Here is a 53,774-nt window from a genome sequence, read left to right as displayed (position 1 = left end):
TGCTTGGGGCGCGCCGCTGGCCCCGCTGGCCAGCACCAAAGCCTCGGCTCTCGTGGCGATGAGCGATGAGCAGGTGGGCATGCATCTGCGCGAGGCGGTGATCCTTGTGGCCCTCGTCGATTGCCCGCAGTTGATCGAGACCTTCGAGACCGGGTTGGAGGCGATGCGCTGCGATGATCCTGATCACGCGCGGCTGCGCGATCTGCTGCTGCGCTTTGGCCATGCGGGCGAAGAGACGTTGCGCGAGGAGATTTCCTATTCCCTCGGCTGGGAGACACTTGAAAACATGAAGGGGCAACGCCACGTTGCCATCACGCCCTGCATCCGCAATCCCGGCAATGTGGACATGACCCGCCTGACCGTGGCCGAGGAACTGGCCAAACTGGATGCCGCCCGTGGGCTGAACGAAGAGATCGCCGAAGCCGTCGAAGACCTCAGCGGCCCGGCGGATGAGGGGGTCACCTGGCGTTTGAGCGAAGCGGCCCGTGCTGCCGATCTTGCCCGCCGCAGCGCACAGGAAGAAAGCAACGGGGAATTCGACGTGGGCGACAACGGCATGACGATGGACCGCGATGAGCGCAGCGCATTGGACGCGCTGTTGGGAACGATTAAATATGACAAGTCAAAGGGCCGCGGATGAGCATCGGCGTGGCCCATTTGCAGGACTTTTTGAAAATGCTGGGCAACGGGTTTAAGAATCACCCATAACCCCGCATGATTCGGAAAACCGAATCGTCTGCGGATGATTCGCGCTGACGCGCTGAAGGAGCATGAGATGGCTGCCAAAGATACGAATGACGACGCAAAGAGCAACGATTCAGAGGCCGGCCACTCGCTCGACATGAGCCAAGCCGCCGTGAAGAAGATGATCGGTGAGGCCCGCGAGAAGGGCTATATCACCTATGATCAGCTCAACACGGTGCTGCCGCCCGATCAGGTCAGCTCGGAACAGATCGAAGACGTGATGTCGATGCTCTCGGAAATGGGCATCAACATCATCGAAGACGAGGAAGCCGAAGAGGAAGAGAACAAAGGCTCGACCGAGGTTGCGACCACTGAGTCCAACCGCGATGTGGCGCTGTCCTCCGGCACTTCCGAGAAGCTTGACCGCACCGATGACCCGGTGCGCATGTACCTGCGCGAGATGGGCAGCGTCGAATTGCTGAGCCGCGAGGGCGAGATCGCCATCGCCAAGCGGATCGAGGCCGGGCGCAACACGATGATCGCCGGGCTTTGCGAAAGCCCGCTGACCTTCCAGGCCATCACCATCTGGCGTGACGAACTTCTCTCCGAAGACATTCTGCTGCGCGATGTGATCGACCTTGAAGCCACCTTTGGCACGCAGATGGGCGATGAGGAGGAGACCTCTCCGGTCGTCGCCCCCGCCGCCGGGGCCGAGAGCAAGACCGAAGAGTCCAAGCCCGAGTATGACGCCGACGGCAATCCGATCTCTTCCGACGACGACGACGACGAGGACGAACAAGCCAACATGAGCCTTGCGGCCATGGAAGCGGCGCTGAAGCCTCAGGTTCTCGAAGCGCTCGACATCATCGCGGATGACTATGAAAAGCTCAGCGCGATGCAGGACAGCCGCATCTCGGCCACGCTGAACGAAGACGGCTCTTTCACCAAGGAACAGGAAGAGACCTATCAGAAGCTGCGGTCGGAAATCGTGCTTTTGGTGAACGACCTGCACCTGCACAACAATCGTATCGAAGCGCTGATCGACCAGCTTTACGGCATTAACCGCCGCATCATGCAGATCGACAGCGCCATGGTGAAGCTCGCCGACCAAGCGCGCATCAACCGCAAGGAATTTGTCGACAATTACCGCGGCTATGAGCTTGATCCCAACTGGATGGAGCGGATGGCCGAGAAGTCCGGTCGTGGCTGGCAGATGTTCATCGAACGCTCCTCCGAAAAGGTCGAAGAACTGCGTGCCGACATGGCGCAGGTTGGCCAATATGTCGGCCTCGACATCTCTGAATTCCGCCGCATCGTGCAGCAGGTCCAGAAGGGTGAGAAAGAAGCGCGTCAGGCCAAGAAGGAAATGGTCGAGGCGAACCTGCGTCTCGTGATCTCCATCGCCAAAAAGTACACGAACCGCGGTCTGCAATTCCTTGATCTCATTCAGGAAGGCAACATCGGCCTGATGAAGGCCGTGGACAAGTTCGAGTACCGCCGCGGCTACAAGTTCAGCACCTACGCGACATGGTGGATCCGTCAGGCGATCACCCGCTCGATTGCTGACCAAGCACGCACCATCCGCATTCCGGTGCATATGATCGAGACGATCAACAAGCTGGTCCGGACCGGTCGCCAGATGCTGCACGAAATTGGCCGCGAGCCCACACCGGAGGAACTGGCCGAGAAGCTGCAAATGCCGCTCGAAAAGGTCCGCAAGGTGATGAAGATCGCCAAGGAGCCGATCAGCCTTGAGACGCCCATCGGCGACGAGGAAGACAGCCAGTTGGGTGATTTCATCGAGGACAAGAATGCCGTGCTGCCGCTCGACAGTGCCATTCAGGAAAACCTCAAGGAGACCACGACGCGCGTGCTGTCTTCGCTCACCCCGCGCGAGGAACGCGTGCTGCGGATGCGTTTCGGTATCGGCATGAACACCGACCACACGCTCGAAGAGGTCGGCCAGCAATTCTCGGTCACGCGCGAACGTATCCGTCAGATCGAGGCCAAGGCGCTGCGTAAGCTCAAACACCCGAGCCGCTCGCGCAAGTTGCGCAGCTTCCTGGATCAATAAGCCAAAACGCGGCCCCGGTGGCCGCGTTTTCTTTTGCGGGGCGGGTCTTTGACCTGCCGCCCGCGCCGCTTACATCAAGGGGGTATCCCAAGAAGGTTCCCATGATGCGCAAAACTGTCCTTACCCTTCTTTGTCTTATGCTGCCGCTGCAAGCCGCCGCACAGGCCTACCGGGCCGAGAACCGGCTGATCGTCGTGCCCCTCACCGCGCAGGAGTTCGAGGTGATCGAAGACCACGGCGCAGGCGCGCGTCACATCTGGTGCGCCGCGGCGGAGTTTGCGCAGGACGTGCTGGGCCTGCCGCGCGGGGAGCGGCTTTATATCAAAACCCCCCGCGGCCCGTCGGTGAGCGGTGTGGGCCGTACCGGCGTCGTTTACACCACCAACCCTGAGCGGGCGAGCGGCGACAGGGGGCAGTCCTATTCCGTCACGATCAACCGCGCGGGGGAGAACCTGCCCAGCCATCATGCCCGGCAGTTCTGTCTGGATCGCATAATTGAGTTGCGGGATTTCTGAACCGGGCAAGCCGTTGTTTTTACGCGGTGGCGGGCTTATTCTGCGGGTATTGTTACGACGGATTGATCTCATGCGTTTTCTACTCGCCAGCTTGTTTCTGAGCCTTGGCATCAGCCAAGCCCATGCCCACTGCCACCAGCGCAGCGCCACGGTTCTAACCTGTACGATTGACCATGGGGCGAAGCAGTTGGAGGTCTGCCTCGACGGGGAAGAGGTGATCTACCGCTTCGGCCCGCCTGACGTGCCCGGTCTGACCCTGAGCGCTCCGATCACGGAGGTGGCGCATCAGCCTTGGCCGGGCATAGGTCGCGCCATCTGGGAAAGCACGACCTTTCGGAATGGCGCTTTTACATATGAGGTCCATAGCTCTTTCGACAAACTCGATCAGATCAGCGATGGCGGGGTAACGGTGCGCGAGAATGGGCGCGAGATCGCCTCGCTTTCCTGCGACAGGGGGTCAGCGGAACTGGGCCTCTTTGCCATAAGCGACGCGAAAGAGGCGGCTGGCCAATGTTGGGACGCTGAGGCGCAGCACTGGGGAGGCTGCTGAGATGCAGACAGTCTTTACCATTCAAACCCGCGGTCAGGCGCTCTACGAGTTCACGAATGACGTGGCCCGCTGGATTGCGGGGCAGGGGGACGGGCTGCTGACGCTCATGGTGCAGCACACCTCGGCCTCTTTGCTGATCCAAGAGAACGCAGACCCGGATGTGCAACGTGACCTCTTGGCCTATTTTGCGCGGCTGGTGCCGCCCGCTGACGCGCCAGAAATGCGCTATCTCACGCATCTGATGGAAGGGCCGGATGATATGCCCGCGCATATCAAAGCCTCGGTCCTGCCGGTGAGCCTTAGCATCCCTGTCGCGCGGGGGCGGGTGATGCTGGGGACTTGGCAAGGCATCTACCTGTTCGAGCATCGCGATGCCCCGCATCAGCGGCGCATCGCGGCGCATTTCCGGCCCGACTGACGCCGGACCGGGCAGGGGTCACCCCGTCGGCATCAGATGAATTTCCCGCACCGCCGCCCGCGCGGGCGCTTCGAGCGCATGCATCACTGCATCTGCCACGTCCTCAGGTTGCAGCTTGTCGGGTTTGGCCTCGTCGAAAAAGGCGGTGTCGACCATGCCGGGTGAGACCACCATGCAGCGGCCACCCCATTCGGCCATCTCATCCGCCAGGTTACCTGCGTAGCCGTGGATAAACCACTTGGTCGCCCCGTAGATCGACCCTCGGATATGACGCCGTCCGGCAGCAGAACCGGTCACGATATATTGCCCCGTGGTCTTGCGCAGATGCGGCATGGCGGCATGGGCGGTATAGAGCGCGCCCATGATGTTGAGGTCGACCATCGCTTTCCAATCCTGCGGGTCGCCATTCTCTGTCCCCGCCGGGCTGGTGCCGCGCCCGGCGTTGGCGAAGGCAGCGTCGACCTGTCCGAAGTGATCGGCCAGTTTGTCGATTGCCTGTTTCTGCGCGTCGTAATCGGTGGCGTCGCCCACCAGCACTAACGCCTGATCGCCGATCTCATCGGCGAGGGCGTTCAATTTCTCTTCGCTCCGGGCAAAGAGGCCGATGTTCCAGCCCGCTTTCGCGGCGGCGCGGGCGGTGGCGGCGCCGATCCCGCTGGAGGCGCCGGTCAGGAAAAGTGTCTTGGTCATGGTATGCTCCGTTTATAGCCTTCGCTGACCAACGCAGGGGCATGGCGTCGGGTCCATGACACATTTTTGAACGCAAGATATAGCTGTGGAAATCTTCTCTACCCAAAACCTCGCGGCTCCCCTATAAGTTTTGACAAGAGGGCCGCGCGCCCCACAAGTGAGGCAGGATGAAGAGGGGGACGGCCGATGCGCTGCCCGTTTTGCGGAAATATCGACACCCAAGTGAAAGACAGCCGCCCGGCCGAGGATCACGTCTCGATCCGGCGCAGACGGTTCTGCCCGGCCTGTGGGGGCCGCTTCACCACCTATGAGCGAGTGCAACTGCGCGATCTTGTGGTGATCAAGACATCCGGCAAGCGCGAGGATTTTGACCGCGACAAGCTGGAACGCTCGATCCGTATTTCCATGCAGAAACGCCCCATTGATCCCGAACGTATCGATCAGATGATCTCGGGCATCGTGCGCCGGTTGGAAAGCATGGGTGAGACCGACATCAGCTCAAAACATATCGGTGAGATCGTGATGGAGGCGCTGGCCCGGATCGACACCGTGGCCTATGTGCGTTTCGCTTCTGTTTACAAGAACTTCCAAGCCGCGGACGATTTCGACAAATTCGTTCAGGAGCTGCGGCCCGACGCCCTGCCGGAAGAGTGACCGGCGAGAGGGTGAGCGACGCGCGGTATATGGCGCTGGCGCTGTCCTTGGGGCGGCGCGGGCAGGGCAATGTCTGGCCCAACCCGGCGGTGGGCTGTGTCATCGTGCAAGGCACGCGGATCGTCGGGCGCGGTTGGACCCAGCCGGGCGGGCGCCCCCACGCCGAGCCGCAGGCGCTGGCGCAGGCGGGGGCGGCGGCGCGGGGGGCGACGGTCTATGTCACGCTTGAACCCTGTTCCCACCACGGCAAAACGCCGCCCTGTGCGCAGGCGCTGATCGACGCAGGCGTGGCCCGCGTGGTGATCGCGACGCAGGATGACGACGCGCGGGTCAACGGGCGCGGCATCGCGATGTTGCAAGATGCCGGGATCGAGGTCTCGGTCGGGCTGCACGAAGACGCGGCCCGCGCGGATAACGCCGGTTTTTTCTGCCGCACCGATCTGGGCCGCCCGATGCTGACGCTGAAGCTGGCCAATTCCTTTGACGGGCGCATCGCCACCGGCACGGGCGAAAGCCAGTGGATCACCGACGCCCCCGCGCGGCGGCTGACCCATGCCATGCGCAGCCGTCATGACGCGGTGATGGTCGGGGCGGGCACCGCCCGCAAGGACGACCCGAGCCTGACGGTGCGCGGTCTCGGGCTTGCCCAGCAACCGGCGCGTGTTGTCGTCTCGCGCAGGCTCGACCTGCCGTTGATGGGGCAACTGGCGCGCACGGCGGCTGAGGTGCCTTTGATCCTCTGCCACGGTGCGGATGCCGATCCGGCTTTGGTCAAAGCGTGGGCCGATCTGGGGGCGACACTGCTGCCCTGTGCCGCACGCGGGGCGCAGTTAGACCCGCAGGATGTGATGCGGCAATTGGCGGCGCATGGTCTCACAAGGATTTTCTGCGAGGGCGGCAGCGCCTTGGCCGCCTCGCTCATCGAGGCGGATTTGGTCGACCGGCTGGTGGGGTTTACCTCCGGGCTGGTGATCGGGGCCGAAGGTCTGCCCGGCATTGGGGCGCTTGGTCTGTCGCGGCTGGCCGAGGCGCCGCGCTTTGTGCCGCAATCCAGTCAGCAGATTGGGCCGGACCTGCTGCACATTTGGCGGCGCAACGCAGCCGATTGAGCGCTATCGCCGCCAGAGGTGGCTCTGGCTGGCAAAGACCCCTTGGAGCTTCGACAGCATTCTATTGCCCAAGCCGGCGCGGGGCAGGCGGCCCGTGGCCAGCCGTTCGACGACCACCTCGACGGGGCAGGGCAAGCCGCTGACCGGGTCGCGGTAGCGCGGGTAATCGATGAGCGCGGCATGAACGAGCCCTTCGAGCGTCGGTGTCGCCCGGCGGCGGGGGGGCACATCGCCCCGGTCTTCGGTCAGCCCCCAGCCCGCGTAGAAGGGCGCGCCCAAGGTTACCACCGGCACCCGGCGGAGGAGCGCTTCGAACCCCAAGAGGGAAGTCATGGTCCAAACCGCGTCGACTTGGCTGAGAAGCGCCACCGGGTCGGCCTGGTGCAGGATCAGATCGGCGTCGCCCGCCTCAGTCGCGCCTTTGCGCAGGCCCGCTTCAACATCAGGGTGGGGTTTGTAGAGGATCACGTCATCCGGGTTTGCGGCGCGTGCGGCGGCCAGCAGGGCCGCGTTGCTGCACACATCACCCGTGCCTGTGAGGATGGAGGCGTCGTCTTCGACCTGTCCGGGGACGAGGATGCGCCGCCCCGGCGGCAGGTTGGGCGCGGCACCGCCGAGGTTGTATTTGCTGAGGCCCGCCCCAGTCAGCGCCGCGATCAGTGCCCGCGCGCGGGCCAGTTGATCGGGGCGCAAGTCTGCGCGTTTCGCGATCCATTGCTCTAACCGGCTCGGCCCTTGGGGATCGTAGTAGATGCCCAGATCGTCGCAGACCAGCGACAGGGGCGGGACCAGTTCGGCCCCCAGCCCACGCGAGCGCAGAAACCCGTCCTCGACCCGCAGCGCATCTTGGGGCGCGACCTCGGCCTTGCTGGCCCAGACCATGGCGCGGCGGGGCGGCTTGGGGACTTCTGCCGGGCCTTTGCGAAAGCGAAGGGGCGTGGCCGTTCCGAAGAACTGTTGCAGCGGGCGGCGCTTCCACAGGCGCATGCCCCATGCGTCCCAGCCGCGATGATCCTCTCGCCACGCGCGGGCCTGCGCGGCGAGGGCGGTGAGGGCCGTCTCGAAACTGCCGAGCTGGTCGCGATAGGGGTCGTACCACGTCGGATAGAGGATCATCGCGGCGGCGAAAAGTTGCGCGCGGCTAAGGCGGCGCTGGCGGCGTTGGACGGGGAATTCATCCTCCGTCAGCCCCCAACCGGCATAGAAGGGCTGACCGAAAACGCGCGGTCTGTGGCCTGCAAAAATCGCCTCGAACCCCATTTGCGAAGAGACCGTGTAGACACCCACCGCCCCTTCGAACAGCGCCCAAGGGCTGATGGGATCGGTCAGCAGGGTGATCCGGTCGTTGGTATCCTCGGGGCCGTAATGCCCGGCGCGGTAGCCCTGTGCCGTCTCGGGGTGGCTCTTGATGATGACCCGCGCGCCGGGGTGTTCCTCTTGCGCGAAGACAAGCATTTCCAGAAACCGCGCACGATCCGCGCCTGAGGCGGTGACCGAGGCATCGCCGCGGGTCTGGTCGATCACCAACACATAGCCCGGCTCCGGCGCGGGCATGTCGGGGTCAAAGCCCGCATATTTTGTCAGATGCGCCTCGGCCATCTGCGCCATGCCGCCCCGGGCGCGGTCCAGAAGGGCGGTATCGTCCAGCGGGTGATGGGCGAGCAGCTCTTCGAGGTCCGAGGGCTGGGCAGGGTCGAAATGCGCCCCCCGGCTGTCGATCAGCAGGCCCAAGGGCGGCTCGCCCGCGCGACCGGGGTGGAGCGAGCGCAGCCATGCGTCCTCCACCCGGATCACTGGCACGCCGCGCTTGGCCGCCACGGCCAGCCCGCGATGCGCGGTGGGGGAGTTGCCCCAGACCGCCACCGCATCATCCGGCCCGGGCAGGCCAAGGCGCAGGGAATGGCCCGACAGTTGCAGGATGCGCCGCAGGCGGCGCTGCGTCAGAAACCCGCCGTTATATACGAAAAGCCGCCGGCTCCTTTCGGGACCGGCGGCGGGGTATTGGTATGGGTTAGCTTCGAATGCCACCGGGGTGGATCATTCGGTCAGCGAGGTGATGCTATCCGCCGAACCCGCCGTGCCGGTGATGGCCGAGATTACCTTGCTCCACTGGGTGAAGGGCGCTTCGGTCACATAGATCGTGTCGCCGTCGCGGATCACGAAATCGCGGGCCATAAACATGCCGTTAGGTTTGGTCAGGTCGGTGACATAGACCATGCGCTGCGCGCCAGTCAGATCGCTGCGCCCCAGCACCTGTTCGGCGACTTCCTCAGGCTCATTGCGGAACACGAAAACGCCGGTGGGGTCGGCCGAGAGGGGGCTGAGACCGCCCACCTGCGCGATGCCTTCCAAAAGCGAGAGGTTTTGCGATTCAAAGGGCACGCGGGCCTGTCCGCCGGTGGCACCAAGCGCGGTGAAAGAGCGAGTGTCTTCCTCGACCAGAATCCGGTCGCCCGGGCGCAGGGCGATATCGAGTTCGGGGTGGTCATAGAGGTCTTGGAACCAAATCTTACCGCGCTGCCCGCCGCGGATCACGGTGACCTGCGCGATTTCGGGGATGATGGTCACACCGCCCGCGCGTGCCAGCATGGCGGCCAGCGTGCGGGTCGGCCGTTCGATCGGGTAGACGCCCTGCGCCCCGATGGAACCGATGAGCGAGACGGTCGAGCCGTCACCGGCGGCGCGGCGCACTTCGACCTGCGGGTCTGGGGTCTGTTCGCCCAGCTTGTTGGTGATGATGCGGCGGATCGCTTCGGGCGTGTTGCCCGCAGCGCGGATGCGGCCCGCGTAGGGGATGAAGATAAAGCCCGCGCCGTCGACCTGCACCTCTTCCAGCATGGTGGCTGGGGCGCCTTCGACGCCGAGAAGCGGATCGTCCACGTTTTCATAAACCGTGATGCCAAGGATGTCGCCCGGCTGGATCGTGTCGGAACCGACCCGGCCCGCATTCTTGAAGCTTTCCGAAAAGCCAAGCGCCGGGGCCACGGCGGTGGCGCGGGTCACACGGTCATTCACGCTGACGACAAAGGCATCGCCTTCGCGCTGAACAGAGCCTGCATAGATTTGCCGTTTGTTCGGTCCGACCTGCGGCAAGCCACATGATGAGATGACGGCCACCGCCGCCAGCGCTGCGATGGGGCGCGCCCACCGGAAAGATACGGATTTCACTGCCCGGTCTCCTCGACCTGAAATATCTGCCTCGAAATCGCCAATTGTCTTGACGTATTACTTTACAACTTAGCGCAGCCTAGCGAAAAAATCTACAGGGCGGAATGGGTTAACTCAGGTGACGACCCGCAACTGTTGCCGAGGGGCCGCGGTGCCCTGTTCCAGTGCGTCATAGGGATCCTCGGTGGCGAGCATCATATCGACCACTTGGCGCAGCAATTGCCGCCGCCCGCGTGCGGCATAGAAACCGCCGGGAACCTGAGAGGTTTCAAGCAGATAGCGGCGGTAATCCTTATAAGCGCGGTTGTCGGGGCGGTTGGCGGTGGCAAAGAATTCCGGCAGCGGCTGGTCCGAGACAAACTCAGGCTGGGAATAGACCGCGCGGCCAAAGACCTTGAGGGGGATGCCGCGCCAAAGCACCTGTTGCCCGGCGGTGGAATTCACCGTGACAGCACTGCGGGTGTCATTGAGAAGCTGTGCCAGCTTGCCGCCGCGCACGAAATGGACACGGTCGGAAACCCCATGCGCGCGGGCCAGCCGTTTGACATCGCGCCGCACCGGCACGCGGCCATCCTCCAGCGGATGCGCCTTGATGACGAGGTGGTGATGCTGCGGCGCGCCCTTGGCGAACCCTTCGATCACCAGTTCAAGGAAATCGGCCATCGTGTTGAAGGGCGAATGTTTCTGGAAAGAGGAATCATGCTCCAATTGCAGCAGCGCCAGATGGTAGGGGAAGCCGCCCAGCCGGATTTTTAGCGTGGCCAGCAGGCGGTCGGCGGCCAGCACCGGCATCAGCAGCAGGCGCTTGAGGTAGAGGCGGAATTCCTTGGTCACCGGCAGGCTGCGATGCGGTTTGAAATTGCGGTAGTCGCCGTTCCGGAACATCACGAACCAATGGTAAAGCGCGCCGTAAAAGATGTGGTGGCGCATGTCGCCCCAATGGCCCGGCGGCAGGGGGGCTTCCATGTCTGAGCGGGCGAGGGCGGCCTGCATCTGGGGAATTGTCATCTCCATCAGTCGCGAGTTGCCGTTCGAGCCGCCGCGCTCATAGGTGACCCAATAGGGCCGCATATAGCCTTCCTCGAAGACATGGACGGTGATGCCACGGCGCTTGGCCTCGGCCACCGCTTCGGCGTGGATGGGGCGGGTGTCGCCGTAAAGCACGATGTCGGTGATCTGCTTGTCGTCCAGCAGACTGGCAAAGACGCCCGGCCAATCCTCGACCCTGCCGCGATAGGGGATGTAGGTCGACGGGTGAAACCAAAAGGCCCGGTCGCCCGCGTTGAAGCCCACGCGCCAGACCTCGGCCCCCGCACGGCGCAGCATCTTGCCCAGACTGTTAAAGAAAGGGCCATGCGGTCCTTGCAGGAACAAGAAGGTTCTGGTCGGGGCGGCGGTCACGGTCACTCTGGTCCTTTGGTGGGGCTTTGCCCTCTTAACCACCATATAATAGGGGCGACAATGTGGCGTCACCCGCTCTTGCCTGTGGCGGTGACCGGGTTTACCACTGCGCGGAACCAGCAAAGGAGCCTACCCCATGTTCACCGGCATTATCACAGACGTTGGCACCGTGACCAAGCTGGAGCAGGAAGGCGACCTGCGCGCGCGCATCCAGACCGGCTATGACACCAGCGGCATCGACATGGGCGCCTCCATCGCCAGCGACGGCGTCTGCCTGACCGTCGTGGGACTGGGCGAGGATTGGTATGAGGTGCAGATCAGCGCCGAGACCGTGGCTAAGACCAACCTCGGCCAGCACTGGCGCGAGGGCAAACGCGTGAACCTTGAACGTGCTTTGAAGGTGGGCGATGAGCTGGGCGGACATATCGTCTCGGGCCATGTCGATGGCGTGGCCGAGATCATCGAGATGAAAGACGAGGGCGACAGCACCCGCGTGACCCTGCGCGCGCCCGAGGATCTGGCGCGGTTCATCGCGCCCAAAGGTTCCGTGGCGCTGAATGGCACCTCGCTGACGGTGAATGATGTCGATGGCTGTGATTTCGGCATCAACTTCATCCCCCATACCAAGGAGGTGACGACTTGGGGCGATGCAGGCGTCGGCGATCTGGTGAACCTCGAAATCGACACGCTGGCCCGTTATGTGGCCCGCCTGAACGAGATGTGACGCCGCGCCCTTCGGGGCGCGCTCTGGCCAAGCGGCGCGGGTCAGGCTAAGAGCCGGGCAACAGATAGATGGAAGCAGCCGATGCAATTTGACAAACCCGGACCGGTCGAGACAGGGCTGAGCGATGCGATCTCGCCCATCGAAGAGATCATCGAAGACGCGCGCCAAGGCCGTATGTTCATTCTGGTGGACCATGAGGACCGCGAGAATGAAGGCGATCTGGTGATCCCGGCGCAGTTTGCCGATGCTGCGGCGATCAACTTCATGGCGACCCACGGGCGCGGGCTGATATGTCTGCCGATGACGGCAGAGCGGGTCGATCACCTTGGCCTGCCGATGATGGCGGTGAACAATTCCTCGCGGCATGAGACGGCCTTTACCGTCAGCATTGAGGCGCGGGAGGGTGTCAGCACCGGCATCTCTGCCGCCGACCGTGCGCTGACCGTGGCCGTGGCGATTTCCGAGCAGGCTGGTTCGGCCGATATCGCCACTCCCGGCCATGTCTTCCCGCTGCGCGCCCGCGATGGTGGCGTGCTTGTACGGGCAGGGCATACCGAAGCGGCAGTCGATATTTCGCGCCTCGCGGGGCTGCACCCTTCGGGCGTGATCTGCGAGATCATGAAGGACGACGGCGAAATGGCCCGTCTGCCCGATCTGGTGGAATTCGCCGCCGCGCATGGGCTCAAGATCGGGACGATCAGCGATCTCATCACCTACCGCCACAAGCACGACAATCTGTTGGTGGAGCGCGACAGCCGCACCGTGACCTCCGCCTATGGCGGCGATTGGCAGATGCGGGTGTTCTCCGACCAGATCACGGGCACCGACCATGTGGTGCTGACCAAGGGCGACATCTCGACCCCCGAGCCGGTGCTGATCCGCACCCATGCGATCAACGCGCTGGAAGATATTCTCGGCCTCGGCCCCAGCCCTGCGGATGAGTTGCCCCGCGCCATGCAGATTATCGCCGAAGAGGGGCGGGGGGCCGTGGTGCTGTTCCGCGATCCTTATCCGCGCCTCAAGCTCGATCCAGAGGATGACGACCGCCCGCGCACGATTAAACGCACTGGGCTTGGCGCGCAGATCCTCTCGACAATGGGGCTGCATGAACTGGTCCTGCTGACCGACAATCCCGACACGCGCTATCTGGGCCTCGACGCCTATGCGTTGGAAATCGTGGGCACCCGGCCCATCACTACGGAGTAATCGCCATGGCATCCGCCGAAGAGCATACCATCCTGCCGCGCCCCAGCTTTGACGAACCGGTGAAGCTGCTGATCGTCGTCTCGCCCTATTACTCGGACATCGCGAATGGCCTGTTGACCGGCGCCAAGGCCGAGTTGGAGGCTGCGGGCGCCAGTTATGAGGTGATCGAAATGCCCGGCGCGCTGGAGATTCCCACCGCCATCGGCATTTCCGACCGGGGCAGCAATTTCGACGGCTATGTCGCGCTTGGCTGCGTCATCCGGGGCGAGACCACGCATTACGAGACCGTCTGCAATGACAGCAGCCGCGCCTTGCAACTGCTTGGCTTGCAAGGGCTTTGCATCGGCAATGGCATTCTGACGGTCGAGAACAAACAACAGGCCGAGGTGCGCGCCGATCCCGAGGGGCAAAACAAAGGCGGCGGCGCGGCCGCTGCGGCCTTGCATCTTATCGCGCTCGCTCGTAAATGGGGCCGCCAGAGCAAGGGCATCGGGTTCAAGCCATTCGGGCAGGACACTTTGATGGCCGGCGACACGGATGGATCAAACATCGCATGACCAGCAACGGGCCTTCGGGCAACCAGAAACGTAAGATGAAGTCGGCCTCGCGGCTCTATGCCGTGCAGGCGCTGTTCCAGATGGAGCATTCTGCGCAGACGGTCGATGTCGTGCGTCACGAATTCATCGACCACCGTTTCGGTGCGGTCTATGAGGGCGACGAGATGCAGGAGGGGGATGTCGATCACTTCTCTCGCGTGCTCGAAGATGCGGTGAACTATCAAGCGCCGATCGACCAGATGGCCAACCGCGCCATCGTCGCCAAATGGGCCATTGCCCGGATCGACCCGACCCTGCGCGCGCTGTTCCGCGCCGCCGGGGCCGAGTTCCGCCATGACGACACGCCGCCGCGCGTGGTGATCAAGGAATATGTCGACGTGGCCCATGCCTTCTTCCCCGATGGGCGCGAGCCGAGCTTTGTCAACGCCGTGCTTGACCATATGGCCCGCGAGGCGCGCCCCGAAGCGTTCTAAACGCGCGGGAAAGTGGCCCCGAGGGGGCCATCTACCACATCAATGTCTTGGGAAAGTGACGGGAACCGCGCCTGCCGCTGCTGTTCTATATTCCCGAGGACCTGTATGTACAGGTGGGCGCCAGGTAACCGAACCAGGGCTCGGACAGAGCCAGCTCCCTCGGATTTGCTTAAGGCCACTGGAATGTAACGTTCACGAACAGGGCAGAACCCGTCGACCCCCGATGTAGGGGCCAAGTGGGGCTGCGGCAAGGGGGCGGAAGTGGATTTGCAAAACTTCTCTGCCCCGCTCAATCTTCGGTGGGGATAAAGCCATAGCGGCGCAATTCTTCGGGCAGCAGCACATAGATTTCATCGGGTGGCGTGACCAGCGCGTGCTGCATCACCAGCGGGTCTACCCCCATATCATCCAGATAGCGCATCACCTCGCCTTGGCCGCGCTGGATGTCCTCCACGGCGACAAAGGCAGGCAGGATCGTGCTTTCGCCGAAGTAATGCTGATGCACCCCGACCGAGGCGCTTTCAGGGACTGACCGTTCTTGTCCAGCCGCGAGCAGATAGGGGCAGGCGGAATAGCAGATGTCGCCTTCACGCAGCGCGGTATCAAGCCCTTCGCCGCGTAGGTGGCGGCCCAGTTCCAAGGCATCACGCACCGACCCGCCGGGGGAGTTGAGGTAGATTTCTTCGGGCATGGGGCTCAGTTCGCTTAACTGCTTAATGATGCGCTCTGCATCGCCCGCTTCGATGGCCCCTTCCAGCAGCGCCGCCCGCCCGCCCGAGACGGGGGTGAGCACCAGCCGGTCGGGAAGGGCGGTCTCGGGCATCGGCTGGCCGGGTGTTGGGGCGCGCTCGGGGCGGAAGCGGCGGGTCTGGTCGCCGGGGCGGACCGGCTCCGTCAATTCCGGGGCGCGCGGGCCAAAGCCGGGCAGGCGCAGCCCCTCGCCCAAATCACCCCAGAACAGCAGCACGGCAAGGCCAAGCTGAAAGATCAACACGCCGATCAGCACCCGCCCGACGATCGGCGGGCGGCGGCGGGCTTCGGCGTCCGGTGGAGTCTCCTTGCTCATGTGTTTTTGATCGATGTGACGGGGCCGGGGGCCGGTTCATCGGGCGCATCATGGGTGGGCGGCGCTTCGGCGGGGGCGCGTTTATGCGCGGGGCTTTCCTGCATGGCCACATCGACATCGCGCACGGCGGCCAGCGCGGCGCGCAGTTCTGCAAGGGTCAACGTGTCTTCGACGGCAGCCCCCTCGCGGCCCGAGCGGATCGCGCCTTGGGTGATGGCGAGGATCAGCACCAGCACGGCGGGCAACAGGTCAATCGCGATGGCCCCGGCCCAAGAGGGCACGAAATTGCGCGCATAGAGGATCACCGCATCGGCGCTGGAGATCGGCGTATAGGTCGTGTCGGCGGCGGGCGGCATGGCCTGCACATCCTGCGCCGCGCGCTCCAATGTCGCTGCACGCTGGGCCAGCACCTCCAGAACCGAGGTTATCGTCGCCCCTTGCGCGCCACGTTGCTCTTCGTTGCTGCCGTCAAGCTCAGGCAGCACGACGGAGGCCGACAAATCCTGCGCCGCGCGTTCCACCAGCGGGGCCACGGAAAGCTGCCGCAGCCGGGTGATCAGCCCTGCAAGCCGCACGGCTTGTTCGGAAAACTCAACCGAGCGCGCCTGGACCGGGCCGGGCTCCACCGTCAGGGCGCGCATGCGGCTGAGGATCTGGTTCCCCTCGGCGAAGGCGTCATTCACCAGCGGGGTCTGGGTGGCGATCTGCGCCTCCAGCGCGCCCAGTTCCGCCGACTTCTGCCGCAGCACCCGGAACACCGCGCCGCGCCCGGCAAGGCCCGAGAGGCTGCCAGCGGCCTCTTGCTCGCTCAGGTCTTCAAAGCTTTGTCTGACCCGCGCCACGTCCCGCTCAAGCCCTTGGGCGGACAGGGCAATCTCATGGGTGCGCTCTAACGCGCCTTGGTAATCTTGCACCGTCTCGGCCAGATGCTGTTCGACCGCCGCCGATCCGGCAAGTGCCGCCGCGTTCAGCCAGCTCGACATGGCGATGATCGCGACGGAGCCGAGCCCCATCGCCCCCAAAAGTCCCATCCGCGCACGGGTGGTGCGCACTGCGGGGAAGAGCCTCAGCAGATAGGACCAGAAGACGAAAATCCCCACCGAGACCGCCACCGAATAGGCGATCGCGGCAAAGGCCGACATGGCGCCGTTGTCATCCAGCAGCGACGAGACGCCAAGATAGGTGTAAATGCCCGAGGCCACGGCCAAAACGCCAAGCGCCGTGCCCGAGAATGTATCGAGCCATGTCAGGTGGCCCTCCAATTCACGGGCGTAACGCACCCCGCGCGCCTGCGTCTCACTCATCGGTTCGCGTTGTGCCATGGGCCTCCCTCGCTTTGCTGGGGTGAAGATAGGGGGTCACGGGGGAATTACCAAACTTTCCGGTGCTGCCCCTTGTGGATGTTCATCAAATGTTCATATTTGTCGCCATGATGGAGAATGACATACGACAGTTCCAACCCGGCCAATTATTGGCGCGGGGGGTGATGCGGCATTTGGCCGATCTTGGGTTCGCCTCGGTCGAGGAACTTGTGCCGACGCGCGGTTTGCGGGTCGACGTGATGGCGCTTGGCCCTAAGGGGGAGATTTGGATCGTCGAATGCAAATCCAGTCGCGCCGACTTCATGGGCGACGCAAAATGGGAGGGCTATTTGGAATGGGCCGACCGGTTCTTTTGGGCCGTGGACAGTGATTTCCCGGTAGAACTGCTGCCCGAGGAAAGCGGCCTCATCATCGGTGACGCCTATGGGGCCGAGATTGTGAGGATGTGCGATGAGACCAAGCTTGCGCCCGCCCGGCGCAAGGTGATGGTGCAGAAATTCGCGACCCATGCCGCCCGGCGCCTGCATCGCCTACGCGATCCCGACATGGCGCCGAACTGGTCTTGAAAGGGGGGTGAGGTTGTTCGCCCATATCCCTAAGGCGGGGCGAACCCGCTTTTAGGCGGCTTAGCGCCCTTTTTTGCCTGCGCGGTTCGCGGCGGCCATGATCTCTTCCGCGATTTCGCGGGCTTCTTCCGGGGTGAAATCCATCGGAATTTCAACGCCGCCGCCTTCAACGAAAAGGCGGACCATGCCCTTGTCTGTCGGGCCGATTTGCAGGTTTGCTTCGATGTCGCGTTCGGTGTCGATGCCCATGGGAGCCTCCGGTTTGTTGGGGCTTATCGCTAGCGCGGCATGGGCGAAAAGGCAAGATATCTTGGCGGGTTGCGGCGCAGGGCAGGGGGCGCTTTGGCCTTAGGTGACGGGTGCGTCATCACCATTTTGCACGAGGGTGGGGTGCCGTTCTGGCGGATCGGGAGATTGCGGCGACGCGCGGCTTGGAGACCGAGGGCGGAATCGCCGCGTCATCCACCCGCGTTTCCCGCATGAGTGCCGATGACACAGGGCGTGCGAAAAATCTGACGGAAACCGGCATTTCTTCTGACTTTGAGGTCTTGCATTCCTCCGCCACGGGCGCTAAATCCGCCCCAGTGCCGCCTTAGCTCAGTTGGTTAGAGCGCTTGATTGTGGATCAAGAGGTCCCTGGTTCGAGACCAGGAGGTGGTACCACCCCCCCCCAATTTCATTCTATCTCCGCCTTGGGGCGAACTGCCTTTTCTGTGGCACGCCGCATAACGCTGCCGGCGCGCTGGCACCCTAACCCATAGTAAATTTTGGATTTTCTGGAACGTTCTGTCCGAGCTTTCGTTGTGACCATAGCAAATAACGAAGAGGAGAGAGACATGAAAACGCTTACAGCCAGCACCCTTGCCCTGACACTCGCAGGCACTGCCGCTTTCGCTGAAACGCATATGACCGACTATTCCAACGTCGATAGCATGCAGATGAACGAAATGCGCGGCGATCTGATCCGCTCGCGCGATATCACTGGCGGGGAGATCTACACCCTCAACGAAGCCGGCGACGAATGGAGCCCCAACACGGCCTATAACGAAATCGGCGCCGACTGGAACGAAATTGGTGAGATCGAAGACATCGTTCTGTCCAAGAACGGCCAGATGGTCGGCATCGTGGCCGAGGTCGGTGGTTTCCTCGATATCGGTGACAAACACGTCATGATCTCGACACCCGATGTGAACCTCGTGGCCGTCGACGACCAGACCTACGCCTATGTCACGCGTCTGAGTGAAGAAGAACTCGAAGCGCTGCCCGGCGTTGACGAAGGCTTCTGGGACTAATTCAAGCGGTTAACGCTTTAGCTGAATGACCGAACCCCGGTGTGGAGTAATCCCGCCGGGGTTCTTTTGTGAATGGGGTTAGGCGAGCTTCATCACGATGCAGGTGGTCGAGCCTGTGGCGTAGAGCTTCCCGTCCTCAACACCCCGAATTTCGCCATGCGCGATACCGGTCGACCGCCCCACATGATCGGTCGCCCCGATACAGTCGATCTCCATCCCCAAAGGCAGGCCGCGCAGGATATTAATCTTGTATTCCAAAGTGGTATAGACCGAGCCGCGGGGGATTTTCGTCATCACCGCGCAGGCCATCGCTGAATCGAGCAGCGTGCCGTACCAGCCGCCGTGCACCGTGCCCATCGGGTTCGCCATGGCAAAGCTCGGCGCGCCGCGAAAGACGATGCGGCCCTCTTCGACCGAATGCAGCGCATAGCCCATGGTCTGGCCGATGGGCGGGCCGGGGTTGGTGCCGTCGAGAATGGCCTGCATGAACTCCAGCCCCGAAAGCTTGAGCGCTTCGGATTGGGACAAAAGATCATCAGGGCTTTGGGCGATGCGGGGCATGGTCTTCTCCGGCAAGTGAATTTCGCCGGAGGATACGCCCGCGCGGGGCAGGGGCAAGCCCCCCCTGCCAGAGGGGCGGCGCTTACGCGACGTCCGAGAGATCGACCTGCGGGGTCACGCCGATGGCGCGGCAGACGTCGCGGGTGAGTTCCGCGCGGTTGAGCGTGTAGAAATGCAGCGCATCCACGCCTTCGTCGATCAACTCGCTGCACAGTTCGGTGCACATGGCTTGGGCCAGCAGGTCGTGCCGGTCATCGCGGATCGCGGCCTCATAGGCTTGGTCGACCCATTCCGGGACCGGCGTGCCGCATTTGACGGCGAATTTGCGGGCCGAGGTCCAGTTCACCACCGGCAGGATGCCCGGCGTGATCGGCTTGTCGATGCCCGCTTTCACGCAGGCGTCGCGGAAACGCAGGAAGGTCTCCGCCTCAAAGAAGAACTGGGTCAGGGCCTCATCCGCGCCTGCGTCGAACTTGCGCTTGAGCCAGTCGATATTCGCCTGCTGGTCCGCCGCTTCGGGGTGCGGGTCGGGGTAGGCGCCGACGCGGATTGTGAATTTGCCGGTTTTCGCCAGCGCCTCGATCAGCTCGCAACTGTCGGCGAAGCCTTCGGGGTGGGGCACGAACTTGTCGGTGCCCGCTTGCGGGTCGCCGCGCAGGGCGACGATGTCCTTGATGCCTGCTTCGGCGAATTTATCGGCCACGTCGAGCGTCTCCGCCCGGCTGGCGCCGACGCAGGTCAGGTGGCCTGCAACGGGCAGGCCCGAGGTGCGGTGCAGCACATGCGCCGAATCATGGGTGAGATCGCGCGTGGTGCCACCCGCGCCGTAGGTGACAGAGAAGAAACGCGGCGCCAGCGGGGCCAATGCCTGCGCCGCATCCCACAGTTTGAACGCCGCGCCGACGGTGCGGGGCGGGAAGACTTCGAAGGAAACGGCAGGCGTGGTCATTGAAAGATCCTTTTGGCGGTTTCACGTCTTGTCTCACATCTAGGCTTGTGAGACAAACTCATAACATTCATCTTGAACATGAGTAATGCCTCAAATGCACATTGAGTTCCGTCACCTGCGCACAATCAAGGCCATCCACGAGGCGGGCGGCTTGGCCCGCGCGGCGGATCAGATGAATATCACGCAGTCGGCCTTAAGTCACCAAGTAAAGGGGTTAGAGGATCAGGCGGGGGTTGAACTGTTCGTGCGCCGCTCGAAACCGTTGAAGTTGTCCCCTGCCGGGCAGCGGCTGTTGAAGCTCGCGCAGCAGGTCTTGCCGCAGGTCGAAGCCTTGCAGGACGAGTTTTCGGGTCTGCGGGCGGGCAGCACGGGGCGGATGCATATCGCGATCGAATGTCACGCCTGTTTCGAGTGGCTCTTCCCGGTGTTGGAGCAGTTCCGCCGCCATTGGCCGGATGTGGATGTCGATATCCGCCCCGGTCTCGCCTTCGACGCGCTGCCTGCGCTTTTACGGGAAGAGGTTGATCTGGTGGTCTCCTCGGACCCTGAGGAACTGCCGGGTGTCGAATTTGTCGAACTGTTTGATTACAATCCGGTTTTCGTGGCTTCGCAGAACCACCCTTTGGCCGAAAAGCCCTTTGTCGAGGCGGCCGATTTTCGCGGGGAGACGCTGATTACCTATCCAGTGGAGCGGACCCGGCTGGACGTGTTCAGCCAGTTGTTGATCCCCGCCAAGGTCGAGCCTGCGGCGATCCGGCAGGTGGAACTGACGGCGGTGATCCTGTTGCTGGTGGCGTCCAACCGCGGGGTCTCGGTCCTGCCAGATTGGGTCGTGCGGGAGGTGAAATATTCCTCCGATTACGTCACGCGGCCTTTGACGGCCGAGGGGATTACACGGCGGCTTTATGCAGCGGTGCGGCGGGATGATCTGGGCAAGCCGTTCATGGATGAGTTGTTGAAGCTGGCCGGGCAGGAGGCGCGGAAGTTGCAGCGGGCCTGAGCGGGGTGCCGAGGGCCAGCGCCTGCCCGTGGGTGGGCGATCTGACCGTGGTTCATGCCGCTTTATGGTTCAGCCATGACGCACGGACGCGAAGTTGCACCAAGCCTTTCTAAATCGCCTACCCGGGGACGGGCAAGCGATGGCCCGGCCCTGCGGCTTGACGCCGGGCCGGGTGGGTGAACGCGCCGTTCCACAAGGCGGAACGACGCATTCCAACGTTTACTTCACCTTAACGATAGCCTTGCCGGTGTTCCCGCCATTCAGCATGTCGATGAAGGCCTGCGGTGCATTCTCCAGCCCTTCGGTGATGTCCTCTTTCACCTTCACGCGGCCATCGGCGACCATTGGCGCCACTTCGCGCTGGAACTTCGGCATCTGATCCCAGTGGTTCGAGATGATGAAGCCGCGCACGGTGAGGAAGTTCACCAAAATCGTCCGCCACAGCCGCGGGGCGGTGAGGCCAGCTCCCTCGGCATCGGCACCCAGTCCGCCCGCGTTATACCATGCGATCATGCCGCAAAGCGGGATCCGGCCATGGGGGTTCATCAGCGGCAGCACCGCGTCCAGCACCTTGCCGCCGACGTTTTCGTAATAGATATCAATGCCATCCGGCGCGGCCTGTTTCAGGGCGGTGCGCAGGGATTTGGCATCGTCATAGGCGCGGTGATCAAGGCAGACGTCAAAGCCAAAATCGCGGGTGGCGATCTCGCATTTCTCGGCGCCGCCTGCGATGCCCACGGTGCGCAGCCCTTTGGCCTTAGCCAATTGCCCCACGATTGAGCCGACGGGGCCGGTGGCCGCGGCCACGACGAGGGTCTCGCCTTCTTTCGGCTGGCCGATGTCGTTCAAGCCGTACCAGCCGGTCAGGCCGGGCATGCCCAGCACGCCGAGCGAGGCGGTGATCGGCACGCCTTCGGCATCGACCTTCTGACATTGTTTCGCCGGGGCGACGCCATGGGTGGCCCAGCCGAAGGCGCCAAAGGCAAAATCGCCCTCGGCAAAGCTTGGGTCATTCGAGGCGATCACCTTGCCCACACTGCCGCCTTCCATCAACCCGCCGATGGGCACAGGTTCGGCATAGGATTTCGCATCGTCCATCCGGCCCCGCATGTATGGGTCGAGCGACATGTAATGCACTTCGACCAGAATTTCGCCGTCGCCCGGCTGCGGGATATCCGCGCTTTCAAGGCGGAAGTTCTCGGGCGTGGGTGCGCCATCGGGGCGGGAGGCGAGGACGATTCTCTGCATCTGGTCGGACATGGGGTTTCCTTCGTGCTGGTTGCTACAGCGTCCAAGGTGTTCCCTCGCGCTCTGAATGCAACCCGTGAGGCGCGCAAGAATCAATAAGCGGTGCAGGTTTCTGCCCCCTTGGCAATTGCGCTCTTGCGCCCTATACGTCCCGCCTTATCCATCAAAGGGCGCGAACAATGATCGGCAGTGCGAATCTCAACATCATGATCAAGGCGGCACGCAAAGCGGGGCGTGCATTGGTCAAGGATTTCCGCGAGGTCGAGAACCTTCAGGTCTCGGTCAAGGGCGCGGGCGATTTCGTGACCAAGGCCGACATCGGCGCCGAGAAGATCATCAAAGACGACCTGATGGGCGCGCGCCCGACCTATGGCTGGCTGGCCGAAGAGGGGGGCGAGGAAGAGGGCCAAGACCCGACCCGTCGCTGGATCGTCGACCCGCTGGATGGCACGACGAACTTTCTGCACGGTCTGCCGCATTGGGCCATCTCCATCGCGTTGGAGCATAAGGGCGAGATCGTTGCCGGTGTGGTCTTTGACCCCGCCAAGGACGAAATGTTTTTTGCCGAGAAAGGCACCGGCGCTTGGATGAACGAAGGGCGCCTGCGGGTTTCGGGCCGTCACCGCATGATTGAGTCGATCTTTGCCACAGGTCTGCCTTTCGGGGGGCGTGCCGATCTGCCTGAAACGCTCAAGGATTTGGGCCGCCTGCTGCCCGTCTGCGCCGGTGTGCGCCGCTGGGGTGCGGCATCGCTCGATCTCGCCTATGTCGCCTCGGGCCGTTACGATGGCTTTTGGGAGCGTCGTCTGAAGCCTTGGGATGTGGCCGCGGGCATGTTGATCGTCAAAGAGGCCGGTGGCCTTGTCGAGCCGATCCGCCCTGAGCGCAACATCCTGCAACATGGTGAGATCATCTGCGCGAACGAGCCGATCTATTCGACCTTCGCCAAAACGATCCGCGGCTGATCACTCGATCTCGACCGTCTGGCGCAATGCGCCGGTCAACTGGTCAAAGATCAGGATCTCATCCGCATCCGTCACCACCGCATACCAGCCGCGGCCTTGCGTAAACGCTTGGGCGCTGCTGCCATCGGGCAGGGTGATGCTGCGCGGCATGGTCGGGCCCTGATCGCTCAGGCGGGTGACAAGCACGAAGATCAGCACTAGAACCCCGCCAATCATCACGACGGTCAAGACCGTCACCATCCGCCGCAGAAACCGCAGGTTTGCCGGTTCATCAGGGTTGTCCGTGTCCATGTCTCACCGCCGCATTGATTTCATTCTGAACGATAGCCCGCCCGCCCGTCTTGATAAGGCGCTGGCCCGCGATGTGCCAGAGGAAGCGAACCTGTCGCGCACCCGTTTGGGCCGTTTGATCACCGAGGGCGCTGTCACGCTGGACGGTGTCGTGGTCCAAGACCCCCGCGCCAAAGTGGCCGAAGGGCAGGCGGTGCAGATCACGGTCGAAGAGGCGGCGGAAAGCCACATCCTGCCCGAGGACATCCCCCTTTCGGTGGTCTTTGAGGATGACGACCTCATCGTGATCGATAAACCCGCAGGCATGGTGGTGCATCCTGCGCCCGGCTCTCCATCTGGCACGCTGGTTAACGCATTGTTAGCACATTGCGGTGATGATCTCTCTGGCGTGGGCGGAATGAAACGGCCCGGCATCGTGCACCGGATCGACAAGGATACCACCGGTCTGCTCGTCGTCGCCAAATCTGATGCGGCGCATCACGGGCTGGCGGCGCAATTCGAGAAACATACCGTAGAGCGCTATTACCAGACCCTCGTTTACGGCGTGCCGGATGCCAATGACCCGCGCCTGCGGGGCGTCAAAGGCGCGTCCTTCGAGGCGGGGAATATCCTGCGGATGACCACCCAACTGGCGCGGCACAAGACCGACCGCCAGCGCCAGGCGGTGCTGTTTCAAGGCGGGCGGCACGCGGTGACCCGCGCCCGCACGGTTGAGCGTTTTGGCACCCCGCCCGTACTGGCGCTGCTGGAATGCTGGCTTGAGACGGGTCGCACGCACCAAATCCGCGTGCACATGTCCCATGCGGGCCATGGGCTGGTGGGGGATGCCACCTATGGCGGGCGGCGCAAGCTGGCCAAGACGGCCTTGCCTGAGGCCACCGCCGAAGCAATCCGCGCCTTCCCTCGGCAAGCACTGCACGCCGCCGTTCTGGGGTTCGAACATCCAGTAACCGGTGAAAACCTGCGTTTCGAAGCACCCCTGCCGCCCGATATGGCCGCCCTGCTGGACCTGCTACGCGACGGCCCCACCGCCCCATCGGCGTGACCCCGCCACCCCGCGGAACCGCCGAAGGATCGGTTACGTTTTGTTCACAGAAACTGTGCAGTCATGAACAAAAGCGTGAATGCTTCTGTCTTGAAAGCACGAAGGGGGCCGCCCATATTGCATGTTAAGCGAAATAACATAGGCCCCGATTAAACTGGGGAAAGGGACAAGACATGGCAAATTATGCAAATCTGCCCGCACCAACGCCCGAAGGTGGGCTGAACCGCTATATGCAAGAGATCCGCAAGTTCCCGCTGCTGGAGCCTGAGGAAGAGTACATGCTGGCCAAACGCTGGGTCGAAGAACAAGACACCGAAGCTGCGCATAAGATGGTCACCTCTCACCTGCGCCTCGCGGCGAAGATCGCGATGGGCTACCGCGGCTATGGATTGCCACAGTCCGAGGTGATCTCGGAAGCGAACGTCGGCCTGATGCAGGCGGTGAAACGTTTCGATCCTGAGAAGGGCTTCCGCCTTGCCACCTATGCGATGTGGTGGATTCGCGCCTCGATTCAGGAATACATCCTGCGGTCGTGGTCGCTGGTCAAGCTCGGCACGACCTCAGGTCAGAAAAAGCTGTTCTTCAACCTGCGTAAGGCCAAGAACAAGATTGGCGCGCTGGAAGAGGGCGATCTGCGCCCTGAAAACGTGAAAGAGATCGCGACCCAACTTGGCGTGACCGAGGATGAGGTCGTCTCCATGAACCGGCGGATGTCGGGCGGGGATGCCTCGCTCAACGCGACTGTCGGGTCCGAAGGCGAAGGCACGATGCAGTGGCAAGATTGGTTGGAGGATGAAGACGCCGACCAAGCAGGCGACTACGCGGAGCGTGACGAATTGGAGACCCGGCGTGAGATGCTGGCCGAGGCTTTGGACGTGCTGAACGAGCGCGAGAAGGACATTCTGACCCAGCGTCGCCTGTCGGATGAGACTGTCACGCTCGAAGACCTCTCGGCGCAATACGATGTCAGCCGCGAGCGGATCCGCCAGATCGAAGTGCGCGCCTTCGAGAAGCTGCAAAAGCGGATGCGCGACTTGGCGAAGGAAAAGGGCATGTTGGCGGCCAGCTAACGGCTGATCCCGATGATGCAGAGGGTCCCGCTTCTTTGGAGCGGGGCTTTTCTTTATTAGCTTCGAGGTTCGACAAGCTGGCTTTCGAGCCTTGCGACTTCTTCGAAACAGGCGGCGATCGTGCCCGACTGCATCGCCCGGGCAGCGGCTTGCAGCACCGCTCGCAGATGCACGATCTGAGGTTCCGGCGCGGTGTCGAAATCACGCAGGGACCATCTGATCAGCCGCCAATAGGCCGCGCGAAAGGCGTCGCTGAGGATCGGGTTCTCGATCATCTCCGATAGGGCGTTCAAAAGCCGGGCGCGGATGTCGAAAAACGCCTCGGCATTGTCCAGCGGGGCGAGGTCCATCATGCCCAGTACCCCGGCGAGCGACATGAAGTGCCCCGCTGGGGCGGGGGAGGGCGCTGCACATTTGCCGGCGGCTTCGATAATCGCCACCGCCGCGCGGATGTCATCCGCGCGCATGGGCGCGTCCAGAGGGGTCACGACAGACCCCACGCCGGATTTCACGGCGATCATGCGTTCATAGGCCAAACGTTGCAATGCTTGCCGGATGGGCGTGCGGGACACGCCGAAACGCTGGGCGAGGGCCACCTCATGCAGCATGCCGTCGGCGATATTGCGGTTCAGGCAGATGTCCGTCCGAAGCGCCTCTGCAATCGCCGCGCTGGATTTGACTTGGGTAGACATTGCCCGGCATCCTTCGTCTATTCGATGTTACTTATTTAACATGTATACAGGTGTTCCTGCCGTTACTCAAATTCTATGGATGTTTTTATGTCTCGTGATGTGCCTTTATTCGATCCTGAAGCGACCTCGATACGCGCCGTTATCCCCACGCCCCGCGGCGGGCATCTGGCGATGACGGGGTTTCCGGGGCTGTTAACCCATGTGGATGGCAGCGCTTACCTCGATCCTCACCAGATGCGGGAAACCCTAGAAGGCTTGCGCGCGGCTGGGGCGCGTGAGTTGCTGGTTCTTACCGAGGAGGTCGAGCTTCCTGATGGAGCTTTCCCCTGATTTCAAAGACTTCACAGTCGCTTGGCCTAAGGCTCTCCTTCGCGCCAATCGAAGATTTCAACGTCCCTTGCGATAGTTTCTTGGCGCAATGGCCTGCACACCGCGCCCGTTTAGAGGCGGCGCTAGAGGCGGGAGAGACAGTCGCCCTTTCCTGCCAATACGGCGCGGGGCGCAGTGGGCTGATCGCGGCGTGGTTGCTGATCGGGGCCGGAATGCCCGCTGCGGAAGCCATCGCCTTGGTGCGCAGCCATTTCCCCGAAGCGATCGAAAACCAGCTTCAGGAGAACTGGCTGCTAGAGGTCGAAAAGGAGAGGTAGACCTCCCTTTCGCATAGGAAATGTGAAAAAAGTTTGGCAAATTATACGTTTGCCCCACTGTCGGCAATCTGTTGCCACATTTATGCCACAATTGGCTCCGACAACTTGTATACAGGTTGGGCAAAAGCGGCACCTCAGGGAACGCAAAGGCCCATAGAAAGGGAAGATAAGCGACCAGACCATTAGGAAGAGGATCAGACATGCCAAGCCGCTCTACCGCGCCAGAAACACCCGGCCCCATCACGTCCCTCAATGCAGGTGACATTCTCCGCCGCAAACGCAGCTATGATCCCGTCACCGTTGGTCACCCGTCCGATGAATGCCCCGTCACACTTACCATCTGCGACGCCCGATTTCACAGTGTACATTATGCCCGCGACTTTGGCCGGGTCGAGGCGATGGTTGAAGTGACCTATACCTGCCATCCCGCCGCCATGCCGCAAAGGGTCTACCTGCGCACCAACGTTCCGCTGCGCCCTGCCGGCCAGCGACAAGAGCTTCGCCGACGGCTCATTCAAAGCGCCGTCACCCTGTCCACCCTGCTAAACCGTTTGAATGGAGGAGATACGACCCTGCGTGCTGCTTGACTCACCGCCCAATGCCTAGCAGCTGCACCCCCTTTTGGGGGTGTTTTTTTGTCTGCGCGCCCTCATCTAATAACCCTTGGGGCGAGGGCCATATCCCGGGTGAAGCCGTGACAAGCCGCCGCTGCGCCCCATATCTATGAAGTGAACCGCATGAGGAGGGCGCAACATGGCAGGTGGATGGACACGCGATGGCGCGGTGAGCGAGCAGATCGAAGCCTCCATTTCCGGCGAATTGGCGCGGCTAAAAGCGCGCCGCGCGCCAGTGGGCGAGAGCCGCACCCATTGCGCGGAATGCGAAGAGCCGATTCCAGAGGCGCGGCGCATGGCGCTGCCGGGGGTAAAGCTTTGTATCGACTGCGTGCGGGAACGAGACGGGCAGGCGCAGATGCGCGGCGGAATTAATCGGCGGGGCTCAAAAGACAGCCAGTTGAAGTGACCTCAAGGCCGTTCTGCCCGCCGTCTGCGGCGAAGAGAGCGCCAGCGCCGAAATAGCCGCACATCCATCGCCGCCACCATGAGGCCAAGCGGCAGCATCCAGAAGCCGAGGATCGGCAAGAACCCGAGGATGCCGCCACAGATGAGCAGCAGGCCGAGCGCAAATCTAAATCCGGGCGGCACCCGCCGTTGAATCCAGACAAAGAAGGGGGCGAACCTTTCTTTCAGGCGCTCGGCGCGGGACATCAGTCCTCCATCGCTTCCAATTCGTCGATCATATCAGAGATCATCGACAGGCCCTTGTCCCAGAATGCCGGGTCGCTGGCATCAAGGCCAAAGGGGGCGAGCAATTCTTTGTGGTGCTTCGATCCGCCCGCTTTCAACATGTCGAAATACTTCTCTTCAAAGCCCTCTTCGCCTTCCGCGTAGACGGCGTAGAGCGCGTTCACCAGACCGTCGCCAAAGGCATAGGCGTAGACGTAGAAGGGCGAATGCACGAAGTGCGGGATATAGGCCCAGAAGGTCTCGTAGCCCTCCATGTACTCGAATGCCGGCCCGAGGCTTTCGGCCTGAACGCTCATCCACAGCGCGTTGATGTCGTCGGGTGTCAGCTCCCCGCCGCGGCGCGCCTCGTGTAGTTTGCACTCAAAGTCATAGAAGGCAATCTGGCGCACGACCGTGTTGATCATGTCCTCGACCTTGCCTGCCAGCAGCACCTTGCGCTCGGCTTGGGTCTGGGCCTTGTCGAGCATCTTGCGGAAGGTGAGCATCTCGCCGAAGACTGAAGCGGTCTCGGCCAATGTCAGCGGGGTGGAGGAGAGCATCTCGCCCTGATCGGCGGCCAGCACCTGGTGCACACCGTGGCCCAGCTCATGCGCCAGCGTCATCACGTCGCGCGGTTTGCCGAGGTAGTTCAGCATGACGTAAGGGTGCACGTCCGTCACGGTGGGATGTGCGAAGGCCCCGGGCGCCTTGCCGGGTTTCACGCCCGCGTCGATCCAGCCCTTGGTGAAGAAGGGCTTGGCCAGTTCGCCCATGCGCGGATCGAAGGCGTTGTAGGCCTCCATCACGGTCGCTTCGGCCTGCGCCCAGTCGACCACCTTGGGGTCTTCCATTGGCAGCGGCGCGTTGCGGTCCCAGACCTGCATCACATCAAGGCCCAGCCACTTGCGCTTGAGCTCATAATACCGGTGGCTCAGCTTCGGATAGGCTTCGACCACGGCGTTGCGCAGGGCCTCGACGACCTCGGGTTCAACGTGGTTGCTGAGGTGACGGCCCGTCTGCGGCGTTTCCATGCCGCGCCAGCGGTCGATGACCTCTTTCTCCTTCACCTGCGTGTTGTGCACGCGGGCGAAGGTGCGGATGTTGCGGCCCAGCACATTGGCCAGTTCCCGCGCACCCGCCTCGCGCTTGGCGCGGTCGGGGTCGGTCAGCAGGTTCAGCGTGCCTTCGATGTTCAGCGTCTCGCCGTCGACCTCGAACTCCAGCCCGGCGATGGTCTCGTCGAACATCCGCTCCCATGCGTCGCCGACGACGCCGAGATCGTGCAGGAACTTCTCCATCTCGTCCGACAGCTGGTAGGGCTTCATCGCGCGGATCCGGTCGAAGACGGGCTTGTAGCGCGCAAGATCGGGGTTCTCGTCCAGCAGTTGGGCGAGGTGATCGTCGGGCAGCTTGTTGAGCTCCAGCGTGAAAAACACCAGCGGCGTGGTGTAATCGGTGATTTTCTCCTGCATGTCGGACATGAACTTGGCCCGGCCCGCGTCGGTGGTCTGCTGGTAGTAGCGCAGGCCCGCGAAGGACATGATGCGTCCGGCGACCTGATTGATCTTTTCGTTGCGCAGCACGCAGTCGAGCAGTCCCTTGGCATCCAGCATGGCCAGATTGCCTTCGTAATCGGCGGCGAAGCTGGCGCAGGCTTCCTCCAGCCAGTCGAGGTCGCGTTTCAATTCGGGCGCGTCTTCACTGGTGTAGAGATCGCTCAGATCCCATTCCGGCAGATCGCCAAGGTCTTTGCCCCCGGCGCTGGCGTTGGGATCGTGAAGCGGGAAGGGAAGCTGAAACATCGGTGTACCTCATTTGCGTTTCGTCACATCTATGCCTCCGGGCGGGCCGGAACAACCTATCCGTAGATGCGCAGCATTTCTTTCAGATCGTCGAGGGTGTTGGCCTCTTGCAGCGGCTTGTCCTTGCGCCAGCGCAGCATCCGCGGAAAGCGCAGGGCGACGCCGGACTTATGGCGCGGGCTGGGCTGGATGCCTTCGAAGGCGATCTCGAAGACGTGGTGGGGAGTGACCTGCCGTACGGGGCCAAACCGCTGCTGGGTGTTGCGCCGTACCCATGCGGTGATCTGGCGAAACTCCTCATCCGTCAGACCGGAATAGGCTTTGGTGAAGGGCACCAGATCGTTGCCGTTCCAGACCGCGAAGGTAAAATCGGTGAACAGGTTCGCACGGCGGCCGGAACCCGATTGCGCATAGATCATCACCGCGTCGATGGTCAGCGGATCGAGCTTCCATTTCCACCAATCGCCCTTCTTACGGCCTGACAGATAGGGGCTGTCGGCGCGTTTCAGCATCAAGCCTTCGGCCTGCGCCTCGCGCGCCGTCTCACGCAAATCAGCCAATTCGGTCCAATCGGTGAACTGGTGCTGCGGGGATAGACGTACGGGCGCGTCGGCGGGTAGATCGGCGGCGGCCTCTTCCAAAAGCGCGCGGCGTTCAGCAAAGGGGCGGTGGCGGATGTCCTCGCCCTGCCATTCGAGCAGGTCGTAGGCGTGCAGCACCACCGGCGCGTCCTTGAGCAGCTTCTTGGGGACCGTCTTGCGCCCGATCCGCGCTTGCAGAGCGTTGAAGGAAGACGGGAATTCGGCTCCCGGCTGCCAGACCAGCAATTCGCCATCCAGCACCGTGCCGGGGGTTAAGTGGTCGGCGGCACGGGCGAGTTCGGGGAAACGGTCGGTCATCAACTCTTCGCCGCGCGACCAAACGAAATAGTCGCCGTCGCGCAGGATGAGCTGGCCCCGGATGCCGTCCCATTTCCACTCGGCCCGCCAGTCCTCAGGTTCGCCCAAGCCTTCCGGCCCGTCCTCCAGCGCATAGGCGAGGTAGAAGGGGTAGGGGCGCGAGGCGTCGGCGCTGGCGTCCTCGGCCTCGATCAGGCTGTGCCATGTCACGTCGTCGGGGTGCCAGTTGCCCATCAGGCGGTGCGCCATCTCCGCCTCGGGCCGCCCGGTGGCGCGCGAGAGCGCCCGGGTCATCAGCTTCTGGCTGATGCCGATGCGAAAGCCGCCGGTGATGAGCTTGTTGAAGAGAAACCGTTCGGTGCCGCCGAGTTGTTGCCACGCCGAGAGGACAAATTCCTTGCGCGCCGTGTCGTCGAGATCCTTCAACCCGCGCAGGGCGTTGATCCAGGAGGTGAGCGTGCCGGTGTCCTCGCTTTCGACCGGTGGCAGGACCAGCGCGATGGTCTCGGCCAGATCGCCGACGATGGCGTAGCTGTCCTCGAAAAGCCAGAGCGGTACGCCGGAGGCCTCAGAAGCCCATTCGCGCAGGCGGGTCGTGGTGACGGCGCGTTTCGGGCGGCGGCCCGAGAAGAGCGCCACGGTCCAGAGGCGGTCATCCTCGGCGGCCGTGGTGAAATACTCGGCCAGGGCGGCCACTTTGACCGTGGTCTTGGTGGTCTGGTCGACGGCGTTGAAAAGCGCGGCAAAATCCTTCATTCGCTGTCGCCCCCGTCACCTTCGAACTGGGTGGGCACGACTTCGGCGTTCCATCCCTGATCGTTCAGGTATCGCGTGAAGATATCCGTGTAACCATGTGTGACATATATGTTTTCCGCCCCGGTCTCGCGGATCGCCCAAAGCAGCCCATGCCAATCCGCATGGTCCGAGATGACAAAGCCTCGGTCCCCCGCGCGCCGCCTCCGCACCCCGCGCAGCGCCATCCAGCCCGAGGCGAAGGCGCTTTCCTGCGCGCCAAAACGCCGCGCCCATTGGCTACCGAGCGCAGAGGGCGGTGCCAGCACCAGCGCGCCGGGATGCTCCTTAGGGTTAAGTTCGGGCGTGACCAGCGTGGTCTCGGGCAGCGCGATGCCTTGGCCGCGCAGAACCTCGTTGGTGTTCTCCACCGCCGTATGGGTCAGGATCGGCCCGATCTCGGGGTCGAGCATCGACAGAAGCCTCTGTGCCTTGCCCAGTGAATAGGCGCCGAGGAAGGCGGTCTTGCCCGCCGCCTTGCAGCCCGCCCACCAGTCGTTGATCTGCGCTGCCACCTCGGCCTGTGGGGCCCAGCGGAAGACCGGCAGGCCAAAGGTGCTCTCAGTAATGAAATGGTGGCAGCGGACCGGCTCGAAAGCCTCGGACATGCCATCGTCGATCACCTTGTAATCGCCCGAAGCGACCCAGACCTCGCCACCGACCTCGACCCTGATCTGCGCGCTGCCGGGGACATGGCCTGCGGGGTGGAAAGAGACCGTGGCCCCGCCGATCTGGCGCGTCTCGCCATAGGCGATGCCCTCGATGGCGATCTCGCCCAACCGGTGGCGCATTACGGGGAGCGCGGCATGGGTGGCCAGATAGCTGCCCATGCCGTCGCGGGCATGGTCGGCGTGGCCGTGGGTGATCAGCGCCCGGGCGACGGGGCGCCAGGGGTCGATGTAGAAGCCACCAGCGGCGCAGTAGATGCCGTTTTCGGTGAAGCTGAGGACGGGTTCGCGTGTCATCCCAAGCAATCTAGGCGGCGCGGGCGGATTGCACAGGAAAATGACGCGGGCGAGGGGTTAAGGCGCGGGGTTAACCGGTGATATTGCCCAGATAGAGCTTTTCCAGCCCGTCGAAGATCGGCTTGCGCAACTCGGGCCTCTCCAACAGCACCTCATGCTCGCCGCCCGGTACGATCTCAAGCCGCCCGCCTTTCCACTGCGCCATGCGCTTGTGGACGCGGTCGGTGGCGACGATACGCTCGTTGCTGCCAAGGTAGGTGACGCAGGGAATGTTGGGCGCCGAGCGTCCGGCGAGGTGTTTGGTCTCGGCCAGTGCCTCGCGCAGCCAGACGAAGCTGGGGCCGCCGAGGCTCAGCTCGGGGTGGGCGGCCAGTTGATCGCGCATCATGTCGTACATCTGCGGATCGGTGGTCAGCAGGTTGCCTTCGAAAGGGGCGATGGCGGGATAGGCTTCGATCTTGGTGCCCGGGGGCAGGCGGTGGCCCTGTCCGACGCGGGGCATGAACTGCGCCAAGGACCACGCCAGCGCGCGCAGATGTGGGACGACATAGATGCCCCACATCGGGCCGGTGAAGGCGACGGCCTGCACCGGCAGTCCTTCCATCACGGCACGCAGGCCGATGCAGCCGCCCATGGAGTGGGCCAGCAGGAAATAGGGGCGCGGCAGGTTCAGGCTGCGCGCGGCGCGCAGCATGGCGGCGACGTCTTTCTGATAGTCGCTGAAAACATCCACATGGCCGACGCGCGCGTCGGGCAAAAGCCGGTCCGACAGTCCCTGACCGCGCCAGTCGATCGCCATGGTGGCAAGGCCGCGCCGCGCGAAATCGGCGGCGCAAAGCCCGTATTTTTCGATATATTCGGTCCGCCCCGGGAAGAGCAGCACCGTGCCCCGCGCGCCTGCGCAGGGCCAGTGACCCAGCCTGATCCGCTTGCCATCCGATGTCTCGGCCCAATGGGCTTGGCCCCCATCGGGGCCGGGGGCGATATCAGTGTAAAGCGGGGCCGGGTCCAGATGCATCAGCCGAGAACAGCGGCGAGCTTCATCGCCATGCCCATGTCGCCGTCGATCTTGAGCTTGCCGGTCATGAATGCGGATGTGGGGTTGGTGTCGCCTTCGAGGATGGACTGGAAGGTTTCGGCATCCGCGCTCAGCGTCACGTCGGCTTCTTCGTCTGCCGCGCGGGCGCCGTTTTCGTCCATCATCACGGTGCCTTCACCTTCGATGTCGAACTTGGCCGTGCCGTCAAAATCGCTGCCGGCCAGCTTTTCGTTCAGCACCACTACCGCTTCGTTCACAATATCGCTCATCGCTCGCCCTTTTTTGGCATTTGGCCCCGCTACGTCTGGAATTGCGGCGGCAGCCTGTTACATTCAGTTTTGTTATGCGCATCATACCCGTCAACCTCAAACATACCGTTGCGGCAGTTGGTAGCTTTGTGTTGCTTGCGGGCATGGCCGTGGCCGAGAAGGCCCCGCCCGAGCTGATGCAAAAGCTGCGCGAGGCCCCAGCGGAGGAGGCCCCGAGAATCGCCCATGAGATCGAGGCGCATTGGCAGCGCTCCGGTTCGGCTGCGATGGATTTGCTGCTGTCGCGGGGGCGGGAGGCAATGGCGGATGGCGATGCACGTCTGGCGATCGAGCATTTAACCGCGCTGACCGATCACGCCCCCGGTTTCGCCGAAGGGTTCCATGCCCGGGCGCAGGCCTATTACGGGGCCGATCTCTATGGTCCTGCGCTGGATGACCTGGAGCGGACGCTGGCGCTGAACCCCGACAATTACAACGCGATCTTCGGCCTTGCCGTGATGATCCAGGAGTTCGGAGATCTGGGCCGTGCGGCCGCACTTTACCGCAAGACGCTCGCCCTCAACCCGCATCACGAAGACGCCCGGTCGGCCCTTGAGGGTCTGCGCCGGGACGGCATCGGACGCGAGCTTTAATTCAAGGATAGACAGGTGGCAGGCAACAAGCGCGTCGTGGCCGTTCTCGGCCCGACAAATACCGGCAAGACGACCTATGCGATCGAAAGGATGCTGGCGCACCGTACGGGGGTGATCGGCCTGCCGTTGCGCCTGCTGGCGCGCGAGGTCTATGACCGGATCGTAAAGGCCCGCGGCCCCTCGGTGGTGGCGCTGGTCACCGGTGAAGAGCGTATCGTGCCCCCGCGCACCCAATATTGGGTCTGCACCGTCGAGGCGATGCCGCAAGAGATCGGTGCGGATTTCGTGGCCATCGACGAGATCCAGCTTTGCGCCGATCCCGAGCGCGGCCATGTCTTTACCGACCGTCTGCTGCGCGCGCGGGGCCTGCATGAGACGCTGTTCATGGGGGCAGACACCATGCGCGGCACCATCGCGGCGCTGGTGCCGGGGGTCGATTTCATGCGCCGCGACCGGATGAGCGAATTGATCTATGCAGGTCCGAAAAAGATAAGCCGGATGAAGCCTCGTAGCGCAATCGTCGGGTTTTCGGTTGAGAATGTATATGCCATCGCCGAGCTGATCCGCCGCCAAAAGGGCGGTGCGGCGGTGGTGATGGGGGCGCTCTCACCACGCACGCGCAATGCGCAGGTGGCGATGTATCAGAACGGAGAGGTCGACTATCTGGTTGCCACCGATGCCATCGGCATGGGGTTGAACCTTGACGTTGATCATGTGGCCTTCTCGGCGCTCAGTAAGTTTGACGGGCGGCGGATGCGGCCCTTGGCCCCGAATGAACTGGCGCAGATCGCGGGGCGGGCAGGGCGCGGGTTCAAATCTGGCACCTTTGGCACCACCGGGGACGCGCCTGCGCTGGACGATCACGTTGCCCGCGCGATCATGGATCACAACTTTACCCCGCAGAACAAGATCAACTGGCGCAACCACGCTTTGCAATTCGGCAGCATTGACCGCCTGATCAAGACCTTGGAAATGCCGCCCGAAGATGAGCGGCTGGTCAGGGCGCGGGAATCCGACGATCTGCGCGCGCTCAAGGCGCTGGCGCAGGTGGATGAGGTTTTTGCCCGGGCCACGGATGGCGCTTCGGTGCGGCTCCTGTGGGATGTGTGCCGGATTCCCGATTTCCGCGGCATCAGCCATGCGGAACATGCGGGGCTCTTGGAGACCATTTTCAACGATCTGCACCAGCGCGGATATATCCCCGATGATTGGCTCGCACGACAAATCAAACGAATTGATCGAACCGATGGCGACATTGATGCGTTGTCCAAACGACTCGCGTTTATTCGCACATGGACCTACGTTGCGCAGCGCAAGGGCTGGACAAAGGACGAAAGCCATTGGCGCGACACGACGCGTGTCGTAGAAGACCGCTTGTCGGACGCTCTGCACGAGCGTTTGACTCAAAGATTTGTAGATCGGCGCACGAGTGTATTGCTGCGCCGGCTTGGACAGAAGGAAGCCATGGTGGCCGATGTAAACGAGACCGGTGAAGTCACCGTTGAAGGTGAATTTGTAGGCAAGCTGGACGGGTTCCGCTTTCGGGTGGACAAGGGCGCGGGCGCGGCCGAGGACAAGACAGTGAAAACCGCCGCATTGCAGGCCTTGGCTCCGCAGTTCCATCTGCGCGCCGACCGGTTCTACAACGCCCCGGACACCGAGATTGATTTCACCGAACAGGGCGGCCTCATGTGGGGCAGCGCCGCGGTGGGCAAACTGACCGCTGGCAGCGACGCGCTGAAGCCGCAGGTCGAAGTCTTTGTCGACGATATCGCCGGGCCTGAAGTGGCCGAGAAGGTGAAACGCCGCCTCCAGCACTTCATCGACCGCAAGGTTGCCGCCTTGTTCGAGCCTCTGTTGGGGCTGAGCAAGGACGAGACACTGACCGGCTTGGCCCGAGGCTTTGCTTTCCAACTGGTTGAGAATTTCGGCATTCTGCCCCGCGCCCAAGTGGCCGAGGATGTGAAGGCGCTGGATCAAGATGCCCGTGGTGCGCTGCGCAAACATGGCATCCGTTTCGGCCAGTTCACCATCTTCATGCCGCTGATGCTCAAACCCGCGCCGACGCGGTTGCGTCTGGTGCTGTGGTCGCTGGCCAAAGGGCTGAACGAATTCCCAGAATCCCCCCCGCCCGGTCTGGTGACCATTCCGGTCGAAGCCGAAGCGCCCGCCGGGGCCGACACCATGTCGGGCTACCGCAACGCCGGCAAACGCGCGATCCGCATCGACATGCTGGAACGTCTCGCTGATATGCTGCGGGCCGAAGATTCGCGCGGCGGGTTCGAGGCCAAGCCCGACATGCTGTCGATCACCGGCATGACGCTTGAGCAATTCGCCGACCTGATGGAAGGTCTGGGCTACAAGGCCGAGAAGGATGAGCGGACCAAGGTGAAACCCGTCGATGTGGTGATGCCCAAAGACGGCAGCCATGACGCGATGGACCCCTCCGCTGATACCGTGGTGCCCGAGAAGCTCGACAGCGATCTGCCCGGTGACGATGCAGCCGACAAGCCGATCATGGATGTCGCCGCCGAGGAACCTGCGGGCGGTATCATCGAAACCCCTTCGGATGAGACCAACCCCGACGACCGCCCTGCGGATGTGGCGCAGATGCCCGACGATGGCATTGCCCCCATGGCCGATGTGACCGCCGAAGAGCCTGAGGTCGACACCAACATCCCCGAAGTACCAGCGGAGGAAATCCCGCAGGGCACCGCGCCCGATGCCGATGTCGCCGGGCCGGAGATGGAGACCTATTACATCTTCACATGGGCCCGCAGCCCGCGTGGCAATGGCGGTAGCAACCGTCGCGGCGGGGACCGCAATCAAGGGCAAGGCAAGCCGCGTGGCAAGCCTGCCAAAGGCAAAGGGCGCAAGCCCGGCGGGGACAAGGGCGGCAAGTCGCAGAACTTCTCCGCCCGTCCTCCGCGTAAGGAAAAGCAGATCGACCCTGACAACCCCTTTGCCGCCGCGCTGATGGGGCTGAAGGACGACAAGTAAGTGGAGGCGGGCGCGAAACTGCGGCTGGACAAATGGCTGTGGCACGCCCGCTTTTTCAAAACCCGTTCGCTCGCTGCCGCGCAGGTGGCGGGCGGCGCGGTTCGGATCAACGGCACGCCGACGCAGAAACGCGCCAGCAACGTCGGCCCCGGCGATGTGCTGACTTTTCCGCAGGGTGACAATGTGCGGGTGATCCGCATCGAGGCGATCGGCCATCGCCGCGGCCCGGCCTCCGAAGCGCAGACGCTCTACACCGATCTGTCCCCGCCGCAGCCCAAATCAAAGGACAGACAGCCCGAAAATCCCGGTTTTGAGGGAAAGGGCCGCCCGACCAAGCGCGACCGCAGGCAGCTTGATCTTTCTAAGGCGCGCCACCTTGAATGATCCCGCGCCCCGGTTTAGCTAGTCCCTCACATATCCAGCCAGAGTTTCCGCATGACCTATATCGTGAATGACGCCTGCATCGCTTGCAAATACACCGACTGTGTCGAAGTCTGCCCGGTGGACTGCTTCTATGAAGGCGAGAACATGCTGGTGATCCACCCCGACGAATGCATCGATTGCGGCGTTTGCGAGCCTGAGTGCCCCGCTGATGCGATCCGCCCGGACACCGAGCCGGATATGGAAAAATGGGTGGAGTTCAACCGCAAGTATTCCGAACTTTGGCCCGTCATCATCACCAAGAAAGACCCGCTGCCTGAAGCGGAAGAGATGGATGGCAAAGAGGGCAAGATGGAGCTCTTCTCGGAAAAGCCGGGCGAGGGCGGCTAAGGCACGGCGATTCGCGCTTTGTTGCGCCTCTGTGACCTCAACTTTAAGTGTTAACCCGCTGAATTGACCGGGAAACCGCCGATGGCGGCTTGGGGGCGCTTCCGAAAGGCGTGATTCTGTGCTATAGTGTCTTCAAGCTGTAACACACGAGCCTGATAATGTTTCGACCCTGCTGCCAAGGTTGACCTCACATTTCTAACTCAAACGCACCCGAACGCAGACCGCTCAGGCTGCGCTTCGCATGCGTTTTACGTGCTGTTCAGGTGTCTGAGTTAATGGCGGGGCTTCCCCCGCGCGCCAAGGAGCGATCTATATGACCAAATCGAAAAAGCTTGATTTCCGCCCCAATGAATTCGTCGTCTACCCTGCGCATGGCGTCGGGCAGATCGTCTCGATTGAGGAGCAGGAAGTTGCCGGCATCGCGCTGGAGCTCTTCGTAATTTCCTTTGAAAAAGACAAGATGACCCTGCGGGTGCCGACCCATAAGGCGACCGAAATCGGCATGCGCGCCCTGTCGACACCCGATGTGATCAACCATGCGATGAAAACGCTCAAGGGCAAGGCCAAGGTCAAGCGCGCCATGTGGTCCCGCCGCGCGCAGGAGTATGAGCAAAAGATCAACTCCGGCGATCTTATCGCCATTGCCGAGGTCGTGCGCGACCTGCACCGTACCGACGACCAGCGCGAGCAGAGCTATTCCGAGCGTCAGCTTTATGAAGCAGCGCTTGAGCGCCTGACCCGTGAAGTGGCCGCTGTGTCGGGCGGCGATGAACTCGCCGCCGCAAAACAGGTTGGCGACGTGCTGGAAAGCCGTGTGGCCGCTTAAGCGGTGCACAATTTAAGATAAGGCCGCGTCCCTTCCGGGGGCGCGTTTTTTTTATGGAATGGCCTGCCAGCCGTAGGCCATCATCTGGCAACCGGTCAGCAGGGCGATTTCGGTCACCTGTTGGGTCGCACCCAAGACATCGCCGGTCTGTCCGCCGATCTTGCGTTTGGCGATCTGGCGGACCACCAATGCGGCAAGCAGCGCCAAGAGCGCCAAGCGCCATGCGGAATAATCCGGCGCCAGCACGATCACGACCACGCCGATCAGCACCGCCACCGCCGTCGCCAGTTCCCCGGGGCGGCCCGTGCGGTCAGACAGCCCATCGCGGCGGGCGGTGGGCAGGCTGTCCATCACCCAGACCATCGCCGCCCGCGACCCGCAGGAGGCGACGACCAGCGCCCAGATCAGCGCCTCATCCGTAATCAATTCGCTGATGAGATACCAACGCAGCAAAAGCGACAGCACCAGCGCCACGACGCCATAGGTGCCGATCACGCTGTCTTTCATGATTTTCAGGCGCTTTTCGCGGGTCCAGCCGCCCCAGAACCCATCGGCGCAATCGGCAAGGCCATCCTCATGCATCGCCCCGCTCAGCATCACCAGCGTCAGTAGCACGAAGGCGGCGACCAGCGGCGGCGTGGCGCCCAGGCGCGTCAGCGCCACACCGACGGCCCCGGCAATCAGCGCCAGCACGATCCCGACCAAGGGATAGGCCCAAGCGCTGCGGGCCGGGGGGCGGTGCGCCACCGTCGGGAAGTGGAAATGCGGTAGGGGCAGGCGGGTCAGCAGGGCAAAGGCCACGGCGATGTCGCGGGGCCGGAAGACCTGCCTCAGGGCGGTGATGTCGGGAATGGCCATTATTTCGCCCCTTCGGCACTTTCAGCGCCGACAGGCTAAGGCTAGAAACGATTGAATATCAATCCGCAAAGGGCCGCATATGAACACGTCTTTCGCCAGTCTTACCGAATTTCGCAGCCTGCTGCGTGCGATGCCCGCCTGCGACGACGCGGCGATGGCAGAGGCGCGGGCCCATGACGCCATGCTGACCAAACCCCCCGGCGCGCTTGGCCGGTTGGAGGATCTCGCGGTCTGGTATCGGGGCTGGCGCGGCGGGGCGCGGGCCGAGATCGCCGCGCCCCAGATCATCGTGTTTGCAGGCAACCATGGGATCGCCGCGCGGGGCGTCTCGGCCTTCCCGGCAGAGGTGACGGCGCAGATGGTGTCGAACTTTGAACAGGGCGGGGCGGCGATCAACCAGATCGCACGGGTCAATGGCGCGAGTCTCGACGTGGTGCCGCTGTCCTTGGACAGGCCCACCCAGGATTTCACCGTCGCGCCCGCGATGGCGGAAGACGAATTCGTCGAGGCGCTCCGGGCGGGCTGGGAAGCGGTGAATCCCGAGGCCGATCTGCTTGTCGTGGGTGAGATGGGCATCGCCAACACCACCTCGGCGGCGGCACTTGCCACGGCGCTTCTGGGCGGCGGGGCGGAATTCTGGACCGGGCGCGGCACCGGGGTGGATGACGCGGGCCTGTCGCTGAAGACCGAGGTCGTGGCCGAGGGTGTCGCCCTGCATGCGGACAAGGGCGATGGGCTAGAGCAGCTGCGCCGCCTCGGGGGGCGGGAATTGGCCGCGATGGCCGGAGCTTTGGCGCGGGCGCGGGCCTTGCGCATCCCGGTGATCCTCGACGGTTTCATCTGCTGTGCCGCCGCGCTCAGCCTCGCGCGCACGGCACCCGGCGCGCTGGATCACTGCGTCGCGGGGCATCTCAGCGCGGAAAGCGGTCACCGGCGGCTCTTGGGCGCGTTGGACAAGGAGCCGCTGCTGGAGTTGAACCTGCGTCTGGGGGAGGGCTCTGGCGCGGGCTTGGCGATTGGCATCCTCAAGACCGCGCTCGCCTGTCACGCGGGCATGGCCACCTTCGCCGAAGCGGGCGTCAGCGACGCATAGGGCGGTGCGGGTGGCCCCCCGAAAGGGGTTGCCCGGTTCAGGCGCTTTCCTTGCCCTTGTCCTCGCCAAGGTTGAGAAAGGCGGTCTCCAAATCCTTTTGCAACTCCTTCGCCCGGGCCACATAGGCGGCGTTTTGCGAGGGCGGCACATCGGGCCGCCAAAGCGCGGCCAATTCGCGGACCGAGACCCGGTCGTGGGCGTAGAAGAGCTTTTGTGCCTCATTCGCCTCGAAATCCGAAAGCCCCATGTTTTCCAAGACATAGCGCCCGGCCCGAAGCGAGCTGTCGAACATCTCGCGCACGATGTCATTCGACCCGGCCTGATAGTGGCGATAGACCTCCTCGCGGTCGCGCGCGCGGCTGACGATATGCAGGTTCGGGTTCTCTTTGCGCGCGTAGGAGATGAGAGAGACCGCGGATTTCGGGTCATCAAGGGCCACCACCAAGACGCTGGCGTCTTGCAGCCCCGCTTTGCGCAGGATGTCGGGCCGCGTCGGATCGCCCAGAAAGCCTTTGAAGCCAAAGCGCCGCATGACGGCGATGGTCTCGGGGTTGTGGTCCAGCACGACGGTTTGAAATCCGCTGGCTTGGACCATTCGGTTCACCATCTGGCCAAAGCGCCCGACGCCCGCAATGATCACCGGACCGCTGCTGTCGATCTCATCGGCGATGACGGGGGCGCTGTCGTCAAGGCGGCGGCTGATCAGGTCGTGCAGGATGAAAAGCAGCGGCGTGATCAGCATGGTTAGGGCCACGACCAGCAAAAGCGTCTCGCCAATCGGGTCGGGCATGACGCCGGTGGCGAGGGAAAAGCTGACCAGCACAAAACCAAATTCCCCGGCCTGCGCCAGCGCCAGCGTGAAAAGCCAACCGTCGCGGCCTTTGAGGCGGAAGAGGCGGCCCAGCACCATCAGGATCAGTGCTTTGACGATGATGACCAACAGCGCCATGCAGATCAGGATCAGCGGTTTTTCGAACAGCAGGACAAAGTTGATGCCCGCCCCCACGGTGATGAAAAACAGCCCCAACAGCAGCCCCTTGAAGGGTTCGAGGTCGGTCTCCAACTCATGGCGAAACTCGCTGCTGGCCAGCACCACACCCGCCAGAAAGGCGCCGAGCGCGGGCGACAGGCCGACCACGGTCATCAGCGAGGAAATTCCCACCACGATCAGCAACGCCAGCGCGGTATACATCTCGCGCAGCTTGGCGAGGTGGATGTAGCGGAACACCGGGCGGGTCAGGTAGATGCCCACGAGGATGATCGCGGCGACCGCTCCGATGGTCACCAGCGTAACGCCCCAGCCCGGCAGGCTTTGCACGAAGGTCTGCGCGGCATGGGCGACGTCGCCCGCGTGGCTGCCCTCGGCCCCGTGATGGGCATTCTCCACCGCCTCCGGGTCGAGCGAGATTGACCCATCAGGCAAAAGCCCGCCCGGAATGCCCGTGGCCAGCAGCGGCAGGAAGGCGAGGATGGGGATCACCGCGATATCCTGCGTCAGCAGGACAGAGAAGACGGAGCGCCCGCCTTGGGTTCGCATCAGCCCCTTTTCCGATAGGGTTTGCAACACGATGGCCGTCGAAGACAGCGCCAGCGTCAGCCCGATTGCTAGCGCCACGCGCCACGGCTGGTCGTAAGCCATGGCGATGGCCATGAGCGCCGCGGTCGACAGCAGCACTTGCAAGCCCCCCAAGCCCAGCAGACGGTGGCGCATGTCCCACAGCGCGCGCGGCTCCAACTCCAGCCCGATCAGGAAGAGCATCATCACAACGCCGAATTCCGCGAAATGCTGCACGTCTTTCGTCTCGGACCCGACGAGGCCCAGCACCGGCCCGATCAGAATGCCCGCCGCCAGATAGCCCAGCACCGACCCCAGCCCCAATCGCGCGGCGATGGGCACGGCAATCACCGCGGCGGCCAGATAGACGGAGGCTTGGAACAGGAAACCTTCCATTGCGGTCCTCTCTCAGCGTCAGGTGGGCAATGGCCCGTCCTGTTTCAGTTGATCCATGACAATCTGGCTATGCACCCGGCTCACGGCCTGATGGGGCAGAAGAACGTCGTGAATGAGCCTGTTCAGGCTCGGCAGATCGTCACAATAGACCCTCAGGAGGTAGTCCGCATCCCCCGTCATCGTCCAAGCGCTCACAATCTCGGGACGGGTGGCCATGAGCCGGGCAAAGCTCGCCGAATGTTCCGGCCCGTGGGTGCCCAGATGGACCTGCACGAAGCCCTGCACGTTCAGCCCCATCCGCACCGGATCGAGCCGCGCGTGATAGCCGCGAATGTAGCCCTCCGCCTCCAACCGCTGACGCCTGCGCCCGGCTTGGCTGGGGGAGAGGTTCAGTTCTTGCCCCAACTCCTGCGCCGTGAGGTGGGCGTTCTTTTGCAGCGCCGTTAGTAGCCGCCTGTCGATCTCATCGAGCATGATGCGCGATCTCCGCATGGTTTGGAGGTAGTATGCGTCACTTCCGCGAAATTGACCAGTTGAATGCTGCGATACGCGCAATTCGCGCGGCGGTTGCGGCGTAGACTGGGGCAAATCCCAAAGCAGAGGAGACTGACATGGGCCCTTTCCCGCATGACGCCCCGAAATCGCAGATCACGGCAGAGAACCCCGCTGGTACCGATGGTTTCGAGTTCGTCGAATTTGCCAGCCCCGACCCGCAGGCACTGCGCGATGTCTTTACCAAGATGGGCTATGCCCATGTCGCCAATCACAAGACCAAGAAGATCGAGCTTTGGCAGCAGGGCGACATCACCTACGTCCTGAACCACGACCCCGCGAGCTTTGCCGCGCGTTTTGTCGAAGAGCACGGCCCCTGCGCCCCCTCGATGGGCTGGCGCGTCGTGGATGCGCAAAAGGCGCTGGCGCACGCCGTGGCCAATGGTGCCGAGGAATACAAGGGCGATGGCAAGGTGCTCGACGTGCCCGCGATCATGGGGATCGGCGGGTCGCTGATCTATTTCGTCGACCAGTATTACGACACTTCGCCCTACAACTGGGAATACGACTGGATCGCCACATCCAAGCCCGAAGGCGTGGGGTTCTACTACCTCGACCACCTGACGCACAACGTCCACAAGGGCAATATGGACGTCTGGTTCAAGTTCTACGGCGACCTGTTCAACTTCCGCGAAATCCGCTTCTTCGACATTGAGGGCAAATATACGGGGCTTACTAGCCGCGCGCTGACCTCGCCCTGCGGGCGCATTCGCATCCCGATCAACGAAGACCGGGGCGAGACCGGGCAGATCGTGGCCTACCTGAAGAAGTACAACGGCGAGGGCATCCAGCATATCGCCGTTGGCGCGCGCAACATCTATGACGCCACCGATGCGATTGCCGACAATGGGCTGAAGTTCATGCCCGGGCCGCCCGAGACCTATTACAAGATGTCGAAAGAGCGGGTGACCGGCCACGAAGAGCCGCTGGACCGCATGCAGAAACACGGCATCCTGATCGACGGCGAAGGCGTGGTCGACGGGGGTGAGACGCGCATCCTGTTGCAGATTTTCTCGAAAACCGTGATCGGGCCGATCTTCTTTGAGTTCATCGAACGCAAGGGGGACGACGGTTTCGGTGAGGGCAACTTCAAGGCGCTCTTTGAATCGATCGAGCAAGAGCAGATCGATAATGGCGAGCTTGAGGCCACCTAGTCAGAAGTACATCCGGGGGAGGGAAAAAGGGGCGCTGCGGCGTCCCTTTTTTGTGGTGAGACCTAGTTCGGCATCTTCAGCACGACATTCCGACCCCGGCGCACATAGCGCAACTCGCTGTCGCCAATGGCCGAGACGCGGCCGCCGTCGATCCGGTCGCCGACCTCAACCTTTTGATAGCGCCCGTTGCTGAGCCGAACCAGAGCGCGGCGGTTCGAAGGCTTGCCATAGACGCCGATCAGATTGACGTCGCGCAGGTTGATCGCATTCTTCACCGTTGCCTGTTTCGCCACGGAGGTTTTCGATGGAAAGCGCGGTTGGACCGCTTTGGGCGCGACACTCGCGACCTGTGCAGGCGCGGCCCGGCGGGCGGCGCGTTTCACGATCCGGTCGAAATTACGGGGCCGGGTATCGGGGCGGCGCGACTGGGTTGTGGCCTGTTTCGTCGCGTTCTGGATTGCGGGCGGCGTGGCGAGGGCGGCGGCGACCGCGCCACTGGTGTCGATGGGGGCAACCTCGGGCTCAGGCGTGGCAGCGGCGAGCGCTTCCTGAGCGATTTCTTGAACGGATTTGGGCCGCAGTTGCGGGCGCAGATCGGCCAATTCGGAACGTGTCAGCCCGCCAAGCTGGGCGCGTTCGGTCGTCTCTGACAAATCGTCGGGGCGCGGACGGGGCCGGGCCTCGGCCAAGGCGCTGTCGACCTCGGGCTCAGCCGGATCGGCTTCGGGCCGGGTCAGAGTGGCGGGGGGCTGCACGGTGGGGCGTCCGAGGTAGACCAGATGGCCATCGGGGCTGAGCGCCCCCTGCGTCGTGGGCTTGACCAAGCCGCGCGCGTCCAGCGCAAAGCGTGTGCCCGCCGCCGCCGGAGAGCTGACCGCGCCGGGGGCAATGTCGGTGCCGAACCCATCGGCGGGCGGCAGGGCCACGGCGTCTGTCGTGCTGCTGATCGGGTCGATGCTGGTGAGGTAGAGATCGTCGATATCAATCGCCGCTGCCGGGGCCGGGGGCACGTCCGGGGCGCGGGCCCAGATGCCGGTGGTGGCATATTTGGCGTCGATCTCGGCCTCGGTCATCTCTGACAGGGGGCGCGGCTCGGGGTCGCGCAGCGCGTCGAGCACGGCACCGTCTTCGTCGGTCAGACCGGCGTCCAAGGCGGCGGTTTCGATCGCGTCAGGCGCTGCCGGTTCGGGGGGCAGAACGGCGATGTCATTCTCGATTTCAGGGGTTTCCGCAGGGGCCAAGGCTTCGGCTGTGCTGCGCGGGCTGCGGTCGCCAAAGAGCCGCGAAAGCGCGCTGCCCTCATCGAGGAAGATTGAGGCCCAAGCCGCGACACCGGCCAAGAAGACCAAAAGCGCCGCCGTCAGGATCAGGCCAAGGAAACGCGGCTTGCCGCCGACTTCGTTCCGGCGGCGCGCGCCAAAGACGGTCATTCGCTCGGCCTCCGACGCTGGGGTGGCCGCGGCGGGGCTGGCAGGGGCGGTCCGGCGGTCTTTCGACGCTTTCGGTTTGCGGCGGCTGAGGAAGGTGCCGGTGGAGGTGGTCGCCTCGGGCGTCAGCGAACTGCTGTCGGGTTGGGGGGCTGCAGCCTCTGTCGCGGCGGCGGCGGTGGCCGGTTCGACGGGCATCTGCGGCGCAAGCGGGGCCGCAGCGGGCGAAGGTGCGCCGACGGGCAGGGAGGCTGTGCTGGGGGCGGGCGCGGGCGTCGGTTCCGCTTTGGCGGCAGGCGGGGGCGGGGGTGCCTCCCGGCTCGCGCCGCCAAGGCTGGGCGCGTTGTCTGACCCGCCACGGCGGCTTGCGAAACCGGCGGCAGGGGCGCTGCGCGAGGGCGGCGCCGAGAAATCAACTTTGCGCGAAGGCTCGGGCTGCGGCGCGGCCTGCGTGCTTGCCGCCGCCGCAAGGGGGGCTGCGGATGCCGCAATGCTGCCCGTGGGGGCGGGCGGCGCGTCCGCCTCCGTCTCTTCCGGTTCCTCGCTTGGCGCGGGGGTCTCCAACGCGGGCAGGTCTTCGTCCAAGGGCGGTGGGGTTTCCTCTGGCGTGGGGGCCAGCTCGGCCTCTGCCGGGTCTTCCGTCACCTCCGTTTCCGCCGCAGCGTTTAAGGCGGGCAGGTCTTCGTCCAAGGGCGGTGGCGTGTCTTCGGGGGTCGGCTCCAACGTGGGGGAGGCTTCCGAAGCGCCTTCGGTCGACCCCAAATCCGGCAGGTCTTCCTCTACCGGCGGCGGGGTCTCCTCCGGCGTCGGGGCAAGCTCAGGCTCGGCGACGGGGTTCGTCTCATCCGTGTCCACGACCGGCCCTTCGGGCGCGTTCATCACGCCGGAAATCACGATGGGGGCCGTCTCAGGCTCCACGGTTTCGCCGGGTTCCAGCAGGTCCGACGCGGCTTTCGTCATGCCGAAATGCGGCGCGCCATCGAAGCTCTCATTGGCCGGGGCGGCGGCGAAGCTGACCGGGTGGAAACGATGCTCCACCGCGAAGGCCTCGGCTTCGTCCAAAGTCTCGCGGGCCACGGCGGCCACATGGCTCTGCCCGCCATCGGCATGCACGTCGAACACCAGATCGGAAACCGGATAGGGCGTGGCCCCCTCCAGCGCTTCTGCCGCTGCCGCACGGCGGGCGGCGGAGTCCAAATCCGGCGTGTCGAGGGTGAGGTATTTGATCTGCGCGTCGGGGATCAACAGCAGGCTGCGCAGCCCGCCGGGCTCCAACGCCGTGGCGGTTTTGCGCAAGACCGCCAGTTCCGCCGCCAGATCGGCACTGTCGAGCGCCACTTCACCAACAAGCTGCCATCCGCCCGATGTGCGGTGGAGCAAACGAATGCCGTCGAACGACAGGGAGAGGGTAAAATTCGGCTTCATCGCGGTCGACTTTAGCATGGGGTCGGGCGCACTTACAGACGCGCCGCAGTCATGGCGGAGGATAGAGCAGGAGTTCGCCCAAGGGAAGGGTGCCCACCGCGCAGGTGCTTGTCAGTACCGGCCCGCGATGGGCAAATGGCGGCGCATTGATGCACGGAAAGGAACGAACATGCGACTGATGAATTGGGTGGCGCTGGCGTGGATGGCGGGGGCCGGATTGGTCTCGGCCCAGCAGGGACCGGAAGAGGGGATTATCGTCACGGGCCAAGGCAGCATCGCCGCCGCGCCCGACATGGCAACGATCACTCTGGGCGTGACCGAAGAGGCCGAAACCGCCAAGGCCGCGATGGACGGGGTGAATGCCGCCGTAAGCGCGATCCTGACCCAGCTTGATGCGCAGGGCGTCGCGGCGAAGGACCGTCAGACCAGCCGTTTCTACCTGCGCCCGGTGCATGACCGCCGCGGGAATGAAAACGGCCAGCCGCCGCGCATCATCGGCTATCAGGCGGGCAACTCCGTAACGGTCAAAGTGCGCGATCTGGAGCGCTTGGGTGCGATGATGGATGCGGTGATCGATGAGGGCGCGAATGATTTCAACGGCTTGGACTTCGGACTTCAAGACCCGAAAGATGCGCTGGCCGAGGCACGCAAGGCCGCCGTTGCGGATGCCACCGAACGCGCGCGGCAGTTGGCCGAGGCGGCAGGGGTAAAGCTGGGCACGCTGATCCGCATGACCGAAAACTCCCACGCGCAGCCCAAAATGTTCGAATCCGCCCGTATGGGGATGGCGATGGACAGCGCCGTGGCCGAAGGCGAGGTTGAGGTGCGGGCGCAGGTCTCCATGACCTTTGCGATTGCGCCGGGGCAGTAAGCTGCCGCAGATGGAAAACCCCCGCCGAGGTGATCGGCGGGGGAAGGTGGTTTAGTTGGTCGCCTTGGTCAGCGCCTGATCGAGATCGGCGATCAGATCGTCGGCGTCTTCGGTCCCGATAGAGATGCGCACGACGCCCGGACCGGCCCCTGCCGCTTCCTGCTGCTCTGCCGTCAGTTGCCGGTGGGTGGTGGAGGCCGAGTGAATGATCAGCGAGCGCGTATCGCCCAAGTTCGCCACATGGCTAAAGATCTCAAGACTGTTGACCAGTTTCACACAGGCGTCATAGCCGCCCTTGACCGCAAAGGTGAAAAGCCCGCCCGCGCCCTTGGGACAGACCTTTTGCATCCGCTCGTGATAGGGCGAGGATTTCAACCCGGCATAGGTCACATACTCAACTCGGTCGTCCTGTTCGAGCCATTCCGCCACCTTCACCGCGTTTTGCACATGCCGCTCCATGCGCAGCGACAGGGTCTCGATCCCCATCAGTGTGTAATGGGCTGCCTGCGGGTTCATCGTCATCCCCAAGTCGCGCAGCCCGATGGCGATGCCGTGGAAGGTAAAGGCCATGGGGCCGAAGGTCTCGTGAAACTTCATGCCGTGATAGGCTTCCTCAGGCTGGCTGAGGGAGGGAAATTTGTCATTCGCGGACCAGTCGAACTTGCCCGAATCCACCACGCAGCCGCCCATAACGGTGCCATTGCCGGTGAGGTATTTGGTGGTGGAATGCACCACCAGCGTCGCGCCATGCTCAATCGGGCGGCAGAGGTAGGGCGTTGCGCTGGTGTTATCGATGATCAGCGGAATGCCCGCCGCATCTGCCACATCCGCAATAGCGCGCACATCCATGATATAGCCGCCGGGGTTTGCGATGGCCTCACCAAAGACCGCGCGGGTGTCGTCGTCAATCGCATCGGCCACGGCCTGCGGATCGTCGAAATCGACAAACTTGCAGGACCAGCCGAACCGCTTGATCGTATGGCTGAACTGGGTGACCGTGCCGCCGTAGAGACGGGTGGAGGCGACGATATTCTTGCCCGGTCCCATCAGCGGGAACAGCGCCATGATCTGCGCCGCGTGGCCCGATGAGCAGCAGACCGCGCCGACACCGCCTTCGAGCGTGGCAATACGCTCTTGCAGGACCGCGTTGGTCGGGTTGGTCAGGCGCGAATAGATATAGCCGATTTCCTCAAGGTTGAACAAAGCCGCCGCGTGATCGGCATCGCGAAAGACATAGGCCGTGGTCTGATAGATCGGCGTCTGCCGCGCGCCGGTGGCCGGGTCGGGGTTGGCGCCTGCGTGGATTTGCAGCGTGTCGAAATGTGGGGTGGGGCTATCGGCCATTGGTCTGTCCTCTCAGAAAATGGTTCTCGCGCAGCCTAGGCGCAAAGACCCGTCCAGACAACGGGGCAGGCGGGGCTCAGCGCATCCAGAAACCGTTTGATTTGATCCGGTTGCGGATCGCCTGTTCGCGGCGGGGCAGGTTGTCTTGATCGAAAAGCGCGCGCACCTTGGCCCCGCGGCCCTGATAGACCATCCGCTTGATCGCATCGCGCTGCTTGAGCAGCTTTTTCATTCGGTTGGGGGCGGTGATGGCCTCTAACACCTCGATGGCATGATCGCTCTCTCGCGCGTAGAGCAGGGGCAGAAAGCGATAGTGGCAGGAGACCGTGCCATCCAACAGACCAGCGGGCAGGGTGGCGCGCCCGCCGCCAAGGGCGTGGATCACCAGCGGCAGCACGATTTGGTCGAGCCAAGGATCAAAGCTCTGCGCGCAAAGCTCGACCGGAGGGTCGTCGCGTACCGCCAGGGCGTAGCGCAGAAAGAGATCGCCGAATTCCTTCGGGCAGCGGTAGTAAAAGAACCCGGCGTTAAAATACAGATAACGACGCCAATGTTCATCCGGTTGGCTCAGGTCGAGACTGCTGGCGAAGTCGAGGCCGAACTTGTCGTAAAGCGACTTCCACAATGCGCTATAGCCCGGCCCGTATAGCGGCGGCTCGGGCCATGTCCCCTCGCGTTTGAGAGAGGCCGAGGGGCGGTCGAAATCAAACGGCACCGCCGTCAGATCGCCGGTGATCAGCGTATCGGTGTCAAAGAAAACAAAGGGTTCGCCCGCGGGCAGGGCGCTGAGCATCTCGATCTTATTGCCATTGGGGTAGGCGCTGCCGAAATGCTGATTGTCAAAGGGGACGAACTCCGCCCCAAGCTCGCTCAGCGCCTCGCGCTGCGCGCTGTCGGTGATGCGCGGATCACGATCCCAAAGCGGGCCGGGCTGCGGCTCGGCGATCAGCAGGCGGCCTTGGAACTCCGGGCAGGAATGGCGCAGGGAGGCGGCGAAAAGCAACGCCTCATAGGCCAGCCGCCCCTCTTGGCCCACGATGACGACGTTGAAAATTTGCGGGATACGCGAATTGCGTGTCATACTAAACTGCGGCCTTTGGTTTTCGGCCAGTATAGGGGCAGGGCTCTGTCGGCAAAAGCCAGCAATTTGAGCGGCCTGCGAAAGGGGGTCGAATGTTCGATTTTGTCTTTGCCGTGATCGCGATCAGCTTGGGCGGCCCCTCTGCGCCTTCGGACGGGGTAGGCCGACCGGATGCGCCGATGACGGTGCAGGCTCCGGCACGCCCCGCAGCCCCGGCCAGCCCGGCGGCGCCCCCGGCCCCCGCGGCCCCGCCGCCTGCGTTCTACATGGATGCCGTGCCCCCCGGCTTGGTCGCCGAAGACCAGACGCCCACGGGCCGTTTCACCACCGCCGCAGAGGTGCGGCCGATCCTGAACGCCACCCGCGGCAATTGGATCGCCGTGCGGGAGTATGATGGGCGAGACTTCCTCTATGTGACCCACCTGTGGAGCTGGCGCTGCGGGCTGGCCGCCATGGCAATCGCGGTGAACGACGCGCCGATGCGGAATCTGCCGATGCCGCCCTGTCACGATTTATTGCCGACGCCGAATGCGATTCTGGAGGGGACCCGCAGCCTTACCTGACGTTTGACCTCGGGTCGGTTGAGAGGATTCGGGTTCAACTGGTTTACGACGATTTGGGAATGGCGCTTGAGGAGTTTTTGCGGAGCGATGTGCTGATCCCTTGATAGCCATCGGGCGCGGCATCAATCGGTCGCCACGAGCGCGCCTTATCGGCGAACACTAACTATCGAGAGGGGGGGAGAAAGTGGTGGGCGACCCTGGAATCGAACCAGGCGTGCGTCTCCGCGAGGGAGTTACAGTCCCCTGCCACACCTTGCGGCCTGTCGCCCACTTTGTCCCGGTGCATTGCACCTGACGTGGGGGCGTGATTACAAGCGAGCCAAAGAAGCGTCAAGGCGAATTCCTGAGAAATCTTGGGGAAATCGCACGAAAGGATAAAGAGATGAAGAAACCCAAATGGGTCGTGCAAAAAGAGCAGGACAAGAAGGCCGAAGCGGCGCAGACGGTCTGGCTGTTCGGCCTGCATGCGGTGCGCGATGCGCTGATGAACCCGCGGCGTGAAAAATTGCAGTTGATGGTCACGCCGAACGCGCAGGCGAAGCTGGAAGAGGCCATCGCCGAGGCGGGAATCACGCCGCAGGTTGTGGACCCGCGCAAGTTCCGCCCGCCGCTCGATCCAAACTCGGTCCACCAAGGTGCCGTTTTGGAGGTGAAGCCGCTGAACTGGGGCCGATTGGAAGATGTGGCCATCGGTGATTCCGCGCCGCGGCTTTTGCTGCTCGACCGGGTGACCGATCCGCATAACGTCGGCGCGATTCTACGCTCTGCCGAAGTGCTTGGCGCCTCGGCGGTCATCGGCACCAAACACCATTCCGCGCCCGAGACCGGGGCGCTGGCCAAAACCGCCAGCGGTGCGCTGGAGCGCCAGCCCTATCTGAGGGTCCGCAACCTTGCCGATGCCATCCGGGCCTTGCAGGAGATGGGCTATCTGGTGCTGGGGCTTGATGGCGAGGCGACGCAGACCATCGAGGAAGCCGTCGAAGGCCGCCGTGACCGCCCTGTGGCGCTTGTTCTGGGGGCCGAGGGGCCGGGGCTGCGGGAGAAGACCCGCGAGACCGTAGACGCGCTGGTGCGGATTGATGCGGCGGGCGGATTCGGCTCGCTCAACGTCTCTAACGCGGCGGCCATCGCGCTTTATGCCAGCCGGGTTGGCGGCTGAGAATCGGCAAGAACTGGCTCAAAACCGAGCAGGGGGCAGGGCGGCCGGGCCCGGCCCCTTTGAAAACGGCTAAGGCTTCCTAAATTTAAAGGTGACCGCAGGCCCGGAACGCCTGCCGGCCACCTACTGTCCCTCGTTCCGTACCTTACGCCCCGTGTTCGTCATGGGGCGTTTTTTTATGTAGGGCTAGATACACAAAAGCCGCCCCGAGGGGCGGCTTTGCGTTTCCTACGGGGTGGTAGGATCAACCTGGAGCGGGCGAGGCGATTCGAACGCCCGACCCTAACCTTGGCAAGGTTATGCTCTACCCCTGAGCTACGCCCGCATCCGGTTGGTGAGGGGGGAATACCCATTCCCGCAGGGGGCTGCAAGGGGGAAATGAAACGATCTAAGCGTCGCGTGGCAATTTTTTTCGCGGTGGTTTTGGGGGCGGAAAACACAAAGGGCCGCATCCGAAGATGCGGCCTTGTGAAGTCCAGATGGAGCGGGCGAGGCGATTCGAACGCCCGACCCTAACCTTGGCAAGGTTATGCTCTACCCCTGAGCTACGCCCGCTTACCGTCTGGTGTGGGCGAGATACCTATTGGGGCGGGGGGCTTCAAGAGGGAAATGTGGTTTTTGGTGGAAAAATTTGCGCAGGGCGGGGGCTCTGCCCCCGGACCCCCGAGGGTATTTGAGAAAGGATGAAGTTGGAGGGGGAGGGCGCGGCTGTCAGAGGAGTGGGGGGCAAAAGAAAAGGCCCCGCGGAAACGGGGCCTTTGTGGTTTGGATCGGCTTAGTGGCTGTGCTGCTTGTCCCAGTCTTCTTGTTTCGGAAGCTGCTCGAAGGTGTGTTCGGGCGGCGGGCTGGGCAGGGTCCATTCCAGCGTATCCGCGAATTCGTTCCACGGGTTGTTTGCTGTGGAGCGCGCGCCGCGGGTCAGCGTGTAGGCCATCACCCCGAAGAAGAAGAGGAAGGAGGCGAAGCTGAGGAAGGCGCCGATCGAGGACCACTGGTTCCAGTAGGCGAATGCCTCAGGATAGTCGATGTAGCGGCGCGGCATGCCCTGACGGCCCAGGAAGTGCTGCGGGAAGAAGGT

The 53,774-nt window shown here is 63.3% G+C and carries 56 protein-coding genes, 4 tRNA genes and 1 other RNA gene (2 of these 61 only partly in view); 32 read left to right on the top strand and 29 right to left on the bottom strand.

The genetic code is table 11. The features are described from left to right. From dnaG to ACGYK9_RS15840, 5 genes are all read left to right on the top strand, one after another. Positions 1–640, top strand: partial view of a DNA primase gene (gene dnaG / locus ACGYK9_RS15860; RefSeq protein WP_394412912.1) — the final stretch only. 1,355 nt of this gene lie to the left of the window's left edge; only the last 640 of its 1,995 coding nucleotides appear in the window; the start codon falls outside the window, past its left edge; it ends in the stop codon at positions 638–640. A gap of 135 nt (positions 641–775) precedes the next feature. Further along, positions 776–2,758 (top strand): RNA polymerase sigma factor RpoD, encoded by a 1,983-nt coding sequence (gene rpoD, locus ACGYK9_RS15855; RefSeq protein ID WP_394412909.1) that lies wholly within the window; start codon positions 776–778, stop codon positions 2,756–2,758. A 101-nt stretch (positions 2,759–2,859) separates the two neighbouring features. Continuing rightward, positions 2,860–3,273 carry a hypothetical protein gene (locus ACGYK9_RS15850; protein ID WP_247738233.1) on the top strand — a complete coding sequence of 138 codons (414 nt, stop codon included), beginning with the start codon at positions 2,860–2,862 and terminating at the stop codon, positions 3,271–3,273. Positions 3,274–3,343: 70 nt separating this feature from the next. Next, on the top strand, positions 3,344–3,823 hold the full coding sequence (locus ACGYK9_RS15845) for a hypothetical protein (protein WP_394412905.1): 480 nt from the start codon (positions 3,344–3,346) through the stop codon (positions 3,821–3,823). A 1-nt stretch (position 3,824) separates the two neighbouring features. Then, positions 3,825–4,241 (top strand): secondary thiamine-phosphate synthase enzyme YjbQ, encoded by a 417-nt coding sequence (locus tag ACGYK9_RS15840; protein WP_394412902.1) that lies wholly within the window; start codon positions 3,825–3,827, stop codon positions 4,239–4,241. 18 nt (positions 4,242–4,259) lie between these two features. Here the strand turns inward: ACGYK9_RS15840 and ACGYK9_RS15835 are convergent, their stop codons facing one another. After that, positions 4,260–4,931 carry an SDR family oxidoreductase gene (locus ACGYK9_RS15835; protein WP_394412899.1) on the bottom strand — a complete coding sequence of 224 codons (672 nt, stop codon included), beginning with the start codon at positions 4,929–4,931 and terminating at the stop codon, positions 4,260–4,262. Positions 4,932–5,117: 186 nt separating this feature from the next. Here ACGYK9_RS15835 and nrdR point away from each other — a divergent pair, with 186 nt between their 5' ends. Beyond that, positions 5,118–5,585, top strand: coding sequence for a transcriptional regulator NrdR (gene nrdR / locus ACGYK9_RS15830; RefSeq protein WP_067264800.1), 468 nt, complete (start codon positions 5,118–5,120; stop codon positions 5,583–5,585). A gap of 29 nt (positions 5,586–5,614) precedes the next feature. Continuing rightward, positions 5,615–6,694, top strand: a complete 1,080-nt coding sequence (gene ribD, locus ACGYK9_RS15825; RefSeq protein ID WP_394413071.1) for a bifunctional diaminohydroxyphosphoribosylaminopyrimidine deaminase/5-amino-6-(5-phosphoribosylamino)uracil reductase RibD — start codon at positions 5,615–5,617, stop codon at positions 6,692–6,694. 3 nt (positions 6,695–6,697) lie between these two features. On the opposite strand, the gene ACGYK9_RS15820 is transcribed toward ribD, so the two are convergent. From ACGYK9_RS15820 to ACGYK9_RS15810, 3 genes are all read right to left on the bottom strand, one after another. Beyond that, a complete protein-coding gene (locus ACGYK9_RS15820; protein WP_394412896.1) occupies positions 6,698–8,722 on the bottom strand; it encodes a capsular polysaccharide biosynthesis protein in 2,025 nt (674 codons plus the stop codon). A 9-nt stretch (positions 8,723–8,731) separates the two neighbouring features. Next, positions 8,732–9,862 (bottom strand): polysaccharide biosynthesis/export family protein, encoded by a 1,131-nt coding sequence (locus ACGYK9_RS15815; protein ID WP_394412893.1) that lies wholly within the window; start codon positions 9,860–9,862, stop codon positions 8,732–8,734. A 114-nt stretch (positions 9,863–9,976) separates the two neighbouring features. Then, on the bottom strand, positions 9,977–11,308 hold the full coding sequence (locus tag ACGYK9_RS15810) for a capsule biosynthesis protein (RefSeq protein WP_394412890.1): 1,332 nt from the start codon (positions 11,306–11,308) through the stop codon (positions 9,977–9,979). Between the two features lie 91 nt (positions 11,309–11,399). Here ACGYK9_RS15810 and ACGYK9_RS15805 point away from each other — a divergent pair, with 91 nt between their 5' ends. The 4 genes from ACGYK9_RS15805 (at position 11,400) to nusB (ending at position 14,223) form a co-directional block, all read left to right on the top strand. Then, positions 11,400–11,987: a riboflavin synthase gene (locus ACGYK9_RS15805; protein WP_209219322.1), complete on the top strand. Its 588-nt coding sequence runs from the start codon at positions 11,400–11,402 to the stop codon at positions 11,985–11,987. An 81-nt stretch (positions 11,988–12,068) separates the two neighbouring features. Next, positions 12,069–13,193, top strand: a complete 1,125-nt coding sequence (gene ribB / locus ACGYK9_RS15800; RefSeq protein WP_394412887.1) for a 3,4-dihydroxy-2-butanone-4-phosphate synthase — start codon at positions 12,069–12,071, stop codon at positions 13,191–13,193. Between the two features lie 5 nt (positions 13,194–13,198). After that, a complete protein-coding gene (locus ACGYK9_RS15795) occupies positions 13,199–13,750 on the top strand; it encodes a 6,7-dimethyl-8-ribityllumazine synthase (protein WP_209219320.1) in 552 nt (183 codons plus the stop codon). After that, a complete protein-coding gene (gene nusB / locus ACGYK9_RS15790; RefSeq protein ID WP_067264814.1) occupies positions 13,747–14,223 on the top strand; it encodes a transcription antitermination factor NusB in 477 nt (158 codons plus the stop codon). Before ACGYK9_RS15795 ends, nusB begins: the two co-directional genes overlap by 4 nt. Positions 14,224–14,281: 58 nt before the next feature. Here the strand turns inward: nusB and ssrS are convergent. The 3 genes from ssrS to ACGYK9_RS15775 all read right to left on the bottom strand — a co-directional run bounded on the left by ssrS (position 14,282) and on the right by ACGYK9_RS15775 (position 16,611). Further along, positions 14,282–14,436: non-coding RNA, 6S RNA (ssrS, locus tag ACGYK9_RS15785), on the bottom strand. Between the two features lie 76 nt (positions 14,437–14,512). Then, entirely contained in the window at positions 14,513–15,289 is a 777-nt protein-coding gene (locus ACGYK9_RS15780) for a hypothetical protein (protein WP_394412884.1), read from the bottom strand. After that, positions 15,286–16,611 carry a hypothetical protein gene (locus tag ACGYK9_RS15775; protein WP_394412881.1) on the bottom strand — a complete coding sequence of 442 codons (1,326 nt, stop codon included), beginning with the start codon at positions 16,609–16,611 and terminating at the stop codon, positions 15,286–15,288. Before ACGYK9_RS15775 ends, ACGYK9_RS15780 begins: the two co-directional genes overlap by 4 nt. 89 nt (positions 16,612–16,700) lie before the next feature. On the opposite strand from ACGYK9_RS15775, the gene ACGYK9_RS15770 reads away from it, so the two are divergent. Then, positions 16,701–17,177, top strand: coding sequence for an MmcB family DNA repair protein (locus tag ACGYK9_RS15770; protein WP_394412878.1), 477 nt, complete (start codon positions 16,701–16,703; stop codon positions 17,175–17,177). Between the two features lie 60 nt (positions 17,178–17,237). Here ACGYK9_RS15770 and ACGYK9_RS15765 read toward each other — a convergent pair whose 3' ends face one another. Further along, the gene (locus tag ACGYK9_RS15765; protein ID WP_209219317.1) at positions 17,238–17,426 is read right to left on the bottom strand and encodes a DUF6324 family protein; all 189 of its coding nucleotides are present in this window, start codon (positions 17,424–17,426) and stop codon (positions 17,238–17,240) included. A gap of 337 nt (positions 17,427–17,763) precedes the next feature. Here ACGYK9_RS15765 and ACGYK9_RS15760 point away from each other — a divergent pair. Together ACGYK9_RS15760 and ACGYK9_RS15755 are read left to right on the top strand one after the other, a co-directional pair. Continuing rightward, a tRNA-His gene (locus ACGYK9_RS15760) sits at positions 17,764–17,840 on the top strand. A gap of 173 nt (positions 17,841–18,013) precedes the next feature. Next, positions 18,014–18,469 (top strand): PRC-barrel domain-containing protein, encoded by a 456-nt coding sequence (locus ACGYK9_RS15755; RefSeq protein ID WP_271689592.1) that lies wholly within the window; start codon positions 18,014–18,016, stop codon positions 18,467–18,469. A 78-nt stretch (positions 18,470–18,547) separates the two neighbouring features. Here ACGYK9_RS15755 and ACGYK9_RS15750 read toward each other — a convergent pair whose 3' ends face one another. Further along, on the bottom strand, positions 18,548–19,030 hold the full coding sequence (locus ACGYK9_RS15750; protein ID WP_394412875.1) for a PaaI family thioesterase: 483 nt from the start codon (positions 19,028–19,030) through the stop codon (positions 18,548–18,550). 82 nt (positions 19,031–19,112) lie between these two features. Then, a complete protein-coding gene (locus tag ACGYK9_RS15745) occupies positions 19,113–19,979 on the bottom strand; it encodes a methylenetetrahydrofolate reductase (RefSeq protein ID WP_067264828.1) in 867 nt (288 codons plus the stop codon). 94 nt (positions 19,980–20,073) lie between these two features. Here ACGYK9_RS15745 and ACGYK9_RS15740 point away from each other — a divergent pair, with 94 nt between their 5' ends. Further along, positions 20,074–20,979, top strand: coding sequence for a LysR family transcriptional regulator (locus tag ACGYK9_RS15740; protein ID WP_322329407.1), 906 nt, complete (start codon positions 20,074–20,076; stop codon positions 20,977–20,979). A gap of 219 nt (positions 20,980–21,198) precedes the next feature. Here ACGYK9_RS15740 and ACGYK9_RS15735 read toward each other — a convergent pair whose 3' ends face one another. Beyond that, on the bottom strand, positions 21,199–22,239 hold the full coding sequence (locus ACGYK9_RS15735) for an NADP-dependent oxidoreductase (RefSeq protein WP_394412871.1): 1,041 nt from the start codon (positions 22,237–22,239) through the stop codon (positions 21,199–21,201). Positions 22,240–22,406: 167 nt separating this feature from the next. Between ACGYK9_RS15735 and ACGYK9_RS15730 the strand changes: the two genes are divergently transcribed. Further along, positions 22,407–23,192, top strand: a complete 786-nt coding sequence (locus ACGYK9_RS15730; RefSeq protein WP_067264836.1) for an inositol monophosphatase family protein — start codon at positions 22,407–22,409, stop codon at positions 23,190–23,192. On the opposite strand, the gene ACGYK9_RS15725 is transcribed toward ACGYK9_RS15730, so the two are convergent. Further along, a complete protein-coding gene (locus ACGYK9_RS15725) occupies positions 23,193–23,483 on the bottom strand; it encodes a DUF6476 family protein (RefSeq protein ID WP_394412868.1) in 291 nt (96 codons plus the stop codon). It abuts the gene before it with no gap. On the opposite strand from ACGYK9_RS15725, the gene ACGYK9_RS15720 reads away from it, so the two are divergent. Next, entirely contained in the window at positions 23,482–24,528 is a 1,047-nt protein-coding gene (locus tag ACGYK9_RS15720; protein ID WP_394413068.1) for an RluA family pseudouridine synthase, read from the top strand. The two genes, ACGYK9_RS15725 and ACGYK9_RS15720, sit on opposite strands and share 2 nt — an antisense overlap. A gap of 173 nt (positions 24,529–24,701) precedes the next feature. After that, positions 24,702–25,598: an RNA polymerase sigma factor RpoH gene (gene rpoH, locus ACGYK9_RS15715; RefSeq protein ID WP_067262445.1), complete on the top strand. Its 897-nt coding sequence runs from the start codon at positions 24,702–24,704 to the stop codon at positions 25,596–25,598. A 56-nt stretch (positions 25,599–25,654) separates the two neighbouring features. Here the strand turns inward: rpoH and ACGYK9_RS15710 are convergent, their stop codons facing one another. After that, positions 25,655–26,290, bottom strand: coding sequence for a GntR family transcriptional regulator (locus ACGYK9_RS15710; protein ID WP_394412865.1), 636 nt, complete (start codon positions 26,288–26,290; stop codon positions 25,655–25,657). 87 nt (positions 26,291–26,377) lie between these two features. Here ACGYK9_RS15710 and ACGYK9_RS15705 point away from each other — a divergent pair, with 87 nt between their 5' ends. From ACGYK9_RS15705 to ACGYK9_RS15690, 4 genes are all read left to right on the top strand, one after another. Next, complete coding sequence (locus ACGYK9_RS15705) at positions 26,378–26,620, top strand: hypothetical protein (protein WP_394422591.1); 243 nt, start codon at positions 26,378–26,380, stop codon at positions 26,618–26,620. An 80-nt stretch (positions 26,621–26,700) separates the two neighbouring features. Further along, a complete protein-coding gene (locus tag ACGYK9_RS15700) occupies positions 26,701–26,937 on the top strand; it encodes a hypothetical protein (protein ID WP_394412860.1) in 237 nt (78 codons plus the stop codon). A 200-nt stretch (positions 26,938–27,137) separates the two neighbouring features. After that, the gene (locus ACGYK9_RS15695; RefSeq protein ID WP_394412857.1) at positions 27,138–27,524 is read left to right on the top strand and encodes a hypothetical protein; all 387 of its coding nucleotides are present in this window, start codon (positions 27,138–27,140) and stop codon (positions 27,522–27,524) included. Positions 27,525–27,690: 166 nt separating this feature from the next. Continuing rightward, positions 27,691–27,960: a DksA/TraR family C4-type zinc finger protein gene (locus ACGYK9_RS15690; protein WP_394412854.1), complete on the top strand. Its 270-nt coding sequence runs from the start codon at positions 27,691–27,693 to the stop codon at positions 27,958–27,960. A gap of 2 nt (positions 27,961–27,962) precedes the next feature. Here the strand turns inward: ACGYK9_RS15690 and ACGYK9_RS15685 are convergent, their stop codons facing one another. The 6 genes from ACGYK9_RS15685 to ACGYK9_RS15660 form a co-directional block, all read right to left on the bottom strand. Further along, the gene (locus ACGYK9_RS15685) at positions 27,963–28,205 is read right to left on the bottom strand and encodes a hypothetical protein (protein ID WP_271689602.1); all 243 of its coding nucleotides are present in this window, start codon (positions 28,203–28,205) and stop codon (positions 27,963–27,965) included. Further along, positions 28,205–30,025, bottom strand: a complete 1,821-nt coding sequence (locus ACGYK9_RS15680; protein ID WP_394412851.1) for a M3 family oligoendopeptidase — start codon at positions 30,023–30,025, stop codon at positions 28,205–28,207. The genes ACGYK9_RS15685 and ACGYK9_RS15680 overlap by 1 nt, the downstream gene beginning before the upstream one ends. A gap of 56 nt (positions 30,026–30,081) precedes the next feature. Continuing rightward, positions 30,082–31,680: an ATP-dependent DNA ligase gene (locus ACGYK9_RS15675; protein WP_394412848.1), complete on the bottom strand. Its 1,599-nt coding sequence runs from the start codon at positions 31,678–31,680 to the stop codon at positions 30,082–30,084. Beyond that, positions 31,677–32,681, bottom strand: coding sequence for a ligase-associated DNA damage response exonuclease (locus ACGYK9_RS15670; protein WP_394412845.1), 1,005 nt, complete (start codon positions 32,679–32,681; stop codon positions 31,677–31,679). The genes ACGYK9_RS15675 and ACGYK9_RS15670 overlap by 4 nt, the downstream gene beginning before the upstream one ends. Positions 32,682–32,751: 70 nt before the next feature. After that, positions 32,752–33,699 carry an alpha/beta fold hydrolase gene (locus tag ACGYK9_RS15665; protein WP_394412842.1) on the bottom strand — a complete coding sequence of 316 codons (948 nt, stop codon included), beginning with the start codon at positions 33,697–33,699 and terminating at the stop codon, positions 32,752–32,754. Next, complete coding sequence (locus tag ACGYK9_RS15660; protein WP_067262473.1) at positions 33,699–33,989, bottom strand: SCP2 sterol-binding domain-containing protein; 291 nt, start codon at positions 33,987–33,989, stop codon at positions 33,699–33,701. The genes ACGYK9_RS15665 and ACGYK9_RS15660 overlap by 1 nt, the downstream gene beginning before the upstream one ends. A 74-nt stretch (positions 33,990–34,063) precedes the next feature. Here ACGYK9_RS15660 and ACGYK9_RS15655 point away from each other — a divergent pair, with 74 nt between their 5' ends. The 5 genes from ACGYK9_RS15655 (at position 34,064) to ACGYK9_RS15635 (ending at position 39,218) form a co-directional block, all read left to right on the top strand. After that, positions 34,064–34,621: a hypothetical protein gene (locus tag ACGYK9_RS15655; protein ID WP_394412839.1), complete on the top strand. Its 558-nt coding sequence runs from the start codon at positions 34,064–34,066 to the stop codon at positions 34,619–34,621. A 15-nt stretch (positions 34,622–34,636) separates the two neighbouring features. Next, positions 34,637–37,621: a helicase-related protein gene (locus ACGYK9_RS15650; protein ID WP_394412836.1), complete on the top strand. Its 2,985-nt coding sequence runs from the start codon at positions 34,637–34,639 to the stop codon at positions 37,619–37,621. Further along, on the top strand, positions 37,622–38,005 hold the full coding sequence (locus ACGYK9_RS15645) for an RNA-binding S4 domain-containing protein (protein ID WP_394412833.1): 384 nt from the start codon (positions 37,622–37,624) through the stop codon (positions 38,003–38,005). It abuts the gene before it with no gap. Between the two features lie 51 nt (positions 38,006–38,056). Continuing rightward, complete coding sequence (gene fdxA / locus ACGYK9_RS15640) at positions 38,057–38,392, top strand: ferredoxin FdxA (RefSeq protein WP_067262482.1); 336 nt, start codon at positions 38,057–38,059, stop codon at positions 38,390–38,392. A gap of 313 nt (positions 38,393–38,705) precedes the next feature. After that, entirely contained in the window at positions 38,706–39,218 is a 513-nt protein-coding gene (locus tag ACGYK9_RS15635) for a CarD family transcriptional regulator (protein ID WP_007120274.1), read from the top strand. Between the two features lie 51 nt (positions 39,219–39,269). On the opposite strand, the gene cobS is transcribed toward ACGYK9_RS15635, so the two are convergent. Continuing rightward, the gene (cobS, locus tag ACGYK9_RS15630) at positions 39,270–40,076 is read right to left on the bottom strand and encodes an adenosylcobinamide-GDP ribazoletransferase (protein ID WP_394412830.1); all 807 of its coding nucleotides are present in this window, start codon (positions 40,074–40,076) and stop codon (positions 39,270–39,272) included. Positions 40,077–40,155: 79 nt separating this feature from the next. On the opposite strand from cobS, the gene cobT reads away from it, so the two are divergent. Next, the gene (gene cobT / locus ACGYK9_RS15625) at positions 40,156–41,169 is read left to right on the top strand and encodes a nicotinate-nucleotide--dimethylbenzimidazole phosphoribosyltransferase (protein WP_394412827.1); all 1,014 of its coding nucleotides are present in this window, start codon (positions 40,156–40,158) and stop codon (positions 41,167–41,169) included. Between the two features lie 37 nt (positions 41,170–41,206). On the opposite strand, the gene ACGYK9_RS15620 is transcribed toward cobT, so the two are convergent. Together ACGYK9_RS15620 and ACGYK9_RS15615 are read right to left on the bottom strand one after the other, a co-directional pair. Then, positions 41,207–43,120 carry a monovalent cation:proton antiporter-2 (CPA2) family protein gene (locus ACGYK9_RS15620; protein ID WP_394412824.1) on the bottom strand — a complete coding sequence of 638 codons (1,914 nt, stop codon included), beginning with the start codon at positions 43,118–43,120 and terminating at the stop codon, positions 41,207–41,209. 18 nt (positions 43,121–43,138) lie between these two features. After that, positions 43,139–43,594 carry an Lrp/AsnC family transcriptional regulator gene (locus ACGYK9_RS15615; protein WP_271689612.1) on the bottom strand — a complete coding sequence of 152 codons (456 nt, stop codon included), beginning with the start codon at positions 43,592–43,594 and terminating at the stop codon, positions 43,139–43,141. Between the two features lie 137 nt (positions 43,595–43,731). Between ACGYK9_RS15615 and hppD the strand changes: the two genes are divergently transcribed. Beyond that, entirely contained in the window at positions 43,732–44,826 is a 1,095-nt protein-coding gene (hppD, locus tag ACGYK9_RS15610; RefSeq protein ID WP_394412821.1) for a 4-hydroxyphenylpyruvate dioxygenase, read from the top strand. Positions 44,827–44,888: 62 nt separating this feature from the next. Here hppD and ACGYK9_RS15605 read toward each other — a convergent pair whose 3' ends face one another. Continuing rightward, entirely contained in the window at positions 44,889–47,696 is a 2,808-nt protein-coding gene (locus ACGYK9_RS15605) for a hypothetical protein (RefSeq protein WP_394412817.1), read from the bottom strand. A gap of 151 nt (positions 47,697–47,847) precedes the next feature. On the opposite strand from ACGYK9_RS15605, the gene ACGYK9_RS15600 reads away from it, so the two are divergent. Continuing rightward, entirely contained in the window at positions 47,848–48,549 is a 702-nt protein-coding gene (locus ACGYK9_RS15600; protein WP_394412814.1) for an SIMPL domain-containing protein, read from the top strand. Positions 48,550–48,600: 51 nt separating this feature from the next. On the opposite strand, the gene ACGYK9_RS15595 is transcribed toward ACGYK9_RS15600, so the two are convergent. Both ACGYK9_RS15595 and ACGYK9_RS15590 read right to left on the bottom strand, forming a co-directional pair. After that, positions 48,601–49,893 (bottom strand): O-acetylhomoserine aminocarboxypropyltransferase/cysteine synthase family protein, encoded by a 1,293-nt coding sequence (locus ACGYK9_RS15595; protein WP_394412811.1) that lies wholly within the window; start codon positions 49,891–49,893, stop codon positions 48,601–48,603. Positions 49,894–49,969: 76 nt separating this feature from the next. After that, positions 49,970–50,974 carry a hypothetical protein gene (locus tag ACGYK9_RS15590; RefSeq protein WP_394412808.1) on the bottom strand — a complete coding sequence of 335 codons (1,005 nt, stop codon included), beginning with the start codon at positions 50,972–50,974 and terminating at the stop codon, positions 49,970–49,972. Between the two features lie 92 nt (positions 50,975–51,066). Here ACGYK9_RS15590 and ACGYK9_RS15585 point away from each other — a divergent pair, with 92 nt between their 5' ends. Next, positions 51,067–51,537, top strand: coding sequence for a hypothetical protein (locus ACGYK9_RS15585; protein WP_394412805.1), 471 nt, complete (start codon positions 51,067–51,069; stop codon positions 51,535–51,537). A gap of 185 nt (positions 51,538–51,722) precedes the next feature. Here the strand turns inward: ACGYK9_RS15585 and ACGYK9_RS15580 are convergent. Next, positions 51,723–51,806, bottom strand: a tRNA-Tyr gene (locus ACGYK9_RS15580). A 113-nt stretch (positions 51,807–51,919) separates the two neighbouring features. Here ACGYK9_RS15580 and rlmB point away from each other — a divergent pair. Continuing rightward, a complete protein-coding gene (gene rlmB, locus ACGYK9_RS15575; RefSeq protein ID WP_322329430.1) occupies positions 51,920–52,696 on the top strand; it encodes a 23S rRNA (guanosine(2251)-2'-O)-methyltransferase RlmB in 777 nt (258 codons plus the stop codon). Positions 52,697–52,946: 250 nt separating this feature from the next. Here the strand turns inward: rlmB and ACGYK9_RS15570 are convergent. The 3 genes from ACGYK9_RS15570 to ctaD form a co-directional block, all read right to left on the bottom strand. Next, a tRNA-Gly gene (locus ACGYK9_RS15570) sits at positions 52,947–53,021 on the bottom strand. Between the two features lie 155 nt (positions 53,022–53,176). Further along, positions 53,177–53,251: transfer RNA gene (locus ACGYK9_RS15565), tRNA-Gly, on the bottom strand. Positions 53,252–53,471: 220 nt separating this feature from the next. After that, positions 53,472–53,774 carry the final stretch of a cytochrome c oxidase subunit I gene (gene ctaD / locus ACGYK9_RS15560; protein ID WP_067261244.1) on the bottom strand. The gene runs 1,371 nt beyond the window's last position, so 303 of the gene's 1,674 nt are visible here — the last part of the coding sequence; its start codon lies off the right edge, out of view; its stop codon occupies positions 53,472–53,474.

It is taken from the genome of Sulfitobacter sp. 1A15258 (assembly GCF_043557045.1).
GTDB classification, from domain to species: domain Bacteria; phylum Pseudomonadota; class Alphaproteobacteria; order Rhodobacterales; family Rhodobacteraceae; genus Sulfitobacter; species Sulfitobacter faviae.
This window is presented reverse-complemented; position numbering and strand designations above follow the sequence as displayed.

What these genes read in the sequence shown, in the direction of transcription:
- ACGYK9_RS15675 (WP_394412848.1), bottom strand. Translation starts at nt 31,680, where the DNA reads ATGAAGGATTTTGCCGCGCTTTTCAACGCCGTCGACCAGACCACCAAG.
- ACGYK9_RS15590 (WP_394412808.1), bottom strand. Translation starts at nt 50,974, where the DNA reads ATGACACGCAATTCGCGTATCCCGCAAATTTTCAACGTCGTCATCGTG.
- nrdR (WP_067264800.1), top strand. Translation starts at nt 5,118, where the DNA reads ATGCGCTGCCCGTTTTGCGGAAATATCGACACCCAAGTGAAAGACAGC.
- ACGYK9_RS15605 (WP_394412817.1), bottom strand. Translation starts at nt 47,696, where the DNA reads ATGCTAAAGTCGACCGCGATGAAGCCGAATTTTACCCTCTCCCTGTCG.
- ACGYK9_RS15735 (WP_394412871.1), bottom strand. Translation starts at nt 22,239, where the DNA reads ATGTCCGACCAGATGCAGAGAATCGTCCTCGCCTCCCGCCCCGATGGC.
- ACGYK9_RS15835 (WP_394412899.1), bottom strand. Translation starts at nt 4,931, where the DNA reads ATGACCAAGACACTTTTCCTGACCGGCGCCTCCAGCGGGATCGGCGCC.
- ACGYK9_RS15695 (WP_394412857.1), top strand. Translation starts at nt 27,138, where the DNA reads ATGCCAAGCCGCTCTACCGCGCCAGAAACACCCGGCCCCATCACGTCC.
- ACGYK9_RS15585 (WP_394412805.1), top strand. Translation starts at nt 51,067, where the DNA reads ATGTTCGATTTTGTCTTTGCCGTGATCGCGATCAGCTTGGGCGGCCCC.
- ACGYK9_RS15665 (WP_394412842.1), bottom strand. Translation starts at nt 33,699, where the DNA reads ATGCATCTGGACCCGGCCCCGCTTTACACTGATATCGCCCCCGGCCCC.
- hppD (WP_394412821.1), top strand. Translation starts at nt 43,732, where the DNA reads ATGGGCCCTTTCCCGCATGACGCCCCGAAATCGCAGATCACGGCAGAG.
- ACGYK9_RS15725 (WP_394412868.1), bottom strand. Translation starts at nt 23,483, where the DNA reads ATGGACACGGACAACCCTGATGAACCGGCAAACCTGCGGTTTCTGCGG.
- cobS (WP_394412830.1), bottom strand. Translation starts at nt 40,076, where the DNA reads ATGGCCATTCCCGACATCACCGCCCTGAGGCAGGTCTTCCGGCCCCGC.
- nusB (WP_067264814.1), top strand. Translation starts at nt 13,747, where the DNA reads ATGACCAGCAACGGGCCTTCGGGCAACCAGAAACGTAAGATGAAGTCG.
- fdxA (WP_067262482.1), top strand. Translation starts at nt 38,057, where the DNA reads ATGACCTATATCGTGAATGACGCCTGCATCGCTTGCAAATACACCGAC.
- ACGYK9_RS15690 (WP_394412854.1), top strand. Translation starts at nt 27,691, where the DNA reads ATGGCAGGTGGATGGACACGCGATGGCGCGGTGAGCGAGCAGATCGAA.
- ACGYK9_RS15670 (WP_394412845.1), bottom strand. Translation starts at nt 32,681, where the DNA reads ATGACACGCGAACCCGTCCTCAGCTTCACCGAAAACGGCATCTACTGC.
- ACGYK9_RS15745 (WP_067264828.1), bottom strand. Translation starts at nt 19,979, where the DNA reads ATGACCACGCCTGCCGTTTCCTTCGAAGTCTTCCCGCCCCGCACCGTC.
- ACGYK9_RS15750 (WP_394412875.1), bottom strand. Translation starts at nt 19,030, where the DNA reads ATGCCCCGCATCGCCCAAAGCCCTGATGATCTTTTGTCCCAATCCGAA.
- ACGYK9_RS15680 (WP_394412851.1), bottom strand. Translation starts at nt 30,025, where the DNA reads ATGTTTCAGCTTCCCTTCCCGCTTCACGATCCCAACGCCAGCGCCGGG.
- ACGYK9_RS15595 (WP_394412811.1), bottom strand. Translation starts at nt 49,893, where the DNA reads ATGGCCGATAGCCCCACCCCACATTTCGACACGCTGCAAATCCACGCA.
- ACGYK9_RS15765 (WP_209219317.1), bottom strand. Translation starts at nt 17,426, where the DNA reads ATGGGCATCGACACCGAACGCGACATCGAAGCAAACCTGCAAATCGGC.
- rpoD (WP_394412909.1), top strand. Translation starts at nt 776, where the DNA reads ATGGCTGCCAAAGATACGAATGACGACGCAAAGAGCAACGATTCAGAG.
- ACGYK9_RS15730 (WP_067264836.1), top strand. Translation starts at nt 22,407, where the DNA reads ATGATCGGCAGTGCGAATCTCAACATCATGATCAAGGCGGCACGCAAA.
- ACGYK9_RS15770 (WP_394412878.1), top strand. Translation starts at nt 16,701, where the DNA reads ATGTTCATATTTGTCGCCATGATGGAGAATGACATACGACAGTTCCAA.
- ACGYK9_RS15705 (WP_394422591.1), top strand. Translation starts at nt 26,378, where the DNA reads ATGTCTCGTGATGTGCCTTTATTCGATCCTGAAGCGACCTCGATACGC.
- ACGYK9_RS15635 (WP_007120274.1), top strand. Translation starts at nt 38,706, where the DNA reads ATGACCAAATCGAAAAAGCTTGATTTCCGCCCCAATGAATTCGTCGTC.
- ACGYK9_RS15775 (WP_394412881.1), bottom strand. Translation starts at nt 16,611, where the DNA reads ATGGCACAACGCGAACCGATGAGTGAGACGCAGGCGCGCGGGGTGCGT.
- rlmB (WP_322329430.1), top strand. Translation starts at nt 51,920, where the DNA reads ATGAAGAAACCCAAATGGGTCGTGCAAAAAGAGCAGGACAAGAAGGCC.
- ACGYK9_RS15810 (WP_394412890.1), bottom strand. Translation starts at nt 11,308, where the DNA reads ATGGTGGTTAAGAGGGCAAAGCCCCACCAAAGGACCAGAGTGACCGTG.
- ACGYK9_RS15660 (WP_067262473.1), bottom strand. Translation starts at nt 33,989, where the DNA reads ATGAGCGATATTGTGAACGAAGCGGTAGTGGTGCTGAACGAAAAGCTG.
- ACGYK9_RS15840 (WP_394412902.1), top strand. Translation starts at nt 3,825, where the DNA reads ATGCAGACAGTCTTTACCATTCAAACCCGCGGTCAGGCGCTCTACGAG.
- ACGYK9_RS15615 (WP_271689612.1), bottom strand. Translation starts at nt 43,594, where the DNA reads ATGCTCGATGAGATCGACAGGCGGCTACTAACGGCGCTGCAAAAGAAC.
- ACGYK9_RS15685 (WP_271689602.1), bottom strand. Translation starts at nt 28,205, where the DNA reads ATGTCCCGCGCCGAGCGCCTGAAAGAAAGGTTCGCCCCCTTCTTTGTC.
- ACGYK9_RS15780 (WP_394412884.1), bottom strand. Translation starts at nt 15,289, where the DNA reads ATGAGCAAGGAGACTCCACCGGACGCCGAAGCCCGCCGCCGCCCGCCG.
- rpoH (WP_067262445.1), top strand. Translation starts at nt 24,702, where the DNA reads ATGGCAAATTATGCAAATCTGCCCGCACCAACGCCCGAAGGTGGGCTG.
- ACGYK9_RS15850 (WP_247738233.1), top strand. Translation starts at nt 2,860, where the DNA reads ATGATGCGCAAAACTGTCCTTACCCTTCTTTGTCTTATGCTGCCGCTG.
- ACGYK9_RS15795 (WP_209219320.1), top strand. Translation starts at nt 13,199, where the DNA reads ATGGCATCCGCCGAAGAGCATACCATCCTGCCGCGCCCCAGCTTTGAC.
- ACGYK9_RS15710 (WP_394412865.1), bottom strand. Translation starts at nt 26,290, where the DNA reads ATGTCTACCCAAGTCAAATCCAGCGCGGCGATTGCAGAGGCGCTTCGG.
- ACGYK9_RS15655 (WP_394412839.1), top strand. Translation starts at nt 34,064, where the DNA reads ATGCGCATCATACCCGTCAACCTCAAACATACCGTTGCGGCAGTTGGT.
- ACGYK9_RS15755 (WP_271689592.1), top strand. Translation starts at nt 18,014, where the DNA reads ATGAAAACGCTTACAGCCAGCACCCTTGCCCTGACACTCGCAGGCACT.
- ACGYK9_RS15620 (WP_394412824.1), bottom strand. Translation starts at nt 43,120, where the DNA reads ATGGAAGGTTTCCTGTTCCAAGCCTCCGTCTATCTGGCCGCCGCGGTG.
- cobT (WP_394412827.1), top strand. Translation starts at nt 40,156, where the DNA reads ATGAACACGTCTTTCGCCAGTCTTACCGAATTTCGCAGCCTGCTGCGT.
- ACGYK9_RS15845 (WP_394412905.1), top strand. Translation starts at nt 3,344, where the DNA reads ATGCGTTTTCTACTCGCCAGCTTGTTTCTGAGCCTTGGCATCAGCCAA.
- ACGYK9_RS15720 (WP_394413068.1), top strand. Translation starts at nt 23,482, where the DNA reads ATGTCTCACCGCCGCATTGATTTCATTCTGAACGATAGCCCGCCCGCC.
- ribD (WP_394413071.1), top strand. Translation starts at nt 5,615, where the DNA reads ATGGCGCTGGCGCTGTCCTTGGGGCGGCGCGGGCAGGGCAATGTCTGG.
- ACGYK9_RS15740 (WP_322329407.1), top strand. Translation starts at nt 20,074, where the DNA reads ATGCACATTGAGTTCCGTCACCTGCGCACAATCAAGGCCATCCACGAG.
- ACGYK9_RS15805 (WP_209219322.1), top strand. Translation starts at nt 11,400, where the DNA reads ATGTTCACCGGCATTATCACAGACGTTGGCACCGTGACCAAGCTGGAG.
- ACGYK9_RS15600 (WP_394412814.1), top strand. Translation starts at nt 47,848, where the DNA reads ATGCGACTGATGAATTGGGTGGCGCTGGCGTGGATGGCGGGGGCCGGA.
- ribB (WP_394412887.1), top strand. Translation starts at nt 12,069, where the DNA reads ATGCAATTTGACAAACCCGGACCGGTCGAGACAGGGCTGAGCGATGCG.